This window comes from Brevibacterium iodinum ATCC 49514 (genome assembly GCF_900169265.1).
GTDB classification, from domain to species: domain Bacteria; phylum Actinomycetota; class Actinomycetes; order Actinomycetales; family Brevibacteriaceae; genus Brevibacterium; species Brevibacterium iodinum.
The window spans coordinates 1-45,627 of the sequence record NZ_FXYX01000025.1; the positions used below are offsets into that span (position 1 = coordinate 1).

The following is a 45,627-nucleotide window of genomic DNA, read 5'->3' on the forward strand; positions in this document are numbered from 1 at the left end:
TGGTCTGGACGACGCGGATGACGTCGTCGCGGAATTCTTTCGGGTAGGGCTGTGGCATGGTGTCTATCCTTCCAGGCTTGCCTATGAACAAGCCAGATTAGATGTCACCTAACCCTGCATCAGTCCCTACAGCTTGCCCTCACTGGTGTGATGCTCGGTGATATCGGTCAGCCACAACTCGTTGACTGCCTTTGCTGTGAAGTCGCGTTCGACGAGGTCATCACACACTGGCGGGCCGGGCTTCTTACCGTGCTTCCGGGCCCGTTTGATCGTGTGGGAGAACAACTCCTGCTGCGAGCACAATCGCCACACACGACGCTCTGACGTCTGCAGACCCGCGGCGTGGAGTTCATCGGCGATGAACCGGTGCCCGAACTCAGGATCGTCCGTATGAACGTCGTAGGCGGCATTGATCAGATGTGCCTCGTCCCAGTCCCGAGCTGAGACCGGATGAGCGCACCACTTGTAGAACCCCTGCTTGGTAAAGCCGAGCACCCGACAGGCCACTGCCACCGGCACCCCGGTGGCAGAAAGGTCACGGTACCGGCGGGTACATCATTTTGGGTGATGACCACCGAGCTTCAAGTTCGCTTGCGAGAGGTACGCTGCGGCCTCGCGGAGGATCTTGTTCTCACGCTCGAGCTCGCGAATGCGTTTCAGCGCTGCCGCCTGGGCGCGAGACTCCTCGACATCACGAGAGGGCTCGAGTCCGTGCTCGCGTAGCCGTGAGTCACGCACCCAGGCCTGGAGAGCTGACTTCGACATGCCGAGGTCGGCGCAGACCTGCTTCTGGGTCATCCCCTCGCCCAGGAGCTCGAGCGCTGATTGCTTGAACTCATCGGTGTAGATCTTTGGCATGACTTCCATCCTTCCTGGAACTTATCCAGTCGTGAAGTCAACCAAACCCTCAGCAGTCCCGGTGTTCGAGATAGTCAGGTCTCCAAGGGCCAACGAAGTATTCGTCGCATCGCCTCGGGGCTCGTGAGCCAAACCTCCAATTTCAAAGACCTCAAAGGATTGGGCCCATCGAGGACTCACGACCAGGCAAGTCGTAGACGCGGAATCAGCTGGCAGCTTCATCTGCGCACCCAGGCCCCGAAAGATCCGTCGTCCTTCGTTACGCCAGGCAAGGAAAGTGGCTCGTCGGGCACCCGTGCTGGCAAAGCCAGAGGACTGGGCGGGAAGAAACGAATCGCCTCTACGACACAAGGTTCAGCGTCGAGGACGATAACGGAATCCAGAAAGGCTACGGCCGTAGGCCGCGCTGAGTACCGCCATCAACATTCCCCAGCCATACACACTTTTGGCCTAACACCCCTGACAGTGGACACATTTTGGGCACATATCTCCGGGAATCCTGAGGAATCTGGGGGAAATTCAATGTGAGCATGAAGGCTGCTTCGGCCCGAGAAATAGCGGAAGGCCCCGGTTTCCCGGGGCCTTCACTCTGCGGAGGATAGGGGATTCGAACCCCTGAGGGCGTTAACCCAACCCGCGTTCCAGGCGAGCGCCATAGGCCACTAGGCGAATCCTCCGCGAATCAGCTTATCCGAGTCATGACGACAATGCGAAATCGCGGTGGCCGAGTGTGAAGCATCCCACTTCCCGCAGGTGAACACACGACCTCATCGCCCGACGGCACGCGGTTCAATCGGCGACGGCGCGGAGATGCCGTTCTGCCGACGGCTGCACTCCGTCCTCCCGTCTGGGCTCGATGCTTCCGTCATTCCTTAGGGATGGGAAACGAGGATGCGTCCACACTATCCAGTGAATGTCCCGCTCAGATGATGTTTCTGTCACGAGTGGATAACAGTGTCCTTGTCGCAATCTTGTGGCCCCGCCCACTCGTTTTGTTCACCGAGGCCGCTCTCGACTAGACTGATTCACGGCTCCCCGTGCGGCGTCATCTTGTGAACTCCCCCAGGGCCGGAAGGCAGCAAGGGTAAGCGAGCTCTGTCGGGTGCACGGGGAGTCCTCTATTCCCCAACATCACAATTCCACAACTCCCCCTCTCCCCCATCTGCCCAGGTCAGCTTTGCCTCCACGACCTTTCGGGCGCCGGAATCGGGGCGAAGAAGCGAAATCGGTAATACTTTCGTGATTTTGCTTCATTACCATTATTCGCAGTTCTCATCCCTGTTCTCTAACGAGGTTCCCTGTTGTCATCGAAGATCCAAGGGGCTATTGCCGCCCTTTCGGCACTGGCTCTGCTCACGGCGTGCACGCCGTCGAGCTCCGATCCGAACGCGACCCGCAAAGACGCAAACAAGACCGCCAAGGCGGCCGCTGATCCCGTGTTCCGCGTCGGAGCCATCCCCTCCGAGGCAGCAGAATCCGCGTCCGAATCGACGCCGTCTTCGCAGCCCAGCGATGCGACCTCCTCAGCCCAGCCGAGCGAGTCCGCCGATGCGGCGGCCGCGATGCCCGGCGCCGCGGACTTCGGCGAGGTGACCGAATCCGGTGACGACATCGACCTCGAGGCCGGCCAGCGGATCGGCATCTCCGTCGAGAACGCCGACCTCAGTGACATCTCCGTCACCGAGGAGGCCCACCCCCGGATCGCGCACGATCCCGGCATGTTCTTCGACGCTTCGGGCACGGCGCTCGAGACAGATGACGACGCCCAAGCTGGTTCGTCGACAACGAGCTCCACCGAGTCCGAGACCGCCGACGATGGTTCGAAGGACGCCCAAGCAGACAACAAGGACACCGCCGAGGCGGTCGACGCCCCGGACGAATCCGCCGCCTGGATCTCGACTTACGGCCTCGTCGCCGACAGCGAATACACCCTGAAAGTCACCGCCACCACTGCCGACGGAGACGAGGTCGACCTCGACGCAACGATCACCGTCGGCGCCAGCGACGGCGCTCCGATGTCGGTGCGCACAACGCTCGCCGATGATCAGACGGTCGGCGTCGCCGCCCCCATCATGCTCAACTTCGGCTCCACCGTGTCCAAGGACTTCCGCGACGATGTCGAACGCCGCCTCTCGGTCAAGGTCACCGATGAAGACGGCAAGGAGCGAGAGGTCGAGGGCTCCTGGGGTTGGCTCTACGACGATCCGCAGTCCCGACTGCATTTCCGCCCAAAGGAATTCTGGCCCGCTCATTCGAAGGTCTCCGTCGACGTACCGCTCAAGGATGTGCCGACGGGTGAGAACAGCGTGGGTCAGAATGACCTCACCCTCGATTTCGAGATCGGGCGCAAGCAGGTCGTCAAGGCCGATGCGAAGTCCCATCGCATGACCGTCACTCGTGACGGCAAGACCGTCATGGACTTCCCGGCCTCGCTCGGCGCACCGAAGTCCCCGTCCTTCAACGGCACGCATGTGGTCATGTCGAAGGCCGCCGACTATACGATGACCTCCGAACAATGGGACTACGAGACAGATGTGCAGTGGGCGGTGCGCATCCACAACAACGGAGAATTCATCCACGCCGCCCCGTGGTCGGCAGGCGTCCAAGGCTCGCAGAACGTCTCCCACGGCTGCATCAATCTCACCACCGAACGGGCCAAGGAGTACTACGACTCCGCCATCTTCGGCGATCCCGTCGAGGTCACCGGTTCCCAAGTGAGCCTGTCGACCAATGACAGCGACATCTCTGATTGGGTGTACTCGTGGGATGAATGGAAGAAGCTGAGCGCCCTCGAATGAGAGCGCCCAGCTTGCTTGCCTGACTGATGCGGCAGGCTCCTCGCCGACGACTTACTTGTCGAGCTTCTTCACCGCTTTGTCGATCATCGGCACATAGCGCTCGAGCGTCCAGGGGACGGTGAGCGGGTTGATGATCGAGGATCCGGTGACGAAGGGCTGATCATCCGGAGCCACGACGGCCCCGGCTCTGATCGCCGGAATGTTCGCATACAGTCCCTGCGATTCGATCTCTTTCCTGTTCTTCTCATCGGAGTAGAAGGTGAAGATGAGGTCCGAATCGTTGAGCTTGTCCGCGTTCTCCAGACCGATGAGCGCGGAATCCGTTCCCGGCTCGTCGTAGTCCTTCTTCAGCTCGTCGATGATCGGATCCGGGGTCAGCCCGAGTGCCGAGACCATCGCCACCCGCTGCTCGTTGGGGTAGAAGACGCCGAGGGTGCCGGGACCCGAGTTGTAGATGAAGGAGAAGGTGAAGTCCTTGTATTCCTCCCGCTTCGCCTCTTTCAACTGCGTCTTGATGTCGTCGACGAGGCCTTCTGATTCCTCTTCCTGACCGAGCGCCTTGCCGATCGTGGTGATCTGCTCATCCCACTTGATCGTCCACGGCTGCTTCGGGTACGCCACGGTCGGGGCGATGTCATCGAGCTGCTTGTACTGCTCGGCAGTGATTCCCGACCAGGGGGCGAGGATGACATCCGGTTCGAGTTCGGCGATGGCCTCGACGTCGAGTTCCGTATCGCCCTGGAACTGTTCGGGCAGCTTCTCACCCTTGTCCTTCACAGCCTCGTAGATCCACGGCATGTAGCCGGTGTCATCGGATCCCCAGGCATATTCCTCCATTCCGACCGGTGTCTTGCCCAAAGCGATCGCAGTCTCCGTCGATCCCTGGCCGAGGGTGACGACGCGTTCGGGCTCGGTTTCGATGACCGCTTCGCCGAGTGCGTGCTTGATCGTCACGGTCTCGAAATTCGCGGACCCGGATTCCTCCGCGGCCTGCGATCCCTGCCCGCAGGCGGTGGCGGTGAACGAGAGCGCGACGAGCGCTCCGGAGATGACGGCCCGGCGGCTGTGAGGAACTGACATTCCTGTCCTTTCGACAGTGGTCGGAGCCTGAAACGGCCCCTCGACATTAACATAGGCCAGCCTAACTTAACCTACCGCCGTTTCCGCAACACCTGTCAGCCACTTCACTTCAGTCATCCTCATTCCGTTCTGACCTCGCAGGTCGGACTGGGAGTCGATGACGCGATCGATGAGTCCGTACTCGATCGCCTCCTCGGCGGTGAACCACCGGTCACGCAGGGAGTCGTCGAAGATGCGGTCGTAGGTCTTTCCGGTCGCCTCGGCGATCCGATGCAGGACGGTGTCTCTGACCGATCGGAGGTCGTCGCCCTGGCTGTTCCCACGCTGAGGACGAACTGTCCCGCCGAGGCGGCCCACCCCAAGGCGATGGTGACCACGTCGTTGGGGATCGCGGCGATGGTGTCGGCGATCGCGTGCATCATCGACGGGCACCGGCGGCTGAGGCTCCGGTGGCCCTTGACTCTTCGACCGGGCCCGGACATAGGATCGGCCGCATGAGCACACAGCGAGAACACGCCGCTCGACTCATCGATGCGCACGGGCGCACCTTCGCCGCGGAGGCTGCGATCACTCTCCGGGACAAGCCGGCCCCACTGTGGCAGCTGCTCGTCCTCAGCCTGCTCCTGTCCACGCGCATCAGCTCCGACATCGCCCTCGCGAGCGCGCGCGAGCTGTTCTCGGCGAAGTGGAGGACGCCGCAGCGTCTGCGCGCGAGCACGTGGCAGCAACGGGTCGATGCGCTCGGTCGAGGCGGATATCGGCGCTACGACGAGAGCACCGCCACGCGTCTGGCCGAGGCCGCCGATCTGCTCATCGACCGCTGGGACGGGGACCTGCGGAAGCTGCGCGATGAGGCCGAGGGGCAGCCTGGTCGGATTGTGAGGCTGCTGCAGGAATTCACCGGCATCGGTCCGACCGGAGCGTCGATCTTCCTCCGAGAGGTCCAGCAGGTTTGGCCCTCGGTGAGGCCCGCGTTTGACCCGCTCGTCCGCAAGGGCGCGAAGACGGCCGGGCTGCCGGAGCAGGACGAGAAGCTGACCGCATTGGTCGCTGACGACGACCTCGCCGGCCTCGCGGCCGCGCTCGTGCGTCTCGCTCGTGATCCGGACCTCGCCGCCGACGCAGAGGACTGAGACCTCCGCGCAGGCCCGCGTGTTAGCATCGACGCACCGGGAAGGGGACGAGATAATGGCGAATATGTGGCTGACTCTGCAGCTGCTCGTCGTCGTGCTCTCTTCCGACCTCGAATCGGTCGTGCCCCAGTCCCCCACTCATCTCATCGTCCTGGCTCTCCTCGGTGCAGCGCTGCTGACACCGATCGCCGCATGGGCGAGCATGGCTCTGCTGCGTGTGCTCTCGCTGTCGGCACGCCCGCCGTCTCTGCCGGGCACGCGCCGAAGCGTCCGCGAATTCCATATGCCGGAGGAACCCGGCACTCCGGGTACGGCTCTGCCCAGAGCCCCCTCTTCCGTCGTTCACGCCATCGCCTGAACGACCTCGATCAAGTTCCGTACGGAACGTCTCCCCGCCTCGGCGCGGGCAATTGTCATCAAACGTCACGGTGATGGCCTGCAACGGCCTAATCAACCGCGCCGCAGTGCGCCCTGTCCGAAGGACACTCACTCGTGAACATCTACGAATTCCTGCCCATCCGTCTGCTCGTCGAGGCCGCCTACACGGTGGTCACGGGGATCAGCGACATTCTCGAACCACTCGCCGGCTGCTTCAGCGCCGCCCTGGCCGTCATCGTGCTCACCGTCCTAGTCCGCGCCGTGCTCATCCCCGTCGGGGTGTCCCAGGTCAAGGCAGGCATCACTCGGAAACGACTGGCGCCGAAGATCAGCGAGCTGCAGAAGAAATACAAGAAGCAGCCCGAACTCATGCAGCAGAAGCTCACGGAGCTGTACAAGAAGGAGAACGCGTCCCCTTTCGCCGGGTGCCTTCCGTTGCTCGCGCAGATGCCCGTGCTCATGGCGGTCTACGGTCTTTTCATCAATGCGACGATCGACGGACACGTCAATGAGCTGCTCGGGCATACGCTCTTCGGCCTGCCGCTGGGCACGAGCTTCGTCAAACTGCTCGGCGCCGGCGATCTGACCGGCACCGCGATCACGGTCTACCTCATTCTCGTCGTCCTCATCGCCGTCGTCGCGGGGTTCTCCCGACACCTGCTCACCCCGGCCACACCCGAGACTCCGACCGCTCCCCCGGCGAAGAACGGGGCAGATGCTCCGGCGATGCCGGATCTCTCAGGAGTGATGAAGACCCTGAGCTTCATGCCGTTCCTCACGGCGATCTTCGCGCTCTTCGTCCCCTTGGCCGCTGCGCTCTATCTGGCGACGACGACCACGTGGACCCTCGGCGAACGGCTCGTCCTCAACAAGCTCCTCGGTGCGAACGAACCGCGGTCCGAGGCGACCACCCCGGTGTCCGGCTGAGTCCAGACAACGACAGAGCCCGGGGCGGAGGATTCCCATCCTCCGCCCCGGGCTCTGTGGGCGACGGCCGGTGCAGGGCCGCCTCGGTGATCAGGCGATGATCGGCTCCGGGCGGGTGCTGGCCACGACCTTGAGTGCGCCGTCTTCGACAGTGGCACGCACGGTGCCACCCTCATCGACCGCCTCGGTGACGAGGAGATCGGCGATGCGGTCGTCGAGCTCGCGCTGGATCGTGCGACGCAGCGGACGGGCGCCGAACTCGGGTTCGTATCCTTCATCGGCCAGCCAGTCGAGAGCCTCTGCGGAGACATCGAGGGCGATGCCCTGGGCCTCGAGGCGCTGCTTCGACGCGGCCAGCTCCTGATCGACGATGGACCGCAGCTGCTCGCGATCGAGCCGCGAGAACATCACGGTGTCATCGATGCGGTTGATGAACTCCGGCCGCATGAACTCCTTGAGACGCCCCATGACCTTGGCCTTGAGATCCTTCTCCGCATCTCCCGCGGCCCCGGAGGCGAAGCCCAGCGGAGTGCCGGACATGAACTCGGAACCGAGGTTCGAGGTCATGATGACCACGGTGTTGCGGAAGTCGACCGTGCGGCCCTGGCCGTCGGTGAGCCGTCCGTCGTCGAGGACCTGCAGCAGCAGGTTGAACGCATCCGGGTGGGCCTTCTCGACCTCGTCGAGGAGGATGACCGAATACGGGCGACGCCGGACCTTCTCAGTCAGCTGCCCCGCCTCGTCGTAGCCGACGTAGCCGGGAGGAGCACCAACGAGGCGGGACACCGTGTGGCGTTCGCCGAACTCGCTCATATCGAAGCGGATCATGGCCGACTCGTCGTCGAACAGGGTCTGCGCCAGAGCCTTCGCCAGCTCAGTCTTGCCGACACCGGTGGGGCCGAGGAAGAGGAAGCTGCCGATGGGCCGATTGGGATCGGCCATACCGGTCTGGCTGCGGCGGATCGCGCGCGACACGGCGGTCACGGCTTCGTCCTGTCCGACCACCCGGTCGTGGAGGACCTCCTCCATATTCGCCAGTCGTGCCTTCTGGCTCTGCGTCATCCGTGCTGCCGGGATTCCGGTGGCCCGAGAGACCACATGCGCGATCTCCTGTTCACCGATGATCGCCTCGGCTGCAGCGGTCTTCGCGGCCTCCGCGTCCGGATTCTCGGCGGATTCGATCCGGGCGGTCACCTCGTTGATCTCATCGCGGACACGGCCGGCACGCTCGTAGTCCTCCACCTCGATAGCGGACTTCTTCTCCGCTTCGAGTTCGGAGAGATTGAGCTTGAGCGCGTCGATATCGACCGCGGGTCCGCGCCTGAGCGACATCCGGGCGCCGGCCTGGTCGATGAGGTCGATGGCCTTGTCCGGCAGGAAGCGGTCGGTGATGTAGCGGTTCGACAGCTCCACGGCCGCACGGACCGCCTCAGCAGTGTAGGTGACCTCGTGGAAATCCGCGTAGCGATCCTTCAGCCCGTCGATGATCGTCACCGCATCTTCGACGCTCGGCTCACCCACGGTCACCGGCTGGAAGCGACGCTCGAGAGCCGAATCCTTCTCGATGGTGCGGTACTCCTTGAGCGTGGTCGCGCCGATCATGTGCAGATCGCCGCGGGCCAGGCGCGGTTTGAGGATGTTGCCGGCGTCCATCGAGTTCGCTTCGCCGTTGCCGCCGGCACCGACGAGGGTGTGGAGTTCGTCGACGAAGACGATCATGTCTCCGTCGTCGGCGATCTCGCTCAGAGCTCCGGTCAGGCGCTCTTCGAAGTCACCGCGGTAACGGGTGCCGGCGAGCATTCCAGGCATATCGAGAGCGACGATGCGCTTGCCCTGCAGCTGCTTGGGAACTTCCCCCGAATGGATGGCCTGGGCGAGTCCCTCGGCGACCGCAGTCTTGCCGACACCGGCCTCACCGAGGAGAACCGGGTTATTCTTCGTCCTGCGGGCGAGGATCTCGATCGTCTGCTCGATCTCCTCCGAGCGGCCGATGACGGGATCGAGCTTGCCTTCGGCTGCGAGTTCGGTGAGGTCCGTGCCGAACTTCTCCAGCACGGATTCCTGGCCGCCCTCACCTTCGGCCTCCTGGCCGGGGTGCAAGCCTGCGGCTTCGGCTGCCTCGGCACCGGCCTGCAGTGCTGCCTGGGTGACGCCTGCCTGGGCGAGGATCCGACCGGCGGGCATCTCCTGGTTGAGCACGAAGGCGAAGAACATGTGTTCGGGATCGATGTACGTCGACCCGAAGGCTCGCGCCACCTGGTAGGCGTCGAGCAGGGCACGCTGGGCGGAACCGGTCAGTGTGGGCGTGGAATCCGCCTCGGTGTCGGTGCTGGCCGGGAGGCGCTCTTCGATCGCATGGGCGATGGCCTCGGGGTCGGCGCCGGCCTGGCGCACGGCGGAGATTCCGGGTTCGGAATCGACCATGGTGCGCAGGATGTGGAGCGCGTCGACCTCGGACTGACCGTGTCGCCCTGCGAACTCCGCTGCCGCTTCGATGACCTCGTGGCTGCGCTTGCTCAGCAGTCGGTTGATGTCGACGGAACGGCCTCGGCGGGCTCCGGTCTGTCCCTGGAGGAAACGAGCGAGGAACTCGTCGAACGAGTCTCCGCCTGAGCCTGCGGGTCCGAAGAATGTGGCCAAAGCTGACCTCCTCTTTCAAAGTTGAGCGTATACGACTCAATCAACAGGTGCATGCGGACTTATATTCCCACCTGTCGCCCGCCCGACGACGGAGTATGACTAACATCACGCTCGAGAAATGCATCGCATGCATTTCTTCATTTGGTGCAAATTTGCAAGAGGTGCATACTTTTCTGGTGAACTCCGAACCGACCGAAACCCTGCGCGAACGTCAGACCCGTGAGCGCCGCGCGTCCATCCACGCCGCGGCCGTCGATCTCGTCTTCGATCATGGCCTCGACGAGGTGACCGTGGCTCGGATCGCGGAAGCTGCGGAGGTCTCGACGCGCACGTTCTTCAACTATTTCCCCACTAAGGAGATGGCGATCGTCGGACTGACGGCCTCGGACGACATCGCAGCCGCACTGCAGCGATTCATCGAGGACTTCGAGCCCCGGCGCGAGCGTCTGGCGGAGGATCTCTCCTTCACCATCCGCGCCGCGTTCGAATTCCTGCTGCCGCGGTCGGCGAACAAGCAGAAGCTGCGCGCAATCCAGGCTCGGCATCCGCACCTCGGCATGCTCAGCATGGAGACGAAGCGGCACTACTCCGAGCAGATCATCACCGGCATCCGCCGGCGGATCGAACGTCGCGGAATCACCTTTGCCGATGACGACACCGCCGCAAGGGCCGCGCGGATGCTCGCGCAGCTATGCAGCATCCCGCTCGAGCATGCTTTCGCCTCCGCGCGTTTCGACACCGAACACGAATTGGACGACGAACGGGTGGACCAGGCGTTCACCTCCTCGATCGAACTGTTCCTGACCCTCTTAGAAAGGCTGAAATGACCACTACCGCCCCCCAGCCCGCTGCCGAGAGGCAGCACAGCGCCGAGGAGGAGCCGGAGATCGAGACCTCGTCGGTCCTCCTGCTGTTCACCGGCCTGATGCTGGCAATGTTCATGTTCTCGCTCAACCAGACCATGTTGGCCACGGCCCTGCCGACCATCGTCGGCGACCTCAACGGCGTCGACCAGATGCTGTGGGTCTCGACGGCGTTCATGTTGGCGTCGACGATCATGATGCCGATCTACGGCAAGTTGGGCGATTCGTTCAACCGGAAGAAGATCTTCATCTTCGCCATCTGCATGTTCATCCTCGGTTCGATCGTCGGCTTCCTGGCCCACAACATGGCCGTCCTCATCACCGCACGCGTCGTTCAGGGCCTCGGCGGCGGCGGTCTCATCATCCTCTCGCAGGCTCTCATCGCCGCGGTTGTGCCGGCGCGCAAACGCGGCCCGTATATGGGCATCATGGGGGCGAACTTCGCGGTCACCTCGGTGGCGGGACCGCTGATCGGAGGCTGGATCACCGAGGGTCCGGGCTGGCGCTGGACATTCGCTCTCAATCTTCCGTTCGGCGTTCTCGCGCTCATCGCCGCCATCCTCTTCCTCAAGGTCCCCAAGTCGGATCGGTCGGTCAAACGCCATGTCGATGTCGCGGGCATGATCCTCATCGCCGAATTCACCTCGGCACTCATCCTCACGACTTCGTGGGGCGGGCATCAGTACGACTGGGACGATCCGATCATCATCGGACTCATCGCCATCGCCGTCATCAGCGCCGTCGTCTTCGTCTTCGTCGAACAGGCTGTGCCCGAACCCGTCATCCCGATGTTCGTATTCAAGGACACGAACTTCGTCCTCTGCACGATCGCCGGTATGTGCATCGCCATCGGCATGTTCGGCGTCCTTTCGTACATGCCCACGTTCCTGCAGATGGCCCACGGGATCGAAGCGACGAAGGCCGGGCTCCTCATGGTGCCCATGATGGCCGTGATGCTGCCGAGCTCGGTCATCATCGGCTTCGTCGTCTCGAAGACGGGACGGTACAAGTGGTACCCGGTGCTCGGCAGCGCGATCGTCGGCGTCGCCCTCTTCCTCATGGGGACCTTCGTCACGGCCGATCAGAACGTTCTCGTCGTCATCGGCTGCCTATGTGTGCTGGGCCTCGGCCTGGGACTGTCGATGCAGATGCTCGTGCTCATCGTCCAGAACTCGTTCCCGGTGGCGATGGTCGGCACGGCGACGGCGTCGAACAACTTCTTCCGGCAGATCGGCGGCACGCTGGGTATGTCACTGATCGGTTCGCTCTTCACCTCGCGGCTGGCATCCAACCTCGAGGACGGCATCAAGTCCCTGGGACCCCAGGTCGCCCAGGCGATGAAGGGCACGGGGTCGAACTCACTGACCCCCGAGGTGGTCAAGTCGCTGCCCGATCCGATCCACTCGATCATCGTCAATGCGTACAGCGATGCGCTGGTGCCGATCTTCCTGTGGGTCTGCCCGCTGGGAATCATCGCGGCAGTCATCCTCATGTTCGTTCGTGAGAAGGCTCTCGCCACGAAGATCGATGCGGGCGCCCCGACGGACCATCAGCGTGAGGTCGTCGCGACCGACAGCATCGCTGTCGTCGAACAGCCTGTTTCGCTGACTCCCTCGGGCACGAGCTCCGTCAGCGATGAGATCGCGTACGAGAAGGCCAAGCAGGGTGCCGGAGAATACTCTCTGCGGCCCCGCTCGCCCAAGCACTGATACGCACGTCTACGCAATGACAGCGCAGGCCCCGCAATTGCGGGGCCTGCTCTCTATCGCGGCCGGAGTCTGTCCGCGACTGCCGCGGAACTAGCCTTTCGAGGGCCATCCGTTCGGCTCACATCCCTGCAGGCCCTTCGTCTGCTGCTGCATGAGCGGTGCGATCTTACCTGGTCCGGGGCAGGATTCGTGGCCGTGGCCGAGAGCGTGACCGACCTCGTGGTTGATGAGGTACTGCCGGTACTGGACGATGTCGTCGAACTCTTCGGTGGCGGAGACCCAGCGTTTCGCGTTGAGGATGACGTTGGGTCCGTTGCGGCACGACAGCTTGCCCAGGGTCCGCAGCGGCAGGCACATCTCGTCGACGGTATCGGGGCTGGCGATGGAGATCATCGTGTCCTGGCCTTCATCGACGAGCTCGATGGAGACGTCGTCCAGGCCCTGCCAACCGCGTTCGTCCTGCAGGGTCTTGATGATGAAGTCGCCGGCCTCATCGACGTCGATGGGCAGGTTGTCCTCGACGCGCAGGGCCACCTTGAACGTTTTGCCCTCGTCGCGGTTGGGACCGGTCACCTCTTTCGGCCGGTCCCATTTCCCACTGCCATGATCGTCGATATCGTCTTCGCTGACTCCGGCCGCTCCTGCATCCTCGACGTTCGCGGTCTCGGTGGGCGTGGGCGACTCACTCGGCTTGGCCTCGGCTGAGTCGCTCGGGTCCGACGAGGCGGCCTGCGTTTCGGCCGCCTTCGGAGTCGGCCGCGTCTCTTCGTCTGCGGCGGGCGCGCAGGCGCTCAGTCCGACGACCAGCGAGACAGCGACAAGCGAGGTCAGGGTGCGGAGGCGTGGACGGGAGGCGAGACGGGTTTGACTGAGCACGCCTGTGAGTCTATCTCCTGCCGATTCATCGAGAAACGGGTTGTGTGTCGAGAAACGTGCGCACACACCCGTGTCTCGACACTCAGCCTGTTTTTCGGCGAAGTCAGAACTCGAGCACGCCGCCGGGTCCGCGCAGCCTGGCCCGCAGACGGCAGTCCGACCCCGCGACCACTGCGGTGTCACCGGCCCCGAGCACCTCGAGCACCTGCTGCGCCGCCTCGGGCTCGGGCGATTCCACGCGGAAGTCGAGCAGTTCGAGGGCGGGCAGGGCCGCCTCGGCGGGATGGACGGATTCGCCCCAGTCGATGAGGAACGGCTGCGCACCACCATGCGGCAATGGAGATCGGGTGGTCAGTCGCCATTCGAGGCGGTCGCCCTCGGCGGTGTCCCGAGCCATGTCCTGGACCTCGCCGAAGTCGATGCCCGCGGTGTTCGCGGCCGCGATCTTCGCGAGGAACGCCGGCGGATGGATGGCCCAGGTCTGCAGGGTCGGCTCGGCGGCCAGATGAGCGTCGAGCGGCAGGGTGCCGTCGGCGGGCGGCTCCTGCTGCGGGTCGGGGCCGAGGATCTCGAGGTAGGTGTGGGCTCCCTCCGGCCAACCATTCGGGGTGAGCCCGAGCAGATAGTTCGCGGTCCCTCGCCCCGGGTGCGAACCGCCGGGAACCGCGCGCAGCCCGGTGGCCTCTTCCACGGCGGCGACCCCGGCGTCGAGGTCGGGCACCGTGATGATGAGGTGGTCGAGCTGCGCGGGAATGGTGTTCAGAGAGTCCATGATCCACCCGGACCTTTCAGATGAGCGTGTAGGCCCTCAGTCTCCCCTTCTTCGACATCGAGGGCAATGATGTCGAGTCCGATGCCGAAGAGGTCAAGGACCGAACCTACCGCATCCGGGTCCTCGCTCGTGCCCCACAGGCTCTCGAGTCGGACCGACGGCATCTCCTGCATCGCGGGATGCTCGGTGTCCTTCCAATCGATGAGGAACGGCTGGATTCCCGACCACGGCAGCGGGGTGCGCCTGGTCAGGCGCCAGTCGAGGACGGTTCCGTCCGGTCTGCGGCGGGTCATGCCATGGACCTCGCCGAGGCGGACGCGCGGTTCCCGTGGCTGCGCAGCGGCCGTGACGAAGCCGTCGAAATCGTCCGGACGGATCGCCCACCTCTGCACGGTCGGTGCGGTGACCCCGGCCAACCGCGTGGCCGCCAGCACCGGGTCCTGCTCGGGGTCGGGACCGAGGATCTCGAGGTACGTCAGCGGTTTCGGGCCGCTCTGACGTGTGAGTCCCAGCGAATCGGAGAGTTCATCGCTGAGCTCGAGTCCGAGCAGCGCATTGGCCGTGCCCAAGCCCGGATGGGCTCCACCATCGACGGGCCTCACCCCCAGGCGACCCTCACATTGCTCAACATATTCCTGCAGATCTGGGACGGCGATGACGAGATGATCGAATTCCGCACTGTTCAACATGTCTCAATATTAAGCCCCGGATTGACGGCGATTGCACGGATGCGCTTAACTCAATGCATGCACATCCACTTCGGGCTCCATGCCGGACACCGCCTCTGTCTGCCGTCAGCGGCACCTGCGATGTCCGCATATTGTTGAACTATCACTTAGCTCTCTCTGTTCCATCCCACTTGCCCGAAGGACCTCTTCCATGCCGGACCGTCTCTCCGCCTCCGCGAGTCTGACCGACCGCCGCCTCGACCGCCGCTCGATACTGAGCCTCGGTCTCGGTTTCGGCACTCTGCTCACCCTCACCGCCTGCACTCCCCACGACTCCGGTTCCTTGGCCGAGGGCGAACCCGTCCGCGGCGGAGTGCTCACCTACTTCGAACCCCAGACCTGGACCCTGCTCTACCCGCCGTCGGTCGGCTTCTACCCGAACGGCGGAATCATGAACAACATCTCGGCACGCCTGCTGTGGCAGGATCCCGAGACCCTCGAGCTCCATCCGTGGCTGGCCACCGACCTGCCGGAGACCGACGCCGAGGCCACGACCTACACCTTCACCATCCGCAAGGGCGTGACCTACTCGGACGGTTCACCGCTGACACCGGAGAATGTGGCGAAGAACTTCGACCTCTTCGGCCGCGGCGACGAATCACGCACACTGCCGGTGTCCGAACAGATCTCGAACTACGAACGCAGCGAAGTCCTCGACGGGAATCGGGTCCGGTTCCACTTCTCGGCACCCTCCCCCGGTTTCGCCCAGGCGACCTCGACGATGAACGCAGGGCTGCTCGCCGATTCCACTCTCGACCTCGACGCCGAAGGCTTCGGCCCTGGCGGAGCCACGCAGATCCACACCTGCGGGCCCTTCCACATCACTGCCGAGACCATCGGCACAAAGCTCTCCGTCCGTGCCCGCGAAGACTACGACTGGGCGCCCCCGCACCTGAAGCATCAGGGCCGGGCCCACCTCGACGGCATCGACTACCTGACGAACAACGAATACTCCGTGCGCATCGGGGCCGTGCTCTCCGGACAGGCAGACGGCGTTCGCGACGTCCAGGCCCCCGATGAGTCCCGCGTGACCGAACAGGGCCTACGCCTCTATGCGAAGGCGACGAACGGAATCAACAACAGCATCAACTTCCGGTTCCGCCACCACCTGCTTGCCGATATCGACGTCCGGCGAGCGCTCATCGCCGCCATCGACCGGCAGGAGATCGTCGACAAGCTCTTCACCCCGAACTACCCGCTGGCCACCGGCCTGCTGGCCAAGGGCGCCATGGGCTACACCGACCAGTCCGGATCATGGGACTTCGACCCGGACAAGGCGAACCGCCTCCTCGACCAGGCCGGCTGGAGCGAGCGCAACGGGCAGGGCTACCGCGTCAAGGACGGAACTCCGCTGGCGCTGACGGTGAATATCGCACTGCCGCAGCCGCGGTCGAACGAGGTCCAGACCCTCATCCAGCAGCAGCTGCGCCGCGTGGGGGTGCGCCTGTCGATCAACCCCGGGGACCAGTCGAAGCAGACGCTCGACGCTCTCGAACTCGACACCGTGCAGATCTACCACTCGATGGTCGCCCGCGCCGACTTCGACAATCTGCGCTCGAACTACTCCTCGGTCAATCGCGACGTCTTCCTCAACGGAGTCGACCGCGCGGACGCCGACGACGATTCGGTCGACCCGAAGATCGACGAACTCCTCGAAACGCTGGCGTCCGAACCCAACGAGAAGAAGCGCCAGAAGGCCGCCGAGGCGGTCCAGAACTACCTCGTCGACCAGGCCTATGTGCTGCCGTTCTTCGAAGAACCGCAGGTCTTCGCCTTCCGCCGCCGCGTCCACGGCTTCACCACCGAACCCGTGGGACGCCCCGACTTCTACAGCACCTGGCTGGCAGGAGAGAAATGATCCTCGACACCCGCTACCTCATCCTGCGCCTGGGCCAAGCCGTCCTCGTGCTGCTGCTCGCGTTCACAGCGGCGTTCATCCTGCTCAGCCTCATCCCGGGCGACGGCGTCACCGCCCGCTTCGCCGATCCCGCCCTGGGCCTGTCCCCCGACCAGATCGCTGAGATCCGGGAGTCCACCGGTGCCGACGAATCCTGGTTCGGCAAGTACCTCACCAGCCTCACCGGGTTCCTCACAGGCGACTTCGGCTATTCCGTGCAGACGGGTGCGGCCGTTTCGACGATCATCGCGGCGGCTCTGCCGTCGACCGCGGTGCTCGCGGCCTCCGGGTTCGTCACTGCCCTCGTCCTCGCGGTCGTCATCGCCGTTTTCGCGACCTTCGGCCCGGCCACCGGCCCGACGGCCCGCGTCCGCCGGGTCCTCGACTCGGTGCCCAGTCTCTTCATCTCCATCCCGGTGTTCTGGCTCGGAATCCTGCTCATCCAGGTCTTCTCCTTCCAGCTCGGTCTCGTGTCCGTCGTCGACCCCGGCCCCGCCGAGGCGCTCGTGCTGCCGACTCTGACCGTGGCGGTTCCGCTGTCGGCACCGATCGCCCAAGTGCTCATCCGTTCCATCACCGAGGTGCAGGCCTCCGGGTTCGTCAAGGTCACCACCGCGAAGGGCGCCTCCGAACTGTGGATCCTCGTCCATACCGTCGCCCGCAATGCGGTGCTGCCGGGTCTGACGATCATCGGCCTCGTATTCGGCGAACTCGTCGCCGGCGCTGTCGTCACCGAGACCGTGTTCGGACGCAACGGCATCGGACTCATCACCGCCCAAGCGGTCACCCACCGGGACAATCCGATCCTGCTGGCCGTCGTGGTTATCGCCACTTTCGGCTACGTCATCATCAACCTCGCAGTCGACCTCCTCTACCCCGTCATCGACGTCCGACTGCGCACGAAACGCAGCTCCGCCTCGGCGGGCAGGCCACTGCGCAGCCACGACGAACCCTCACGTCGCGCCCTGACGGCGACCGCGGCCAGCGTCGGCGTCGACCTCGACTGGGACGACGAGGCGAAGGAGAAGGACTCATGAGCATCGTCTTCACACGCGGCCAAGGCACCGGCACCGACACCCGCCGAGTTCGCGGCGGCCGGGCACGCGCCGCGATCACCCCGGCCACCATCGCCTCCGGGCTGGTGCTGCTCATCGCCATCGCCTGGGCGCTGTTCCCCGGTCTCTTCACCCACTTCGATCCCAACGACGGCGGAGACACCCCTGCCCTTCTGGCCCCGAGCCTCGAGCATTGGTTCGGCACCGACCAGACCGGCCGCGATGCCTTCACCCGCGTCGTCTACGGCGCGTCACAGTCATTGCTCGCAGCACTCGTGGCTGTCGGTGTCGGACTCATCGTGGGCACGGCCATCGGGCTCATCGCCGGCACCCGCCGCGGCTGGGTCGACGATGTGCTCATGCGCTTGATCGACGTGCTGCTCTCGATCCCGGCGATCCTGCTCAGCCTCTCGATCGTCGTCGTCTTGGGCTTCGGCACCATCAACGCGGCCATCGCCGTCGGCGTCACGGCCATCGCCCAGTTCGCACGACTGTCGAGGTCAGAGGCGGTGCGCATCAACACCAGCGACTTCGTGGCCGCGGCCTACGGTTCGGGCGGCACCTTCTTCTCCGTCCTCGTCCGCCATATCCTGCCCAACTCGATCTCGCCCGTGCTGTCCCTGGCCGTCCTCCAGATCGGATCCGCGATCCTCCAGATCTCGACGCTGGGCTTCCTGGGCTACGGGACTCCCCCGCCGACACCGGAATGGGGCCTCATCATCGCCGAGGGCCGCAACTTCGTCGCCACCGCATGGTGGCTGACCGTGCTGCCCGGCTTCGTCGTCATGGCCATCGTCCTGGCCACCCACCAAATCGGCAACACCCTGAGAAAGGTGACATCATGACCGAGTCCGCACCCCTGCTGTCCGTGCAGGATCTCAGTGTCGCCTACTTCCAGTCCTCGGCCCCGGCCGTCGACGGCGTGACCTTCGCCGTGCGCGCCGGGTCGATGACCGCGGTCGTCGGCGAGTCCGGGTCCGGCAAGTCCACGACCGCGAATGCTGCCATCGGCCTCCTCCCGGAGTCCGCGCAGATCACGACCGGGCACATCCACTTAGGTGAGGTCGATCTCGGTGGCTTGGGAACCAGCGGCTGGCGTGGGATCCGCGGCAGTCAGATCGGCTACGTCCCCCAGGACCCCGGCAGTTCACTCAATCCGCTGCAGACCATCGGCAAATCCGTCGCCGAGGCGCTGCGGATCCACAAGCGCGCCGATCGGAAGTCTGCCCGTGCCCAGGTCATCGAACTGCTGACCAGAGTCGGCATCGATCGGCCGCAGATGCGCGCCGATCAGTTCCCGCATGAGCTCTCCGGGGGAATGCGCCAGCGAGTCCTCATCGCCTCCGCGATCGCACTGCGCCCACGACTGCTCATCGCCGACGAGCCGACCTCGGCCCTCGACGTGACCGTGCAGAAGCAGGTCCTCGATCTCCTCGATGAGCTGCGCGCAGAGACCGAGATGGGCGTCCTCTTCATCACCCACGACCTCGCCGTCGCCGGTGAACGCGCCGATGAGGTCGTCGTCATGCAGTCCGGACGCGTCGTCGAGGCCGGACCGGCGGCTCAGATCTTCTCCCGGCCTGCCACCGACTACACCTCGCGGCTGCTTGCCGACGCCCCGGCGCTGAAGACGAAGTCCCACCGACAGGCCACAACCACCGCCGCACTCGCCGAGGCGCAGGCCCCCTTCGTCTCGGTCGAGGGCCTGACTCAGGTCTATGCCCGCAACGATGATCAGGTCATCGGCATCGACGACGTGTCACTGCACGTCGAACGCGGCACCACCCACGGCATCGTGGGCGAATCCGGTTCAGGGAAGACGACGACGGGCAAGGCCCTGGCCGGGTTCCTCACCCCACAGTCCGGTCGCATCCGCGTCGGCAATTTCGACACCGATGACTCTTTGCGCGGTCGTGCGGAGCGGGCCCGCCTGCGCGACTTCCGCCGCACGGTCCAGCTCGTGCACCAGAACCCGTACTCGGCACTGGATCCCAAGCACACCATCGGCCAGATACTCACCGAACCGCTGCGCAACTTCCGCATCGGTTCCCGGAATTCGCGACCGACCCTCGTCGCCGAGGCCCTGGAGAGGGTTGCCCTGCCTACCGAGTTCGGCGAGCGTCGACCGGCCGAGCTCTCCGGCGGTCAGCTGCAGCGGGTGGCGATCGCGCGGGCCCTCATCGCCGGCCCCGAGCTCGTCGTCTTCGATGAGGCCGTCTCGGCCCTCGACGTGACCGTGCAGGCCCAGATTCTGACCCTCCTCGACGATCTCCAATCTGACCTGGGACTGACCTATGTCTTCATCTCCCACGATCTCGCTGTCGTGCGACAGATCGCTGATACCGTGTCGGTGATGTCGCAGGGACGACTGGTGGAGAACGGACCGACGGAGGACCTCTTCGCTCGCCCGCAGACTCAGTACACGCGCACCCTCCTCGATGCGATCCCCCGCCCCGTGATGCTCCACGGCAACGGAGACAGCGCCGCTTCGACACCCACATTGCTCACCGCAGCAGAAAGTTGAGACTGACACGATGACGAACAGTTCCACCGGTCCCCGGCTCGGATTCTTCACCCGCCTGCTCGAGGACGCCCCGGCAGCTCAGCGCTACCGGTTCGCACTCGAACAGATCCAGGCGGCCGAGGCCCACGGCTTCGACTCCGCGTGGGTGGCCCAGCACCACTTCTCTGCGACCGAGGGCGGCCTGCCCTCCCCACTCGTGTTCCTCGCCCATGCGGCAGCCCAGACCTCGCGGATCCGCTTGGGCACGGCGATCATCACCCTGCCCATGGAGAACGGCGTGCGTGTGGCCGAAGACGCTGCGGTCACCGACGTGCTCTCCGGGGGACGCCTGGAGATCGGGCTCGGTTCGGGCGGAAACCCGAAGTCCTTCCCCGCCTTCGGCACCAGCTTCGATCAACGACGTGAGGTCTTCGCCGACAACCTCGCGGCACTGAAGACTCTGCTGGCAGGTCAGTCCCTGGAGACCGGGCATGCGCTCTATCCGGAACCGACCCGGCTCTCCGAGCGCCTCTGGCAGGCCACCTTCTCCTCCGGCGGATCCGGAGCTGCCGGTGCCGCCGGTGATGGCCTCATGCTCTCGCGCACCCAACCCCGCTCCCAGGACAAGCCCGAAGCAACCCTCGACGAGGTGCAGCTGCCGGTCATCGACACCTACCTGGCGAACCTTCCCTCCGGTGTGGAGCCCCGAATCCTGGCATCGCGCACGGCCGTCGTCGCCGATGCCGCAGCGCTGCCCGAACTCCGCGCCCGGACCGAACCGGCGCTGCGGGCCGAGGCAGATCGCCTCGTCGGCTATGACACCTCGGGGCTGAGCCTGGACGAGCTGCTCATCGCCACCGACACCTACCTCGGCACCCCCGAGCAGGTCATCGAACGCCTGGCGACAGACCGTGTGCTGAACCGGGCCACCGACGTCAGCTTCCAGGTACACTCGGTGCCGGCGACGAATGAGACGACGCTGCGGTCCATCGAACTCCTGGCCACCGAGGTGGCCCCGGCCCTGGGACTGACGCTCACGACGGAACAGGCGGCCTGACATGACCGACATCATCAACACCCTCGCCGGAATCGCCGCACAGGACCCCCTCGACAAGCTGCGCGATCACCGTGCACAGGCCAAGGACAACGCCCAGCTCAGCTTCGAAGCGCTGCTCGAACCAGCTGAGACCGGTGGGTTCTCCCACCGTGACCGCTATGCCGTCGCCGCATTCACGGCCGGCCTCCTCGGCGCGCCCGCGGCCGAGGAGTTCTACCGTGACCTCCTCCGTGACGAAGACGAGGTCGCCTCCTGGGAGATCGCCGAACTCCTCGATGAGGTGCTGCTCGAACTCGACTCCCGTTCGACCGTGCGCGGCCCCTACGGAACCTTCGAATCGGCTGCCCTGGCGGCCGAGAACGTCCCGGGACCCTGGCTGAGTGTGGAGAAGAAGTCGAGCGAGGTGCTGGGCGCACAGCTGGCCGCCGGCCTCGAATTCGCCCATCTCCTAGTTCTGCATCCCCGCGACTCACGTCCCGAACACATGGCGCTGCTCCTCGACGCCGGCTGGGACGAAGACTCGATCGTCACGCTCGCGCAGCTCGTGTCATTCCTCAACTTCCAGATCCGCATCAGCACCGGACTCACTGCCCTGGTCCACGCACCGGCGACGACCCTGCCCCCGGTCTCGGACGAACCGCCCGAAGCGGGCGACGGTGACGGCGAGGCCACCTCTGCGAGGGACTCTGCCGCTTCGTCGAACGGCAGCGAGGCTCTGGCCCGGGTCGGCGAGCGCGTCAGCACCTATCCCGGGCTCACCCGTCCGGAGCTGTTCCAGCAGTCCGGGCTGGGCTGGGTGCCCTGGATCTCCCCCGTCGCCGAGGCGGACCTGACCGATGTCCAGCGCGAGGCACTCATCGAGGCGGGGCGGGCGAAGAACCCCTACTTCCGGCTCCTGGCCAGGGATCCGGCGGCCCTGCGGGCACGAACACTGACCGACCTCGACATCTTCTTCAACACCACCGACGGGCTCGGCCGGGCCGAACGTGAGCTGGCCGCGACCGTGGCCTCACGTCTCAACGGGTGCCTGTTCTGCGCCTCGATCCACTCGGACCGGGCCACGGAGGAGTCGGGTCGCCGGGACCTGGTGCAGACGCTGCTCGACACGGGTGTGGAAACGCCGTCGAACCTCGGCGATGCTGTCTGGGACGCTGTCGTCGACGCTTCCGCGGCTCTCACGCTGACCCCGCAGGCGTTCGGTCCTGCGCATGTCAATGCACTGCGCGAGGCCGGCCTCGACGATGGCGACATCATCGACGTACTCAACTGCGCAGCCTTCTTCAACTGGGCCAACCGCCTCATGCTCTCCCTCGGCGAACCCGAGGTGCTCGCACCCGGAAAGTGACGCGGCTCAGCGGCTGCGCACTGCCCTCACCACGACGTCGTCGATGGTGATTGTGCGGCCACCGGGTCCTGCCATGGTGCGCTGGGATTCCTCGGCGGTGACGACGGTCCAGACGACTCGATCGAGACGCTCAGTGATCGAGTCGGCAGTCGCTGAGGCTACTGCCGGCGGGTGAGAATCGCCGTGAGAGTCGCCATGGCCGTGGTGGAGGTGGCCGACGATGAGGAGTGTTCCCCCGGGTGCCACCCAATCCGCGATGCGCCCGTAGAAGTCCAGCTGAGGCATTGCCGGATGCGCGTAGTGGGTGGTGACCAGGTCGTACTGCGTCTCCGGCGCCCAGCTGGAGAGATCGGCCTGGATCCAGCGCACCCGGTCACTGACTCCGGCGACCGCAGCGCGGTCCTTCGCGTGGTCAAGTGCTGCATTCGCAACGTCGGCTCCGGTGACATCCCAGCCCTGAGCTGCCAGCCAGATGGCCTCTGCTCCGGCACCGCAGCCGGCGTCGAGTGCGGTTCCGGATTCGAGTCCGCTGACCTCCTTGATCAGGTGGGGGTTCGGATCGCCTGAGCTCATCGCTGGGGCGCGTTCACCGGTCCAGGTCTGATCCCAGTAGGTCTTGTCGAATGAGTGTGTCATCAGCTTGCCTCCTGTGCCTGCTCGGTCTCGTGCTGCGCCACTGCGCGATCGAGGTCGGTGAAGATGAGGTCGGTGTTGATGTGCTGTGCGGCGAGCGCACCGGCCGCTGCCGCACCACTGACCTGCGCTCCGATGTCGGTAGCATTGCCGGCCACCCAGACGCCGGGGACCGCGGTCTGCCCGAAGGCTTCGGTTTCGATGAAAGCCCCAGCAGGACGGGCCGTGGGCTCGAGCCCGATCCCTGCGAAGAGTTCGGTGCGGGCAACCATCGGCGTAGCGACGACTGCAGCATCCACGGCAATGACCTGTCCATCACCCAGACGCACACCCGTGAGCGTGTCATCGGTGATCTCCAGGCTGTCGATGTCCCCGTCGATGACTGGGATGTCGAGCGCGCGAAGTTTGACCTGATCTTCCTCGCTCAGCTGTTGGTCTCCGGAGAAGAGCATCACATGAGGGCTCCACTGCTTGAACAGAAAGGCCTTGTGGATGGCCATCGGACTGGTGGCGAGGATGCCGATGTGACTGTCGCGGACCTCCCATCCGTGGCAGTAGGGGCAGTGAAGGACGCCACGACCCCACTGTTCGCGCACGCCCGGGATCTCGGGCAGTTCGTCGACGAGGCCGGTCGCCATGAGCAGCCGTCTGCCGACGATCTCTTCGCCGTTGTCCACGGTGATTGTGAACCTGTCGACTTCGCCGCTGATTTCGGTGACCTGGCCGTCGATGATCTCGCCGCCGTAGCTCTGCACTTCGTCTCGGCCTCGGGTCAACAGCTCTGCGGGGCTGATGCCTTCGAGTCCGAGGAGCCCATGGACCCCGTCGGCCGGAGCATTGCGCGGGTGGCCGGCATCGATGACTGTCACCCTCCGGCGTGCGCGGGCCAGGGTCAGGCCAGCGCTGAGTCCGGCCGCACCGGCTCCGACGATCACGACGTCTCGAATCGCGCTCTGCTTCTCTGCCATGTCCTGGTCCTCTCAAAGTATGTGGAGTCGCCGCTGCGGCGCTCCGATACTTCGATGGTGACAACCCATTCGCAGTATTGCAAACAGTTTTGCCGAATGGCAAAATAAGGGGCATGGATGAACTCATGGACCGCACTCTCGATGCTGTTGGGCCACGGCTGAAGCAGCTACGGCAGCGCCGCGACATCACTCTCACCGATCTGTCCGAAGAGACCGGCATCTCGATCAGCACGCTCTCGCGCCTTGAGGCCGGGCACCGCCGTCCCAGTCTCGAACAGCTCCTGCCCTTGGCGCGAGCGTTCGGGGCCACTCTCGACGAACTCGTCGACGCGCCCCCGACCGGGGATCCGCGCATCAATCTGCGGCCCCTGCCCACTCGCGACGGCCGGACGATCCTGCCGCTGACGTGTCGGGCAGGGGGCATCCAGGCCTATAAATTCGTGCTGCCGACAGGCTCGGATGAGGCCACGCCAGAGCTGCGCAGCCATGAGGGCTACGACTGGGTCTTCGTCCTCATCGGCAGCCTTCGCCTCGTCCTCGGCGAGCACGATCTCATCATGGAACCCGGCGAGGCAGCCGAGTTCGACACCCGCACCCCGCACTGGTTCGGCGCCACCAGTGCAGGGCCCGTCGAGTTCCTCAGCCTCGTCGGCAAGCAGGGCGAGAGAGCCCACGTCCGTGCGGCACCGAAGCGCCACCTCGGCGAGGGTTAGCGGTATCTCAGCCGACGTCCATGAGGGTGGACCGGATGATGAAGCGGTTGCCTGTCGGTGACTCGACGCTGAAGCCGCTGCCTCGTCCGGGGACCACATCGATCGTGAGGTGGGTGTGCTTCCAGTACTCGAACTGCTCGACCGACATCCAGAAGTCGAGGCCCGCCTTCTCTGCGTCATCGACGGGCAGTTCGAAGTGGCCGAGGAGAACGTCGGCCTCCGAGGTCAGGAAGTCGCCTTCGGGGAAGCACATCGGCGAGGACCCGTCGCAGCAGCCACCCGATTGGTGGAACATCAGTTGGCCGTGTTTGGCGACCAGATCGCCGAGGAGGTCGACGGCGGCCTGTGTCATGGCCACTCTCGATTTCTCCTCCCCGTCGATGGTCGGTGCTGATTCCAGCGCCGCGGTCTGTGTAGATTCACTCATCAGAAAAATCCTTGTGCGTTCTCCGAGTAGCTGACCAGCAGGTTCTTCGTCTGCTGGTAGTGGTCGAGCATCATCAGGTGGTTCTCTCGGCCGATTCCCGATGACTTGTATCTGCCGAAGGCAGCGTGTGCCGGATAGGCGTGGTAGTTGTTGACCCAGACGCGACCGGCCTGGATGTCTCGGCCTGCCCGGTAGGCGGTGTTGCCGGTCCGGGCCCAGACGCCGGCGCCGAGTCCGTAGAGCGTGTCATTGGCCGTGGTGATGGCGTCGTCGTAGTCCTTGAACGAGGTCAGGGCGACGACGGGGCCGAAGATCTCCTCCTGGAAGATCCGCATATTGTTCGAGCCCTTGAAGATGGTCGGCTGGACGTAGAAGCCTCCTGAGAGGTCGCCCTCGAGTTCGGCCTTGTCACCGCCGATGAGCACCTCGGCGCCTTCGTCCTTGCCGATCTTCAGGTAGGACATGATCTTCTCGTACTGATCGTTCGAGGCTTGCGCGCCGACCTGGGTGTCGGTGTCGAGCGGGTTGCCCTGCTTGATCGCGCGGACACGTTCGACTCCGGCGGCGACGAAGTCATCGAAGATCGACTCCTGGACGAGTGCACGCGACGGGCAGGTGCAGACCTCGCCCTGATTGAGAGCGAACATTGCGAAGCCCTCGAGTGCCTTGTCGCGGTAGCTGTCATCAGCGGCGAGCACGTCTTCGAAGAAGATGTTCGGGGACTTACCGCCGAGTTCCAGAGTCACCGGGATGATGTTCTGCGAGGCGTACTGCATGATGAGTCGGCCGGTCGTCGTCTCACCGGTGAAGGCGATCTTCTTGATCCGTTTGTTCGAGGCCAGGGGCTTGCCCGCCTCGACTCCGAAGCCGTTGACGATGTTGAGCACACCGGCTGGCAGCAGATCGCCGACGAGTTCGGCGAGGATGAGGATCGATGCCGGGGTCTGCTCGGCGGGTTTGAGGACGACGCAGTTGCCTGCCGCCAGTGCCGGTGCCAGCTTCCACGTGGCCATGAGGATGGGGAAGTTCCACGGGATGATCTGTCCGACGACGCCGAGTGGCTCGTGGAAGTGATAGGCGACCGTATCGTCGTCGATCTGGGAGAGTCCGCCTTGCTGAGCCCGGATCGCCGAGGCGAAATAGCGGAAGTGGTCGATGGCCAGTGGAATGTCGGCGGCCAGTGGTTCGCGGATGCCTTTGCCGTTGTCCCAGGTCTCGGCGACCGCGATCATCTCGAGGTTGGCTTCAATGCGATCAGCGATCTTGAGCAGGATGTTCGAGCGCTCGGTCACCGAGGTCTTTCCCCAGGCCGGTGCTGCTGCCCAGGCCGCGTCGAGGGCGGTTTCGATGTCTTCGGCGGTGGAGCTGGGAATCTCTGTGAAGGCCTGACCTGTGACGGGAGTGATGTTGTCGAAGTAGTTGCCGTTCTTCGGCGGCACCCACTCTCCTCCGATGTAGTTCTCGTAGCGTGGCTTGAACGTGACGAGGGAACCTTCGGTACCGGGTGCTGAGTAGACTGCCATGACACTCCTTCGTGTGAGTCCATCCGCTCGCCTCGCACGCACTGTTTCGCGTGCTGCGCATGTTCGTGGTCGACTGCGCGAAGCGGATGTGTCCGTATCCTCTCACCATAGGTCTCAGAGTGCGAGGGGACAATAGGTGTCATGGGTTCGCCGCAGTGCTCGACCGAAAGTTCAGCGGCTGTTGAGAACGTTTCGCCGAAGGAGTTCCAGGCTGAAGTCCCAGCCGTCAGAGAAGAAGTCGCGTGCCTCGCCTCGGCGGTCGACGGGAATGTCGGCGAAGGTGTGCGTGATACTCACCTTCGTGTCCCTGCCATGAGGCTCCAGAACGATTTCAATTCGGTCGGTTGGGCCGAAGCGTCCGTTCGTCCGCCGTCGGATCACGAGGTGGCGCAGCTCGTCGACGGCAGTGATCTCACCGGTGAGCACGTAATCATAGGAGTCATCGTTGTAGCGCTCTTCGTAGTGGCTGCCGGCTCGTGGTTCGAAATCGATCTGCACCGTCGGAGGTGGACACCACCATCGGCTCAGGCGAGCCGGGTCAGCCAGGTGCTCCCACACCTCGGCGATCGCCGCTTTGATCACCAGCGATCTAGCGAAGCCCCATACTGGTTCCGCTCGCTCAGTACTCATACCGTAACGATTCCCCCGTTGGAAGGCATCGTGCCGTTGAAGGTTATGGGTACAGCAGCAGCGTGCTCAATGTCGACACTGTCGATCGCTTGGACATGCACATGCGGTTCGGTGCTGTTGCCGGAGTTTCCGCGCAGCCCGATTTCTTCGCCGATCTCGACATGCTGCCCGATGCGCACTCGAGTGCTGCGGCGTTGAAGGTGGCACAACACGACCACTCCACCATCGCACCTGATCATGACGTGGTTGCCGGCGAGCGCAAGCCAACCTGCCTCGGCACGACGTCTCTGAGTCAGCGCGTATCCGATCGACGACATCCCGCGGTACGAGAGATGATCACGCTCGGTGTCATGAAAAGCCACGACAGTTCCAGCGACCGGAGAGAGCACCGAACGGCCGAAGCCGACGAAATTCTCCGGAGGTTCCGGGCGCAGCAAAGAGCCGAACGTGAATGGAGCCGAGCGTCCGGAGTCATCGACCGGCACGAAGTCGATTGCGTATGAGGTCGCGAAGAGCCTCGTGCCGTGGCTCGGCACCCGATTGGCAGGACTGTTCTGGACCAGCCATCGGCCGGTGAAGGGGTAGTTCATATCAAGCACGTCGGCCATCGTCCGTCACCTCGCGGAGTGCCCAGGCCGCACCGAAGCAAACAGGATCATGTCCCGACGCTCACCGCCGACCTTGCGATGCCTGCCCTGGAGGCCCTCCTCACGAACATACCCGGCGCGTTCGGCGGTGCGAATCGATCCGTCATTCCAGGGTTCGATGAAGAGTTCAACGCGGTGCAGACCCGGAACCGTCCATGCGAACTCGGTCAGGGCCGCGAGCGCCTCGGCTGCATAGCCGCGCCCACGCTCGGAGGGTGCAACCGCATAACCAGCACTCGCTCGCCCCTCGTCGAGATCCTTCAGCCAGAGACCACAATGGCCGATTGCGACATCATCTGACCGGCGCGCAATGGTGAACGAGAATCCTGCCCCTTCAGCATGCCGTTTCTGCTGTCGCCCCACCCAAGCCAAGGCCTCCCGCACAGTGGCGTCTCCCGGCAGTGAACCCGTCTGCGGCACATAGGGATCGGTCGACAGCGACTGCGCCATCGCTGCGTCTCGCGCCTCCACCGCCCGCAGCAGAACCTGCCCATGAGCCGGAGACTCCGCGGGCCAGGGTGGCAGCGTCATCCGCCTTCGGTGATGGGGACTTCTGCGGCCTTGGGGAAGAGAAGGTTGTAGGTGAGTCCGGCGACGGCAGCACCGGCGAGCGGGGCGAGGAAGAACGCCCACACCTGGCCGAGTGCATCTCCACCGGCGAACACCGCAACCCCGAAGGAGCGGGCCGGGTTGACGGAGGTGTTGGACACCGGGATGGCGACGAGGTGGATGAGCGTGAGTGAGAGACCGATCGCCAGAGGGGCCATTCCGACCGGGGACCTGTCATCGGTCGCCCCGAGGATCACGTAGAGGAAGATGGCGGTGAGGACGAACTCGGCGATGAGCACGCTGAGCAAGGAGAATCCGTTCGGGGAGAATTCTCCATAGCCGTTCGTCGCCAGCCCATCCTTCGCTAGCGAATAGTCCGGGTTGCCCGAGGCGATGAGGAGCACGACTCCACCGGCGACGATGCCGGCGACCAACTGCGTGATCCAGTAGGGCACGGCGTCTTTCACTGGGGTCCTGCCCGCAAGCACGCAGCCCAGTGTCACTGCTGGATTGAAGTGTCCGCCGGAGACATGTCCGACGGCGTAGGCCATGACGACGACGGTGAGGCCGAAGGCCAGTGCGACACCGAGGAACCCGATGCCCATGTTGAGGCCGTCATCACCGACGACCTTCGCGGCGAATACGGCCGCGCCGCAACCGCCGAAGACGAGGACGAAGGTGCCGAGGAATTCGGCGAAGATCTTTGAGACTAGTGTGGGTTTCTGCTGGAGAGCCATGACGAATCATCCGATCTGTGATGTGTGTCAAATACCATGTCGATTCCCATACTACAGTCACGTCTTAGCAGATGAACCCAAGCTGTGCTGTCGTTTCCTCCCAGTGGGTACGACGAGGCTTCAGACCAGCGGCATGACCATGATCAGGCAGGGCGTCTGCTCATCCCAGAGGTCGGTCTCCTCGAGCGGGAGAAATCCCATCTTCTGATAGAAGTGTCGAGTCCGGTCGTAGTTGGGATCGGGGCTCGAGGCTCCCAGGGTCTTGACCTGCAACAGTGCCGCTCCCCGTGCCCTCACATCACTTGCGACCGCACGCATCATCGCCGTGCCGACTCCCGTTCCATGCACGGATCTGTCGACGACCGTGAAATGCACCTCGGCGGAGTGGTCGAAATGCCACGACACCAAGGTGACGCCGACGACCTTTCCGGCATCGTCTCGCACCGTCCACGTCTCCATGGTCCGTGCATCATCGACGTACTCAGCGTTGGATTCCGGTCTGCCGAACCACTCGGGGACGGTCAGCAGAAGACGGTCCACATCCTCGGGCACCTGGTCATCTCGGACTGCACTCCATCGTGTCTGTGTCATCCCACCCATCCTAACGACCGTCCGGAACGGTCACAGCCACCTCGGCGCTGGTCGACGGTCTTGGTACGCTGACGAACATGAGTGAAGTCGACAGCCCGGTCCTGCGCCTGATCCCGTTTCTCGCGGCCATCACGGTGACGATCTTCGCCACTTTGGCTGTCACCAGCGGCGATGAGAGCAACCTGCTCATCACACTGGTCACGGCGGCAATCTCCTATTTCGGCACCTACTACATCGCCCGGCTGCTCATCGGCCTCATCGTCCGGGTCACTCGGAGCGAGGGCCACGACGACCAGGACTAGCCCTATCTCTTGTCCTGGGCGGGCACGACGACCTTGCGGATGATGATCATTCCCGAGGCGGCCACGGGCACCGCGACCACGGCGCCGAGCACCCCACCCAGGGTGCCGCCGGCGATGGCGGCGATGATGACGAGCGCACCGGGCACATCCACAGCGGCCTTCATGATGCGGGGGCTGAGGAGGTAGGCCTCCACCTGCATGTACACGAGGTAGTAGATGGCCGCCGCGATTCCCAGACCGGGCGAGACCATCAGACAGGACGCGGTGATGATGATCGCGCCGGTGATCGGTCCCACCAGGGGAATGAGCGAGGCGAGGAACGCCACGAACGCCAACAGCGCCGGCAGCGGGGCACCGATGATGGTGAGGAAGATCGCCGAGCACACACCGTTGACGACTCCCAAGGACACCTGGCCGAGGACGTAGCGTCCGATGGACCGGGTGACCTCCTCGGTGACGGATTCGACCGTCGGCCGCGATGAGGCCGCCACCAGCGAGAACATTGCGGATTTGATCGTCGGCATCGACACGGCGAAGTAGATGGTGAGGATGACGACGATGATCACACCGGTGAGGAAGCTCAAGATCCCCGCCCCGATGGACACGACGCCGCCGCCGAGGGAGAGCACATTCTTCGGATCCGAAGCCCAGTCCGAGATGTTGGCGAACACCGCATCGATGTCGATCGCTCCGGTGAACTGCTCCTCGAGCTCCGTGACCCACCCGGTCGTGGCAAGGTTCGCCACGATTCCGGGCAGATCCGCGATGAACGTCTGGATCTGACTGATCACGGCCGGAGCGATGAGCAGCGCAACACCGACGACGATGAGGATGAAGGCCACGACGACGATGAGCACCGACAGCGACCGCGGCACCCTGCGATCGACGAGCCACTGCACGATCGGTTCGAGCCCGAGGGCGAGGAACAGCGCCAGACCGATGTAGATGATCACTGTCGCCACGGACTGCAGCGCCGTCATCACCAGGATCGCCAGCCCCACGCCCAAGGCTCCGGTGAAACCGAGCCGGAACGCGCTGTTGAGTGTGAGGGACTTGCCCTGCCCAGTGCCCATGGAACCCAGTGTAACCAGCGATCATGCACTGGTCGGTCGACTCACGTTAGGATCGGAGCGAACCCTCAACCGCTAAGAAAGTGAATCGTCGAGCATGAACGCAGATCCGAACGGCATCGATGTCTGGGAAGCGTTCCTCGACCCGCAGACCGACTATTCGCTGCCCGACTTCGCCGCGGTCACCGCAGAGACGCTGCTGACCGCGGTTCACACGGCCACCGATTTCGCCCGCGCCGAGGTGGCTGCCATCGTCGCCGACGACGCCGAGTCCACGTTCTTCTCCACCACGGTGAGATTCGAATCCGCGTCCGTGCCGATGACCCGCATCGCCTCCGTCGCCGCAGCCATCGAATCGAATCATCTGCGCCCCGAACTCACCGACGCCCTCGCCGAAGTATGGGAGCTCCTGTCGGCCGCCCAGACCGAGATCCTGCTCAACGTCGACCTCTTCCACCGCATCGAACAGGTCTCGGTCGCCGACCTCAACCCCGAGGACAAACGTCAGCAGGAACTGACCATCGATCTCTTCGTGCGAGCCGGGGCCCGCCTCGGCGAGGAGGAACGGACGCAGATGGCCACGATCGCGGCCGAGCTGACCACTTTGGAGAACTCCTTCTCCCGCGCGCTGCAGCTCGATACGCGCGAGCTGGCCGTCCACCTCAGCGAGGCCGATTCCCTGGCCGGGATGAACGACGATCAGATTGCGGCCGCGGCGAATCGCGCCGCCGAGCGCGGCGTCGACGGCTACCTGCTGCCGCTGAACAACTTCACCCAGCAGCTCGTGCTCGAATCCCTCGACACCGCCCAGACCCGCCGGCATGTGCTGAATAATTCGATTGCCCGCGGATCCCGCGGCGGCGACGGCGACACCCGCACCCAGGTCGCCGACACCACGGCGCTGCGGGCCCTGCAGGCGAATCTGCTCGGGTATCCCTCGTTCTCCTCCTACGCCGTCGACAACCAGACCGCCGGCAATCCGGACGCCGCTGCAGACATCGTGTCCTCCCTGATCAACCCCGCCAAGGCTCAGCTCGACGAGGAGCTCGGCCTGGTCCGGGACCGCTACGGACTCGACGACGTCGCGCCCGAGGACGTGAAGTACTACCTCGCGAAGTACCGGGCCGACGAATTCGGCATCGACTCAGACGAGGTGGCCAAGTACTTCGAGTTCGACACCGTGCTCACCGAGGGTGTCTTCCGCGCGGCCACCGGACTCTACGGCGTCACCTTCGCCCCCTATGACGGCGTCACCGCCTGGCATGAGGACGTGTGCGCCTATGAGGTCACCGACGTCACCGAACGCCCCCTGGGCCTCGTCCTCATCGACCCCTACGCCCGGGACACGAAACGCGGCGGAGCCTGGATGGACCAGTTGATCCCCGCCTCACGCCTGACCGGCTTGCAGCCGGTCGTCACCCTCTCGCTCAATCTCGCCAAGCCCGGTCACGGACGGCCCACCCTGCTCAACCCGACCGAGCTTACGACCCTGTTCCACGAGTTCGGACACGTGCTCCACGGACTGTTCGCGAACTCGACGTACCCGTCGACGGCGGGCACAGCGGTCCCCCGCGACTACGTCGAATTCCCCTCGCAGCTCAACGAGATGTGGCGCTTCCACCCGCAGGTCCTCCCCCACTTCGCCAAACACGTCGACACGGGTGAGCCGATGCCGGCCCAACTCGTCGACGCCCTCATCGCCAGCGAGAAGTTCGGGCAGGGCTTCGACACCATCGAATACCTCGCCGCCGCGATGCTCGACCTGTCGTGGCATTCGCTCGAGGCCGGTGAGCACATCACCGATGTGCTGTCCTTCGAATCCGAGGTGCTCGCCGCCGCCGGCTTCTCGCCACTCGTCCCGCCGCGTTACCGGTCGACCTACTTCGGGCACATCTTCGCCTCCGGCTATGCCGCCGGCTACTACTCCTACCTCTACTCCGAGGTCATCGCCGCCTGGGTGAGCGAATGGTTCGAATCCCAGGGCGGCCTCAACCGGGAGGCCGGAGACGCCTTCCGCGAGGCGATCCTCGCCCCCGGCTATTCGGTCGATCCGATGTCGGCGATCGAACGCTTCTTCGGCACCCGACCGGATGTCGCCCCGCTGCTGCGTCGTCGCGGCCTCGCGGAGCCGGTGACCGAGGAGGACGCGGCTGACTCCGTCGATGACGAACAGTCCACAGTCGATGCGGCCCCGACGGCCGCCTCGGCGAACGACGAGGCACCGAAGCAGCACGCCAACCATGCGAAGGTCGAAGCACAGCTGCGGGAGCACGGAATCGACCCGGAGGTCCGCGTGTTCGCCGAGGCAACCCCGACCGCAGCCGCAGCGGCGGAGAAGATCGGCGTCGACCTCGGTGCCATCGCCAACAGCCTCATCTTCTCCTCCGGCGGCGACCCCGTGCTCATCATGACTTCGGGAGCCCACCGCGTCGACACCGACTATGTCGCAGACCAGCTGGGCATCGACTCCCTCGACCGAGCCGACAAGGAGCTCGTCCGCGAGGCCACCGGCCAGGTCATCGGCGGAGTCGCCCCGTGCGGGCACCCGGCGCCGATCCCCACCTATGTCGATGTCACCCTGGCCGAGCACCCGGTGCTGTGGGCCGCGGCAGGCACCCCGAACTCGATGATGCCGCTGACCTACGAGCAGCTGCTGACGATCACGAACGGCAAGGAGATCACCGTTGCCCGCGACGACACCTGAGAGCGAGTCCGGACGGTCTGAGAGCGAGTCTGGACAGCCGGATCGCATCAGCGATTCGGCGCCCTCGAACACTTCAACCCGGCTGGCGGCCTTCGCCTCCTCGCGCGGTCGCTGCTATGCGGTCTTCCTCGCCGTGTTCTGCGCGGTGCTCATCATCTCGAACATCTCGGCAACGAAGGTCATCGGCTTCGGACCCATCGTCACCGACGGCGGAGCGTTCCTCTTCCCCATCGCCTACATCCTCGGCGATGTGATCAGTGAGGTCTACGGGTTCAAAGCCGCGCGCAAGGCCGTGATCACCGGGTTCGGACTGCAGATTCTCGCGACCTTCGTCTTCTGGCTGGTGCTCATCTCCCCGCCGGGACCAGGTTATGAGAACCAGGACGCCTTCGCCGCGGTCCTCGGGTTCTATCCGCGCATCGTCGCGGCTTCCCTCGTCGGATACTTCGTCGGCCAGCTGCTCAACTCTTGGGTGCTCGTGGCCGTGAAGAAGCGGATGGGCGAGTCGAAGCTGTGGGTGCGTCTGCTCACGTCGACCGGTGTCGGCGAGTTCGTCGACACGCTGCTGTTCTGCATCATCGCGTTCGCCGGTGTCATCCCGGGTCTCGACTTCCTCAACTACATCATCGTCGGCTTCGTCTACAAAGTCGCCGTCGAGATCATCTTCCTGCCCGTGACCTACCGGGTCATCAAGCTCGTCAAGCGCCACGAACCCAGCTACGAACTCGACGAGGCCCGGGCTTAGGCCGACCGTACGCAATGTGGCCGGCCTTGTACGAGAGGGGGCCGACGGCAAGTGTCATCGAGTTCTGTCCCTGGATGCATCGACTTCTGATCAGGTCATCGGGATTGAACTCGATGCGCTGATCAGAAGTCGATGACTCACCTGCGGCAGAAGCGCGTGGGGCCGGGGCGATCGCAGCGACTGCCGAAAGCGCGCCTACTTCTTCGCGTAGTACCGGCCGAGGACCTCGGTTTCGAGCTCGTCGAAGCGTCCGTCGACAATCGACTGACGGATTTCGGCGACAAGTGAGACGACGAAATGCTCGTTGTGGATGGTGCACAGGGTGGAGAAGAGCATCTCCTTCGCCTTGTACAGGTGCCGCAGGTACGCCCGTGAGTAGTTCTGGCACGTGTAGCACGTGCAGTCGGGATCGAGCGGGCCGAAATCGCGGCGGTACTTCGCGCCGGTGAGGTTGTACCGGCCGTCGCGGGTGTAGATCGCGGCATTGCGGGCCACGCGGGAGGGCGAGACGCAGTCGAAGGTGTCCGCGCCGGTCTTGATCGCTTCGAACAGGTCGTCGGGTTCGGAGATGCCGAGCAGGTGCCGCGGCTTGTTCTCCGGCAGCTCCTCGCACACCCAGCGGATGATGATGCCGAGGTTCTCCTTCTCCAGTGCACCGCCGATGCCGAAGCCGTCGAAGTCCATCGCGCCCAGGTCGCGGGCGGCCTTGCGCCGCAGATCCTCGTACTGCGCGCCCTGCAGCACCCCGAAGAGGGCCTGGTAGGGCCGGTGCGACCGCTCCACGGTGAGACGGAAGTGCTCGTCGATGCAGCGGAGCGCCCACAGTCGGGTCCGCTCAACCGATTCCTCCTGGTAGCCGCGGGTGTTCACCAGCGTGGTCAGCTCATCGAAGGCGAACATGATGTCGGCACCGAGTTCGTGCTGCACCCGCATCGAGATCTCCGGGGTGAACCGGTGCATCGATCCGTCGAGGTGGGACTTGAACGTGACCCCATCATCGTCGACGTTCGACAGCCGTTCCTTGCCGACGGCGACGAGTTCGTCGTTCTGCTCCCCCGTCGACTCCATCGAGATCACCTTCTTGAACCCCGAGCCGAGACTCATCACCTGGAATCCGCCGGAGTCGGTGAAGGTGGGTCCGGACCAGTTCATGAACTTCCCCAGCCCGCCGGCCTCGTCGATGAGGTCCGATCCCGGCTGCAGGTAGAGGTGGTAGGCGTTCGAGAGCACCGCCTGACCGCCGAGTTCGGCGACCTCGTCGGGGCGCACCGCCTTGACCGTGGCCTTCGTGCCGACCGGAATGAACGCCGGGGTCTGGATGTCCCCGTGCGGGGTGTGGATGACTCCGGTGCGTCCGCCCGTGTCCATGCGGGTGCCCACCTCGAAGCCGAACTGCGATCGGTCGTTGATGGGAGCGGTCTCGGATGCTGCCGGAGTTTCGTCTGTAGTCACCAGACAAGCTTAACTAAGTCCATGACGTTCACCCAGATGCTCACCCACGCCGAGGCGGCCGCCCCCATCGTCATCGACGGCGGGCTGGGCAGTGCCGCCGAGGATCGCGGCATCGACCTCGACCATGCAATGTGGTCGGCCGAGCTCATCCGCCGTGGTCCGGACACTCTGCTCGCGGTGCACACCGCCTTCGCGAACGCCGGAGCCCGGATACTCACGACCGCGAGCTACCAGGCGACGCCGCTCGGGTTCGCCGAGGCGGGAATCAGCGCCGATGAGGGCAGCCGGATCATCGGCGACAGCGTGCGAATCGCGCGGGCTGCGGCAGATCACAGTGCCGCACCAGGCACAAGAATCCTCGTCGCCGGGTCCGTTGGCCCGTATGGTGCGGCGCTCGGCGACGGCAGCGAGTACACGGGAAGCTATCACCGGAGTCCTGAGGATTACACCGCCTTCCATCGTCCGCGCATCGAAGCCCTCGCCGAGGCGGGCGCGGACCTGCTCGCCTTCGAAACCCAACCGCGCCTCGATGAGATCCGCGCACTCATCGCTCTGGCCGAGGAGACCGGCCTCCCGGCTTGGGTGACAGTGACTCTACAGGGCACCACGGACATGACCGCCCCCACCATGCCGGACGGCAGCACCCTGGCGGACCTCGCCGAGGCGGTGGCCGCCTCGGCGAGCGTGCGGGCGGTCGGGGTCAACTGCGTTCGCCCGTCCTTCGTGACTCCGGCACTGAGAGAACTGTCCGCGCACTCCGAGCTGCCGCTCATCGCCTACCCGAATTCGGGCGAGACCTACGACGCGACCGCCATGCAATGGCGCGAAGACGGCACAGAGGCCGGTATCGGATCGTGGCCGCTGAAGTCGTGGGCCCGCCTCGGTGCCCGCCTCATCGGCGGCTGTTGCCGGGTGCGTGCGACAGATATTGCGAGGCTGGCGGAGCAGACTGAGCGCTGATCGCCCAGCCCTGACCGATTTGGCCAGAGAGCTCAGGGCGTGGTGCTCACGTGCTCCGGGTAGAACTTCTCGGCGACGTTCGGGTGGGAGCGGACGCGGGACATGAACGCGTTCTCTCCGTAGACCGAGTACAGCGCGTCGAGTTCGTCGACGGAGACTCCGCGAGCCTGCTCGGCGAATTCGGCGGGCAACTCGACCGGCGGCAGCTGTGAGCTGAGCGCAGGGTTGAAGAAGAACGGAATCGAGATCCGATCCTCGCCGGGCTTCGTCGGCAGCACCCGATGGACGGTGGCCTTGAGGTAGCCGTCGGTGGCGACTTCGAGGAGTTTGCCGATGTTGACGACGAAGGAGTTGGGAATCGGGTCGGCGTCGATCCAGCCGTCGTCGGTGAGCACCTGCAGACCCGTCGTTCCTGGCTGCGGGTAGAGCAGGGTGAGGGTGCCGCCGTCGCGGTGTTCGCCGACGCCCTGGGTGACGGTGTCGTCCTCGGCCGCGGGGTAGCGGACGATCTTGATGAAGGATTCGGGATCGGTGGCGAACGCCTCGGCGAAGTGGTCGGCGCTCTGGCCGAGGCTGAGTGCCCACTCGCTGAGCAGTCGGTTGCCGACCTCGCTCAGCCGGGCGTGCCACGAGTCGGTGACCTCCCGCAGTTCGGGCAGTGCCTTCGGGTACTGGTTGGGTCCGGTGAGGTGGTCGTAGTCGTGGACGGGTTCGGCCACGGGTGCGCGTTCGGGTCCGATGTCGATCTGTTCGCGCCAGTCGACCTTGCCGCGGGTGCGTTCCCCGCCGGTGCGGGTGTAGCCGCGGAAGTGGGGCGAGTTCGTGTTCTCGATCGCGAGCTTGTCGGCCTCGGGCAGGGCGAAGAACCGCTGAGCGGTGTCGATGATGCGGGAGAATTCGGCGTCGGGGAGGCCGTGGCCGGTGAGGTAGAAGAAGCCGATCTCGTGGGTGACACGACGCAGCTCGGCGCGGAAGTCGGCCGCGGTCGCAGGGTCATCGGCGAGGCTGAGGTCGAGGACGGGCAGCTGGGTAAGAGTCATGCCATCACGGTAGACCGCGCCAGGAAGCCAGTGTGTGAGCGGTGTCACGGAGCGCCACACTCCGTCATCATCTTGTCACGGACGAATCCAGACAGAGACCGTCCCGCACAGTGCGCTCTCCCCGAACACCTGCTTGAATAGGTCGGGTGACCCACTTCTATCGCCCGTCCGAGGGCCACCGCCTGCCGCACGACCCCTTCAACGCCATCGTCGCGCCGCGTCCCATCGGCTGGATCGGCACCCTCGATGCCGACGGACGTCGCAACCTCGCGCCCTACTCGTTCTTCAATGCGCTGAACTACTCTCCACCGCTCGTAGGCTTCTCCAGTAACGCGTGGAAGGACACCGTCGCCAACTGCCGGGAGACTGGGGAGTTCACGTGGAATCTCGTCACTCGGCCCCTCGCCGAGGCGATGAACGCCTCGTCGACCACCGCTGAGGTCGACGAGTTCTCCGCCGCAGAAGTCGAGGCGGCCGAGTCCGTGGAGATCTCTGCGCCACGCGTGGCAGCCTCACCGGCGACCTTCGAATGCCGAGTCACCCAGATCATCGATCTCCGCACCTCGGACGGCGAAGGCTCGGGTTCGTGGTTCACCGTGGGCGAAGTGGTGGGTGTCCATCTCGACGAATCCCTGCTCGACAACGGGATCGTCGACACAGTCGCGGCCGAACCGGTGCTGCGCGGCGGAGGACCGACCGCATACTTCGGGATCAGCTCGGATCAGCGTTTCGACATGCATCGACCGGGCTGAGTTCGATCACCCGAGATCTCAGCCGAGCATCTTGCCCGGGTTGAGGATCCCCCACGGATCCACCGCCGCCTTGATCGAGGTCTGCAGCGCCCGCGCACCCGCATCGAGTTCGCGCACCAGCCAGTCCTTCTTCAGATATCCGACTCCGTGCTCACCTGTGATCGTCCCACCCAGATCGAGACCCAGCTGCATGATCTCAGCGAACGTCTCCTTCGCCTCGGCCACACTCGCCTCATCCTGGGCATCGAAGAGCACACTCGGATGCATATTCCCATCCCCGGCATGCCCGGCCGTGGACACCTCCACCGAGTGCCGGGCCGCGATCTCGTCCAACCTGGCGAAGAACTCGCCGAGGCGGGAGCGGGGAACGCACACATCATCGATGAGCTCTCCCCCACCAATCCCGGATACATACTTCTCCAACGCCGGCGACACCGCCCGCCGTGCCGCGACGAGCATCTCCGAATCCGCCGGATCGCCGGAGACGAACACTTCATCGGCGCCCTGCGCCGTGGCGATCGCTTCGAACGATTCCAACTCGCTCACACCGGCCTGCCCCGGAGCATCCGACTGCACCAACAACAGCGCACCGGCCTCGTCGGGCAGTCCGAAATCACCATAGGCATTGATCATGCCCACGGTGCCTCCGTCCATGAGCTCGAGCATCGACGGGGCTGCACCGGAAGCCATGAACTCAGAGACCGTATGCCCGGCCGATTCCAAGTCCGGGAAGATCCCAACACCGGTCACCGGCGGAGCCAACAGAGGTCTGAGCCCGAGGGTGATCTCGACGATGACGCCCAGAGTCCCCTCGGACCCGACGAACAGTCCCGCCAGATCGAGACCGGCCACGCCCTTCGCCGTCTGCCGACCCAACCGGGTCACTGTCCCGTCGGCGAGGACAACGGTCAGCCCGCGCACATAGTCTCGCGTCACCCCGTATTTCACACAGCACATGCCGCCGGCGTTCGTCGCGACGTTCCCGCCGATCGTGGAGATCGCCACCGACCCCGGATCCGGCGGATACGACAGACCGTGCTCGACCAGAGCCGATTTGAGGTCTTGGTTGATGACACCGGGCTGGACCCGGCACGTCTGATTGACCGTGTCGATGCCGACGATCGCGTTCAGCTTCGCGACATTGAGCAGGATCGCCCCGTCGGTGGCATTCGCCGCCCCCGACAAACCCGTCCTGGCGCCCTGAGTGACCACCGGGATCCGATGCGCGGTGGCGAAGCGCATCACCGCGACCACATCATCGACGTCGGCAGCACGCACGAGCGCCGAGGCGGTCCCCGCCGGACAGAACAGGGCCTTATCCGACGAGTAGGAGTCGATGACATCCCGATCGGTGACGAGCGCTCCCGGGCTCAGTTCGGCCGCAAGTCCGTTCAGATCCGTACCCACCGTCGTCTCCGCGCTCACCGTCACAGCGACGCGGCGACGTTGAGCACGCGCTCCAGTGCCTCATCGGGTCCGATGCTCACACGCACCCCGCCCTGCAGGCGACGCACGGCAACGGCCTGCTTCGCGCACTCACCCTCGAAGGCAACGGCCGCCTCGGGGTCGAGTGCGATCCACACATAGTTGCCCTGAGCGTCGGGCACGGACAGACCCAGCTCTCGCAGATCGTGAGCGAATCGGTCGCGCACCGCGGCGATCTCCTTGGCGCGCACGGCCACTTCGTCGACCCGTGCCAGGGATTCCCGGGCGGCGGCCTGGGCACCGGCGGTGACGGAGAACGGGGCTATGACCTGGCGCATTCCCGAGGCGATCTCGACATCGGCGATGCCGTAGCCCACGCGCAGACCGGCCAGGCCGTGCGCCTTCGAGAAGGTACGTGCGAGCACAAGGTTCGCATGCTTCTTCCGCGCGGCCAGACCGTCGGCGGCCTCGGTGGCGAATTCGAGGTACGCCTCGTCGAGGACGACAATGACGTTGTCGGGCACCTCGGCGAGGAAGCCCTGGAGCTCGGCGTCGGTGATCGTCGGACCGGTCGGATTGTTCGGCGAACACAGCAGCACCAGGCGGGTCGTGTCATCGATCGCGGCGGCGAGCCCTGCGAAGTCGTGTCGGCCATCTGGCATGAGGTCAACGGGTCGCTTCTCCGCCCCGCGAGCCGAGGCGAGGATCGGGTACATCTCGAACGACGGCCACGGATAGACCACGGAGGTGCCGGATTCGAGGGTGATGTTCGTCAGCGCGGACAGGATCTCGGAGGCACCGGCGCCGGGGACCACCTCGGCGGGGTCGACATCGAGACGATCGGCGATGTCGGCCACGAGGGCGGCAGCGGTGGGATCGGGATAGTTCGCGGGAATCGCCGCGGCGGCAGTGGCGGCGTCGAGGACACCAGGCAGCGGCGGCAGGTGGTTCTCGTTCGAGGACAGCTTGTACGGGGTCAGGCCGGGGCACGCGACGGGAGGCTTGCCGGGAACGTAGGGAGGGAATTCGGCCAGTGCGTCACGGAGCAGGAAACGATTGGACATGTGCCTATATTTGCACACCTTGTGGCGGGCGACACAGAGTGTCCGGGCAATGTGACCGAACGGTCGGAAACGGGCGGGCGCGGCGGAGGCCCGTCCGCTGTGAGAATGCTCCCACGCACGGGTGTTCACCCTGCCCTGGTTACAGGTGAGCCGACACCGAAGAGTAGTCTGGGAGACGAATAGAAGCAGTCAGTGAAGAGGAATGAGAGTCCAAATGCCCTCACCGCAGGAAAAGGTCGACGTCGTCTTGATCGGCGGCGGAATCATGAGCGCCACTCTGGGTGCCATGTTGACCGAACTTCAGCCCGATTGGAACATCCGTGTCTACGAGAAGCTCGACTATGTGGCCTCCGAGAGTTCGGACCCCTGGAACAATGCGGGCACCGGCCACGCCGCACTCTGCGAACTCAACTACACCCCCGAGGACTCCAACGGCGACATCGACCTGCAGAAGGCCTCGACGATCAACCAGCAGTTCCACCACTCGCGCCAGTACTGGTCGCACCTCGTCGACACCGGTGTGCTCACCGACCCGAAGTCGTTCATCAACCCGATCCCCCACGTCAGCTATGGCCGTGGCGAGAAGGGCCGCGACTACATCAAGCGCCGCTACGAGACGATGGTGCGCAACCCGCTGTTCTCGCAGATGGAGTACTCGGACGACCCGTCGCAGCAGGCCGAGTGGCTGCCGCTGATGTTCGAGGGCCGCGGACCCGGCCAGGTCAACGGCATCTCGCGAACCGAACTGGGCACCGACGTAGACTTCGGCTCCCTGTCGCGCCAGCTCCTGAGCTACATCGCGGACAAGGGGGCGACCGTGCGCACCAGCCACCAGGTCACCGACCTCGACCGTTCCTCGGACGGCTGGACTCTCACCGTGAAGGATCTGCTCTCGCACGAGACCCACCAGGTGGGCGCGAAGTTCGTCTTCGTCGGCGCCGGCGGCGGTGCCCTGCCCCTGCTCCAGAAGTCGGGGATCCCCGAGGGCCGCGGCTACGGCGGCTTCCCGGTGTCCGGAATCTTCCTGCGCACCTCGAACCCCGATGTCGTCGCCGGCCATCAGGCCAAGGTCTACGGCCAGGCCGCCCAGGGTGCCCCTCCGATGTCGGTGCCGCACCTCGACACCCGTGTCGTCGACGGCAAGGACTACCTGATGTTCGGCCCCTACGCCGGCTTCTCGCCGAAGTTTCTCAAGAAGGGCCGATTCACCGACCTGCCGTTCTCCGTGCGCGGAAACAACATCGCCACGATGCTCAACGTCGCGAAGGACAACACGGACCTCGTGACCTACCTGCTCGGTGAGCTGGCGGCGACGAAGAAGGCCCGCTTCGAGGCGATGCACCAGTTCATCCCGAACATCGACCCGTCCGACTGGGAGTTCATCCAGGCCGGTCAGCGCGTGCAGGTGATGAAGAAGGATCCGAAGAAGGGCGGCGTCCTCCAGTTCGGCACCGAGCTCATCTCCTCGGCCGACGGATCGATTGCGGCTCTGCTCGGCGCCTCACCGGGTGCCTCGACCGCCGTGCCGATCATGGTCAACCTGCTCAAGACCTGCTTCCCGCGCGAGTTCGCCGGCTGGGAGAAGAGCTTCAAGGACATGATCCCCTCGCTCGGCCGCGACCTCGTCGATGACGAGACGCTGCTCAAGGAGGTCTCCGAGTACACCGCTCGGACCCTGCAGCTCATCTGACACAGAGCAGAACACGAAGCGGCCCGCCGGAATCACGGCGGGTTCACATGATCGTCGCAACACTATCCACGAGAGGTTGCGGCGATCATGTCGTTTCAAGAGGACTGTGCCCGGTTTGGTGACGAGTTGGCACGACTGGTGGATGCCGGGATACCGGTGAAGGAAGCCGCGGTCGTGATAGGAATCCCACGGCAACGGTGCTACGCAATTCTGCGGGCAATCAATCGGCCTGCGGGCAAACGTTGAACATTCAATTACCGGGTGGGCTTATTGCTCATATCCATGCAGCAAGTTATCCTGCGGTTGCAGTGGAGTCCTTGCACACTCGGCATTAAGCATGGTTATTTGCGCTGAGTGTTTACTGGTAACTGTTTGTGAGGTAGCGTAACGCACGGCAATTTGAAACCGGCTCCGACAAGGAACTTGAACATATGATCCGAAAGCTCCTGGCTGGCCTCGCCGCTGTAGTTGTTGCCTCTTCGACAGCCACCGCCGCTCACGCCGCACCGCAGTCCAGTGATACTTCTGCACCCGATATGAATGGGTGGGAGGTCACTATCAACGGCAAGGTTTTTGAGCCGGACACAGTGGAAGGAGAAGACCGCTCTCGCGATAAGGCGTCGGGAGTAGATACGCAACTCAACCCCATCACCATCGGGCTTTGCAACATGGGCGCCAAGGACAAGGTCATTCAGAGCTTCAAGTCCACGAAGGATGGTGACGTGGACCTGAAGTGTGGCACGAGTTCAGACGGGTACATTCACATCCGCGAAGAGCACGAGGACCAGTAGGAAGACCAGAAGAAGGATTGGCCTGGCTACTGGGATGACCTTATGGTTCAGGCTGTTCAGGACTCCGTAGAGGATGGCCACGTCGCCATATCGCAAAAGGGAAACAAGCGTTGCTACGCGGGCACCGTGCAAATTAAGTTCAAAGGCAAAGTCGTGAACACATTCCACCCATCTACTATTGTCTCTAAGAACAATAAGAAGATCATCACGTCTATTCCGACGAATGAGCACCGGTGCGTTCCGTGATGCGTGAAATACGATTCTTCTTAGACTGGGGGCCTAAATACCCGATATGGGAAACCGGCACTGACAAATATGCAATGGAGCCCTCCGATTATGGTTTGACTTTAGAGCTTGATAAAGCGTTGCGCAGTTACGTGGATTTCTGGAATGAGCATTTCATTGAAACTGATGACAGTTTTGAATGGGATTCAAGCGAGAACAAGAAGGCGTTCGACGCTGAAGGAGATCGGCTGATTCGCTGGCTTCAGGACGAGGTCAAGGGCATTGCTCATGTTCGTGATGAACGCTAGTACAAGTGCCCGGCGCTCCTAGCCGAAAAGGGCCCCGCAGCATAAGGCGGGTCCACATGATCGTCGCAACACTCTCAACGAGAGGTTGCGGCGATCATGTCGTTTCAAGAGGACTGTGCCCGGTTTGGTGACGAGTTGGCACGACTGGTGGATGCCGGGATGCCGGTGAAGGAAGCCGCGGTCGTGATAGGAATCCCACGGCAACGGTGCTACGCAATTCTGCGGGCAATCAATCGGCCTGCGGGCAAACCACGTGACAAGAACGCGATACTCGATCATGCCTTGATCGTGTCCACCTTCGCCCCGACCGGTTCGATTTCGCGAGCAGCGAAAGCCAGTCGTGTCGCTCACTCAGTGGCACGACGCATTCTCGTCGACGCGGGACTGGTGCCTGCCGAAAAGCTGAAACGGGCAGGAAAGCCCGAAGCGAAACGCAAATTCCTGGAACTGATCGATGCAGGATGATCCACCACACGCGCCGCGGTCGAAGTGGGTATCAACAAACGCACCGGCCGGGACCGGCGCAGAGGGATCCGTAAATCCGGCAACTCGCGGGTCTACCCCGATGGGCGAGTCGTGGAATACGACCACGGCTCGGTCTATAAACAGCGTATGACAAGCGTGATCTGCGATGACAGCGCTCGACCGGCTATCAGTGCCCGATATCTGTCTATTCAAGACCGCGTCACGATCGCTGACGGCCTCACCGTAAGGGACTCTCTGCGGACGATCGCGACACGGCTTGGGAAGAACGTCTCCACGATCTCGCGCGAGGTACGCGGGCACAGTATTGACGGGAGATATTTCCCGTATCAGGCTGATCGCGTGGCTGCGGCGGCTCGGGCACGGCCGAAACAGTCCAAACTGGTATCGAACGCGGTCCTCCGCGCAGAGGTCGAGAACGGTTTGGCACGTAAGCTCTCACCAGAACAGATGGGACTGCTGAAGGTTTGGTTGACTTCACGACTGGATAAATTCCAGGAAGGATAGAAGTCATGCCAAAGATCTACACCGATGAGTTCAAGCAATCAGCGCTCGAGCTCTTGGACGATGGAATGACCC

44 protein-coding genes, 1 tRNA gene, 1 other RNA gene and 1 pseudogene are annotated in these 45,627 nt (G+C 64.3%); 24 read left to right on the plus strand and 23 right to left on the minus strand.

Going from position 1 to position 45,627, the window contains the following annotated elements:
- Positions 1-126 precede the first annotated feature (126 nt).
- The 3 genes from BI49514_RS17325 to BI49514_RS13915 form a co-directional block, all read right to left on the minus strand.
- A complete protein-coding gene (locus BI49514_RS17325; RefSeq protein WP_145996225.1) occupies positions 127-513 on the minus strand; it encodes an IS3 family transposase in 387 nt (128 codons plus the stop codon).
- Between the two features lie 42 nt (positions 514-555).
- The gene (locus BI49514_RS17330; protein WP_145996226.1) at positions 556-858 is read right to left on the minus strand and encodes a transposase; all 303 of its coding nucleotides are present in this window, start codon (positions 856-858) and stop codon (positions 556-558) included.
- Positions 859-1,450: 592 nt separating this feature from the next.
- Positions 1,451-1,535 (minus strand) — tRNA-Ser (locus tag BI49514_RS13915).
- 349 nt (positions 1,536-1,884) lie between these two features.
- On the opposite strand from BI49514_RS13915, the gene ffs reads away from it, so the two are divergent.
- Positions 1,885-1,980: signal recognition particle sRNA small type (ffs, locus tag BI49514_RS13920), an RNA gene on the plus strand.
- A gap of 179 nt (positions 1,981-2,159) precedes the next feature.
- The gene (locus BI49514_RS13925) at positions 2,160-3,656 is read left to right on the plus strand and encodes a L,D-transpeptidase (protein WP_244195018.1); all 1,497 of its coding nucleotides are present in this window, start codon (positions 2,160-2,162) and stop codon (positions 3,654-3,656) included.
- A 51-nt stretch (positions 3,657-3,707) separates the two neighbouring features.
- Here the strand turns inward: BI49514_RS13925 and BI49514_RS13930 are convergent, their stop codons facing one another.
- Both BI49514_RS13930 and BI49514_RS13935 read right to left on the minus strand, forming a co-directional pair.
- On the minus strand, positions 3,708-4,736 hold the full coding sequence (locus tag BI49514_RS13930; RefSeq protein ID WP_101547086.1) for an iron-siderophore ABC transporter substrate-binding protein: 1,029 nt from the start codon (positions 4,734-4,736) through the stop codon (positions 3,708-3,710).
- A gap of 66 nt (positions 4,737-4,802) precedes the next feature.
- A pseudogene (locus BI49514_RS13935) lies at positions 4,803-5,218 on the minus strand (ClpP family protease).
- Positions 5,219-5,230: 12 nt separating this feature from the next.
- Here BI49514_RS13935 and BI49514_RS13940 point away from each other — a divergent pair.
- The 3 genes from BI49514_RS13940 to BI49514_RS13950 all read left to right on the plus strand — a co-directional run bounded on the left by BI49514_RS13940 (position 5,231) and on the right by BI49514_RS13950 (position 7,174).
- Positions 5,231-5,869, plus strand: coding sequence for an endonuclease (locus BI49514_RS13940; protein WP_101547087.1), 639 nt, complete (start codon positions 5,231-5,233; stop codon positions 5,867-5,869).
- Positions 5,870-5,933: 64 nt separating this feature from the next.
- Positions 5,934-6,227, plus strand: a complete 294-nt coding sequence (locus tag BI49514_RS13945; RefSeq protein WP_257904135.1) for a hypothetical protein — start codon at positions 5,934-5,936, stop codon at positions 6,225-6,227.
- A gap of 134 nt (positions 6,228-6,361) precedes the next feature.
- On the plus strand, positions 6,362-7,174 hold the full coding sequence (locus tag BI49514_RS13950; protein WP_101547089.1) for a YidC/Oxa1 family membrane protein insertase: 813 nt from the start codon (positions 6,362-6,364) through the stop codon (positions 7,172-7,174).
- A gap of 90 nt (positions 7,175-7,264) precedes the next feature.
- Here BI49514_RS13950 and BI49514_RS13955 read toward each other — a convergent pair whose 3' ends face one another.
- A complete protein-coding gene (locus tag BI49514_RS13955) occupies positions 7,265-9,814 on the minus strand; it encodes an ATP-dependent Clp protease ATP-binding subunit (protein ID WP_101547090.1) in 2,550 nt (849 codons plus the stop codon).
- A gap of 176 nt (positions 9,815-9,990) precedes the next feature.
- Here BI49514_RS13955 and BI49514_RS13960 point away from each other — a divergent pair, with 176 nt between their 5' ends.
- On the plus strand, positions 9,991-10,641 hold the full coding sequence (locus BI49514_RS13960; RefSeq protein WP_180954390.1) for a TetR/AcrR family transcriptional regulator: 651 nt from the start codon (positions 9,991-9,993) through the stop codon (positions 10,639-10,641).
- The gene (locus BI49514_RS13965) at positions 10,638-12,386 is read left to right on the plus strand and encodes an MDR family MFS transporter (RefSeq protein WP_101547091.1); all 1,749 of its coding nucleotides are present in this window, start codon (positions 10,638-10,640) and stop codon (positions 12,384-12,386) included. Before BI49514_RS13960 ends, BI49514_RS13965 begins: the two co-directional genes overlap by 4 nt.
- 90 nt (positions 12,387-12,476) lie before the next feature.
- On the opposite strand, the gene BI49514_RS13970 is transcribed toward BI49514_RS13965, so the two are convergent.
- The 3 genes from BI49514_RS13970 to BI49514_RS13980 form a co-directional block, all read right to left on the minus strand.
- Positions 12,477-13,262 (minus strand): DUF3152 domain-containing protein, encoded by a 786-nt coding sequence (locus BI49514_RS13970; RefSeq protein ID WP_244195017.1) that lies wholly within the window; start codon positions 13,260-13,262, stop codon positions 12,477-12,479.
- A 103-nt stretch (positions 13,263-13,365) separates the two neighbouring features.
- Positions 13,366-14,034: a VOC family protein gene (locus tag BI49514_RS13975; protein WP_101547092.1), complete on the minus strand. Its 669-nt coding sequence runs from the start codon at positions 14,032-14,034 to the stop codon at positions 13,366-13,368.
- A complete protein-coding gene (locus BI49514_RS13980; RefSeq protein ID WP_101547093.1) occupies positions 14,022-14,723 on the minus strand; it encodes a VOC family protein in 702 nt (233 codons plus the stop codon). Before BI49514_RS13980 ends, BI49514_RS13975 begins: the two co-directional genes overlap by 13 nt.
- A gap of 190 nt (positions 14,724-14,913) precedes the next feature.
- On the opposite strand from BI49514_RS13980, the gene BI49514_RS13985 reads away from it, so the two are divergent.
- Genes BI49514_RS13985 through BI49514_RS14010 form a run of 6 tightly spaced genes read left to right on the plus strand, consistent with a single transcriptional unit; the run spans position 14,914 to position 22,619 of the window.
- Positions 14,914-16,620, plus strand: coding sequence for a TIGR04028 family ABC transporter substrate-binding protein (locus tag BI49514_RS13985; RefSeq protein ID WP_101547094.1), 1,707 nt, complete (start codon positions 14,914-14,916; stop codon positions 16,618-16,620).
- Positions 16,617-17,696, plus strand: coding sequence for an ABC transporter permease (locus tag BI49514_RS13990; RefSeq protein ID WP_101547095.1), 1,080 nt, complete (start codon positions 16,617-16,619; stop codon positions 17,694-17,696). The genes BI49514_RS13985 and BI49514_RS13990 overlap by 4 nt, the downstream gene beginning before the upstream one ends.
- Positions 17,693-18,559 carry an ABC transporter permease gene (locus BI49514_RS13995; protein WP_101547096.1) on the plus strand — a complete coding sequence of 289 codons (867 nt, stop codon included), beginning with the start codon at positions 17,693-17,695 and terminating at the stop codon, positions 18,557-18,559. The genes BI49514_RS13990 and BI49514_RS13995 overlap by 4 nt, the downstream gene beginning before the upstream one ends.
- Positions 18,556-20,238: a dipeptide ABC transporter ATP-binding protein gene (locus tag BI49514_RS14000; RefSeq protein WP_101547097.1), complete on the plus strand. Its 1,683-nt coding sequence runs from the start codon at positions 18,556-18,558 to the stop codon at positions 20,236-20,238. The genes BI49514_RS13995 and BI49514_RS14000 overlap by 4 nt, the downstream gene beginning before the upstream one ends.
- Before the next feature lie 10 nt (positions 20,239-20,248).
- On the plus strand, positions 20,249-21,274 hold the full coding sequence (locus BI49514_RS14005; RefSeq protein WP_009883210.1) for a putative FMN-dependent luciferase-like monooxygenase: 1,026 nt from the start codon (positions 20,249-20,251) through the stop codon (positions 21,272-21,274).
- Between the two features lies 1 nt (position 21,275).
- On the plus strand, positions 21,276-22,619 hold the full coding sequence (locus BI49514_RS14010; protein WP_101547098.1) for an alkylhydroperoxidase domain protein: 1,344 nt from the start codon (positions 21,276-21,278) through the stop codon (positions 22,617-22,619).
- Between the two features lie 6 nt (positions 22,620-22,625).
- Here the strand turns inward: BI49514_RS14010 and BI49514_RS14015 are convergent, their stop codons facing one another.
- Positions 22,626-23,255 (minus strand): SAM-dependent methyltransferase, encoded by a 630-nt coding sequence (locus BI49514_RS14015; RefSeq protein WP_009883212.1) that lies wholly within the window; start codon positions 23,253-23,255, stop codon positions 22,626-22,628.
- The gene (locus BI49514_RS14020) at positions 23,255-24,220 is read right to left on the minus strand and encodes an NAD(P)/FAD-dependent oxidoreductase (RefSeq protein ID WP_101547099.1); all 966 of its coding nucleotides are present in this window, start codon (positions 24,218-24,220) and stop codon (positions 23,255-23,257) included. Before BI49514_RS14020 ends, BI49514_RS14015 begins: the two co-directional genes overlap by 1 nt.
- A gap of 113 nt (positions 24,221-24,333) precedes the next feature.
- Here BI49514_RS14020 and BI49514_RS14025 point away from each other — a divergent pair, with 113 nt between their 5' ends.
- Entirely contained in the window at positions 24,334-24,933 is a 600-nt protein-coding gene (locus tag BI49514_RS14025; protein WP_101547100.1) for a helix-turn-helix domain-containing protein, read from the plus strand.
- 7 nt (positions 24,934-24,940) lie between these two features.
- Here the strand turns inward: BI49514_RS14025 and BI49514_RS14030 are convergent, their stop codons facing one another.
- From BI49514_RS14030 to BI49514_RS14060, 7 genes are all read right to left on the minus strand, one after another.
- Entirely contained in the window at positions 24,941-25,360 is a 420-nt protein-coding gene (locus tag BI49514_RS14030) for a DUF779 domain-containing protein (protein ID WP_009883215.1), read from the minus strand.
- Complete coding sequence (gene exaC, locus BI49514_RS14035; protein ID WP_101547101.1) at positions 25,360-26,883, minus strand: acetaldehyde dehydrogenase ExaC; 1,524 nt, start codon at positions 26,881-26,883, stop codon at positions 25,360-25,362. Before exaC ends, BI49514_RS14030 begins: the two co-directional genes overlap by 1 nt.
- A gap of 171 nt (positions 26,884-27,054) precedes the next feature.
- Positions 27,055-27,513, minus strand: coding sequence for an SRPBCC family protein (locus BI49514_RS14040; RefSeq protein ID WP_096160286.1), 459 nt, complete (start codon positions 27,511-27,513; stop codon positions 27,055-27,057).
- On the minus strand, positions 27,510-28,121 hold the full coding sequence (locus BI49514_RS14045; RefSeq protein ID WP_101547102.1) for a M23 family metallopeptidase: 612 nt from the start codon (positions 28,119-28,121) through the stop codon (positions 27,510-27,512). The genes BI49514_RS14040 and BI49514_RS14045 overlap by 4 nt, the downstream gene beginning before the upstream one ends.
- 6 nt (positions 28,122-28,127) lie before the next feature.
- A complete protein-coding gene (locus BI49514_RS14050) occupies positions 28,128-28,691 on the minus strand; it encodes a GNAT family N-acetyltransferase (RefSeq protein WP_096158326.1) in 564 nt (187 codons plus the stop codon).
- Positions 28,688-29,446, minus strand: coding sequence for an aquaporin Z (aqpZ, locus tag BI49514_RS14055; RefSeq protein ID WP_101547103.1), 759 nt, complete (start codon positions 29,444-29,446; stop codon positions 28,688-28,690). The genes BI49514_RS14050 and aqpZ overlap by 4 nt, the downstream gene beginning before the upstream one ends.
- 120 nt (positions 29,447-29,566) lie before the next feature.
- Positions 29,567-30,037 (minus strand): GNAT family N-acetyltransferase, encoded by a 471-nt coding sequence (locus BI49514_RS14060; RefSeq protein ID WP_101547104.1) that lies wholly within the window; start codon positions 30,035-30,037, stop codon positions 29,567-29,569.
- A 77-nt stretch (positions 30,038-30,114) separates the two neighbouring features.
- On the opposite strand from BI49514_RS14060, the gene BI49514_RS14065 reads away from it, so the two are divergent.
- Positions 30,115-30,339 carry a hypothetical protein gene (locus BI49514_RS14065; protein WP_009883223.1) on the plus strand — a complete coding sequence of 75 codons (225 nt, stop codon included), beginning with the start codon at positions 30,115-30,117 and terminating at the stop codon, positions 30,337-30,339.
- Positions 30,340-30,341: 2 nt separating this feature from the next.
- Here BI49514_RS14065 and BI49514_RS14070 read toward each other — a convergent pair whose 3' ends face one another.
- Positions 30,342-31,412: an AI-2E family transporter gene (locus BI49514_RS14070; protein WP_101547105.1), complete on the minus strand. Its 1,071-nt coding sequence runs from the start codon at positions 31,410-31,412 to the stop codon at positions 30,342-30,344.
- A gap of 94 nt (positions 31,413-31,506) precedes the next feature.
- On the opposite strand from BI49514_RS14070, the gene BI49514_RS14075 reads away from it, so the two are divergent.
- On the plus strand, positions 31,507-34,113 hold the full coding sequence (locus tag BI49514_RS14075) for a M3 family metallopeptidase (RefSeq protein ID WP_101547106.1): 2,607 nt from the start codon (positions 31,507-31,509) through the stop codon (positions 34,111-34,113).
- Positions 34,094-34,858, plus strand: coding sequence for a queuosine precursor transporter (locus tag BI49514_RS14080; protein WP_244195016.1), 765 nt, complete (start codon positions 34,094-34,096; stop codon positions 34,856-34,858). Before BI49514_RS14075 ends, BI49514_RS14080 begins: the two co-directional genes overlap by 20 nt.
- Positions 34,859-35,053: 195 nt before the next feature.
- On the opposite strand, the gene tgt is transcribed toward BI49514_RS14080, so the two are convergent.
- Positions 35,054-36,310, minus strand: a complete 1,257-nt coding sequence (gene tgt / locus BI49514_RS14085) for a tRNA guanosine(34) transglycosylase Tgt (protein ID WP_208634967.1) — start codon at positions 36,308-36,310, stop codon at positions 35,054-35,056.
- Between the two features lie 21 nt (positions 36,311-36,331).
- On the opposite strand from tgt, the gene mmuM reads away from it, so the two are divergent.
- Positions 36,332-37,270: a homocysteine S-methyltransferase gene (gene mmuM, locus BI49514_RS14090; RefSeq protein WP_101547107.1), complete on the plus strand. Its 939-nt coding sequence runs from the start codon at positions 36,332-36,334 to the stop codon at positions 37,268-37,270.
- A 32-nt stretch (positions 37,271-37,302) separates the two neighbouring features.
- Here the strand turns inward: mmuM and BI49514_RS14095 are convergent, their stop codons facing one another.
- Positions 37,303-38,310: an isopenicillin N synthase family dioxygenase gene (locus BI49514_RS14095; RefSeq protein WP_101547121.1), complete on the minus strand. Its 1,008-nt coding sequence runs from the start codon at positions 38,308-38,310 to the stop codon at positions 37,303-37,305.
- Positions 38,311-38,456: 146 nt separating this feature from the next.
- Between BI49514_RS14095 and BI49514_RS14100 the strand changes: the two genes are divergently transcribed.
- Positions 38,457-39,062, plus strand: a complete 606-nt coding sequence (locus tag BI49514_RS14100; protein WP_244195015.1) for a flavin reductase family protein — start codon at positions 38,457-38,459, stop codon at positions 39,060-39,062.
- Positions 39,063-39,080: 18 nt separating this feature from the next.
- On the opposite strand, the gene BI49514_RS14105 is transcribed toward BI49514_RS14100, so the two are convergent.
- Both BI49514_RS14105 and BI49514_RS14110 read right to left on the minus strand, forming a co-directional pair.
- Entirely contained in the window at positions 39,081-40,469 is a 1,389-nt protein-coding gene (locus tag BI49514_RS14105; RefSeq protein WP_244195014.1) for an FAD-binding oxidoreductase, read from the minus strand.
- Positions 40,470-40,489: 20 nt separating this feature from the next.
- Positions 40,490-41,551 carry a pyridoxal phosphate-dependent aminotransferase gene (locus BI49514_RS14110; RefSeq protein ID WP_101547110.1) on the minus strand — a complete coding sequence of 354 codons (1,062 nt, stop codon included), beginning with the start codon at positions 41,549-41,551 and terminating at the stop codon, positions 40,490-40,492.
- Positions 41,552-41,765: 214 nt separating this feature from the next.
- Between BI49514_RS14110 and BI49514_RS14115 the strand changes: the two genes are divergently transcribed.
- The 5 genes from BI49514_RS14115 to BI49514_RS14140 all read left to right on the plus strand — a co-directional run bounded on the left by BI49514_RS14115 (position 41,766) and on the right by BI49514_RS14140 (position 45,555).
- Positions 41,766-43,241, plus strand: coding sequence for a malate:quinone oxidoreductase (locus BI49514_RS14115; RefSeq protein WP_101547111.1), 1,476 nt, complete (start codon positions 41,766-41,768; stop codon positions 43,239-43,241).
- 431 nt (positions 43,242-43,672) lie between these two features.
- Positions 43,673-44,032: a hypothetical protein gene (locus BI49514_RS14120; RefSeq protein ID WP_101547112.1), complete on the plus strand. Its 360-nt coding sequence runs from the start codon at positions 43,673-43,675 to the stop codon at positions 44,030-44,032.
- 233 nt (positions 44,033-44,265) lie between these two features.
- A complete protein-coding gene (locus BI49514_RS14130; RefSeq protein ID WP_145996227.1) occupies positions 44,266-44,565 on the plus strand; it encodes a hypothetical protein in 300 nt (99 codons plus the stop codon).
- Between the two features lie 96 nt (positions 44,566-44,661).
- Positions 44,662-45,030, plus strand: a complete 369-nt coding sequence (locus BI49514_RS16390; protein WP_145996228.1) for a hypothetical protein — start codon at positions 44,662-44,664, stop codon at positions 45,028-45,030.
- A gap of 111 nt (positions 45,031-45,141) precedes the next feature.
- Positions 45,142-45,555 (plus strand): helix-turn-helix domain-containing protein, encoded by a 414-nt coding sequence (locus BI49514_RS14140; protein ID WP_145996229.1) that lies wholly within the window; start codon positions 45,142-45,144, stop codon positions 45,553-45,555.
- Positions 45,556-45,627: the final 72 nt, after the last annotated feature.

Coding starts and splice junctions, on each gene's coding strand:
- aqpZ (WP_101547103.1), bottom strand. CDS start 29,446: ATGGCTCTCCAGCAGAAACCCACACTAGTCTCAAAGATCTTCGCCGAA.
- BI49514_RS14060 (WP_101547104.1), bottom strand. CDS start 30,037: ATGACACAGACACGATGGAGTGCAGTCCGAGATGACCAGGTGCCCGAG.
- BI49514_RS16390 (WP_145996228.1), top strand. CDS start 44,662: ATGTCGTTTCAAGAGGACTGTGCCCGGTTTGGTGACGAGTTGGCACGA.
- BI49514_RS14030 (WP_009883215.1), bottom strand. CDS start 25,360: ATGAGTGAATCTACACAGACCGCGGCGCTGGAATCAGCACCGACCATC.
- BI49514_RS13975 (WP_101547092.1), bottom strand. CDS start 14,034: ATGGACTCTCTGAACACCATTCCCGCGCAGCTCGACCACCTCATCATC.
- BI49514_RS14110 (WP_101547110.1), bottom strand. CDS start 41,551: ATGTCCAATCGTTTCCTGCTCCGTGACGCACTGGCCGAATTCCCTCCC.
- BI49514_RS13930 (WP_101547086.1), bottom strand. CDS start 4,736: ATGTCAGTTCCTCACAGCCGCCGGGCCGTCATCTCCGGAGCGCTCGTC.
- BI49514_RS14065 (WP_009883223.1), top strand. CDS start 30,115: ATGAGTGAAGTCGACAGCCCGGTCCTGCGCCTGATCCCGTTTCTCGCG.
- BI49514_RS13995 (WP_101547096.1), top strand. CDS start 17,693: ATGAGCATCGTCTTCACACGCGGCCAAGGCACCGGCACCGACACCCGC.
- exaC (WP_101547101.1), bottom strand. CDS start 26,883: ATGGCAGTCTACTCAGCACCCGGTACCGAAGGTTCCCTCGTCACGTTC.
- BI49514_RS13945 (WP_257904135.1), top strand. CDS start 5,934: ATGTGGCTGACTCTGCAGCTGCTCGTCGTCGTGCTCTCTTCCGACCTC.
- BI49514_RS14115 (WP_101547111.1), top strand. CDS start 41,766: ATGCCCTCACCGCAGGAAAAGGTCGACGTCGTCTTGATCGGCGGCGGA.
- mmuM (WP_101547107.1), top strand. CDS start 36,332: ATGACGTTCACCCAGATGCTCACCCACGCCGAGGCGGCCGCCCCCATC.
- BI49514_RS14120 (WP_101547112.1), top strand. CDS start 43,673: ATGATCCGAAAGCTCCTGGCTGGCCTCGCCGCTGTAGTTGTTGCCTCT.
- BI49514_RS14010 (WP_101547098.1), top strand. CDS start 21,276: ATGACCGACATCATCAACACCCTCGCCGGAATCGCCGCACAGGACCCC.
- BI49514_RS14050 (WP_096158326.1), bottom strand. CDS start 28,691: ATGACGCTGCCACCCTGGCCCGCGGAGTCTCCGGCTCATGGGCAGGTT.
- BI49514_RS17330 (WP_145996226.1), bottom strand. CDS start 858: ATGCCAAAGATCTACACCGATGAGTTCAAGCAATCAGCGCTCGAGCTC.
- BI49514_RS13980 (WP_101547093.1), bottom strand. CDS start 14,723: ATGTTGAACAGTGCGGAATTCGATCATCTCGTCATCGCCGTCCCAGAT.
- BI49514_RS14005 (WP_009883210.1), top strand. CDS start 20,249: ATGACGAACAGTTCCACCGGTCCCCGGCTCGGATTCTTCACCCGCCTG.
- BI49514_RS13985 (WP_101547094.1), top strand. CDS start 14,914: ATGCCGGACCGTCTCTCCGCCTCCGCGAGTCTGACCGACCGCCGCCTC.
- BI49514_RS14000 (WP_101547097.1), top strand. CDS start 18,556: ATGACCGAGTCCGCACCCCTGCTGTCCGTGCAGGATCTCAGTGTCGCC.
- BI49514_RS14070 (WP_101547105.1), bottom strand. CDS start 31,412: ATGGGCACTGGGCAGGGCAAGTCCCTCACACTCAACAGCGCGTTCCGG.
- BI49514_RS14025 (WP_101547100.1), top strand. CDS start 24,334: ATGGATGAACTCATGGACCGCACTCTCGATGCTGTTGGGCCACGGCTG.
- BI49514_RS14020 (WP_101547099.1), bottom strand. CDS start 24,220: ATGGCAGAGAAGCAGAGCGCGATTCGAGACGTCGTGATCGTCGGAGCC.
- BI49514_RS13965 (WP_101547091.1), top strand. CDS start 10,638: ATGACCACTACCGCCCCCCAGCCCGCTGCCGAGAGGCAGCACAGCGCC.
- BI49514_RS13940 (WP_101547087.1), top strand. CDS start 5,231: ATGAGCACACAGCGAGAACACGCCGCTCGACTCATCGATGCGCACGGG.
- BI49514_RS14075 (WP_101547106.1), top strand. CDS start 31,507: ATGAACGCAGATCCGAACGGCATCGATGTCTGGGAAGCGTTCCTCGAC.
- BI49514_RS14015 (WP_009883212.1), bottom strand. CDS start 23,255: ATGACACACTCATTCGACAAGACCTACTGGGATCAGACCTGGACCGGT.
- BI49514_RS14095 (WP_101547121.1), bottom strand. CDS start 38,310: ATGACTCTTACCCAGCTGCCCGTCCTCGACCTCAGCCTCGCCGATGAC.
- BI49514_RS13990 (WP_101547095.1), top strand. CDS start 16,617: ATGATCCTCGACACCCGCTACCTCATCCTGCGCCTGGGCCAAGCCGTC.
- BI49514_RS14040 (WP_096160286.1), bottom strand. CDS start 27,513: ATGAGTACTGAGCGAGCGGAACCAGTATGGGGCTTCGCTAGATCGCTG.
- BI49514_RS14045 (WP_101547102.1), bottom strand. CDS start 28,121: ATGGCCGACGTGCTTGATATGAACTACCCCTTCACCGGCCGATGGCTG.